This is a genomic window from uncultured Porticoccus sp. (assembly GCF_913061305.1).
Taxonomy (GTDB): Bacteria; Pseudomonadota; Gammaproteobacteria; order Pseudomonadales; family Porticoccaceae; genus Porticoccus.
In genome coordinates this window covers 287,942-345,612 of sequence record NZ_CAJXST010000002.1, presented here as the reverse complement: position 1 = coordinate 345,612, position 57,671 = coordinate 287,942, and the positions used below count along the sequence as shown (strand labels likewise).

Genomic DNA, 57,671 nt, shown 5'->3' with positions numbered 1-57,671 from the left:
TTCACCCACTACCCGCGGGCGCCTGCTGACCGGCCAGTTATACAGTTGCCCGGTCAGCTGGTCCTCAATCACACTGCGTTTTTCTTCAATGACCAGGATCTCTTCGAGACCCTCGGCAAAACGGTGGGTAACCGACGGCTCGAGTGGCCAGCTCATGCCAACCTTGTAAAGTCGCAGGCCAATGTTGCGCGCCAGGATTTCGTCGATGCCCAGATCATCCAGCGCCTGCAATGTATCCAGGTAGGACTTCCCGGTGGTGACAATACCAAATCGGGCATTAGGGCTGTCGAGTGTAATCCGGTTGAGATGGTTGGCCCGGGCAAACGCCAGCGCGGCATAGATTTTAAAGCGCTGCAGGCGCTGTTCCTGTTCCAGCGGGGTATCGGGCCAGCGGCCGTGAATACCGTCCGGGGGAAATTCAAAATCCTCCGGCAAGATAATGTGCACGCGACCGGGATCGATTTCGGCAGAAATCGCCGCATCACAGTTTTCGGTGATCACCTTCATCCCCACCCAACAACCGGAATAACGGGACAGTTCCCAACCATAAATACCCAGATCGAGTACCTCCTGCACACTGGCAGGATTCAGCACGGGACAGGTGGCACCAATAAACATGTGGTCGCTCTGGTGCGGCAAGGTGGAGGATTTGCTGGCGTGATCATCGCCCACCACGGCCAATACGCCGCCGTATTTTGAGGTGCCAAAAGCGTTGGCATGTTTCAGCACGTCCATGCTTCGGTCCAGGCCGGGACCCTTGCCGTACCACATGCCATAGACGCCGTCGTAGCGGGCACCCGGAAACAGGTTGACCTGCTGACTGCCCCACACAGCCGTCATGCCCAGATCTTCATTGATACCGGGCTGGAAACGAATGTCGTGTTTGTCGAGGAACGGCCTGGCTTTCCAGAGTGCCTGGTCGAGGCCACCCAGAGGTGAGCCGCGATAGCCGGAAATAAAACAGGCGGTCTTCAGACCCCGCTGCTGATCCCGCTGGTGCTGTAAAATCGGCAACCTAACCAGCGCCTCGATGCCACTCATAAAGGCGCGGCCTTTATCCAGAAGATACTTGTCATTGAGGGTAACGGTCACAAACACCTCCTCACCAACATCAACCGGTCAGACAGCTGATCCGGGCAAAGCGCGGCACATCAAATAACCGACACCATGCTTTATCAAAAGCATAGCCCAGTATTCAGACGGGTGAGCCAGTGTCATACGCCCTGTCGACGCCAAGTCACTCCCAGGGTTAAGGCAGAATTATTCACAACACAGGCTGTTATTCGAAAAAACACATGACGCGACTCCGGCCTTCAGTACCGACTGGCAGGAGGGTCTCAGCGGGAGCTGGCTATTCGGGATCTTTCACAGAGAGATGGGAGGTATCCACATCCCGTTCGATGGGTGGGGACTTCTCATCTTCTTTCAGCACATCGGCGCCGGGTTCATCCACCGTTATATGGGACGTATCCACCTCTCTGGGCGTAAAGTCACGGCGATATTCCGGGGGCAGAACATCCGCTCCCACCGGGGCTACTCCGATGGTATCTTCTGTCTTCGAATTTTCCGAACCGGATTGTGGCGCTACTGTCTTCTGGCCCGATGGGCCGTCAGCACCCCGAGCCGGGTTGGCCGCCGGTGGTACTGTTTGATCTGCGCGGTTGGTCTCGTTGCCTGTCTGGTTGTCAGGGTCAACAGGGCGAAGCTCCACCAGCGCACCGGCCTCTTTCAGGGCAACCCTGTAACGCGCTGCCGCCTCTTCATCGAGATCACGTTTGATGACCACTGGTCTGCCGGAAAACATCTGTTCAACCTTGGCTGCCGGTGCGCCGAATAATTCGGCCAGGCGTTGCTTCACGTCCATCAGGGACTGTCCGGGCACCACGTCTCCGCGAAAAATCACTTCAAAACGTCTATCGCTCATCTCCCGTTACCCCTTATCCGTTACGGATAGCAATCAATCCTGATTTTCAGTCAAACGACACCCACTCATTGAATGGCAATAGCAACCCAGGTAATCAACACTAACAACATCGTCAACAGAACTGCTGCAGAACCGAGATCCTTGGCCCTGCCAGATAAATCATGGCGCTCTTCGCCGATACGGTCAATGGCGGCCTCCACAGCGGAATTGAGCAGCTCCACGATCAACAACAGCAACACGGAACCCAGCAGAAGAACCAGCTCGACCGGGTTCTCAGCCATAAAAAATGCCAGCGGAAAAAGCAGGCAGGTAACTGCCACTTCAATCCTGAAGGCTTCCTCGTATTTGAAACAGGCCAGCAAACCACGCCAGGAGTTAATCGCGGCATAGAAAGCGCGACGTCTGATCAAGCCATAAATGCGTTCCATCAGCCACACCCCAGGTTGATACGTTGATCCATGGTACGGGAGGGCTCCGCCTCGCCGGGAACTCCCACCACTCTGGCGGGGACACCCACCACCGTGGTGTGCGGCAACACCGAATCGAGAACCAGACTTCCGGCGCCGATCTTGGCGCCTTCACCCACCTCGATATTGCCAAGCACTTTGGCACCGGCAGCAATCAGCACCCCACAACGGATTTTTGGGTGACGATCACCTGCCTGAGCGCCAGTGCCACCCAGAGTAACCGAATGCAACAGGGAAACATTTTCACCGATCACCGCCGTTTCACCGATAACCAGACCCGTGGCATGATCGAGCATGATGCCGCCGGCGATCTCGGCTGCGGGGTGAATATCCACCGCAAATATTTCTGAAGCCCGGCTTTGCAGAAACAGGGCCAGGGAGCGTCGCTGGTGCCGCCAGAGCCAGTTCGCCACACGATACACCTGCAGGGCATGAAACCCCTTGAAGTAAAGCAGGGGCAGACAGTACTGGCCGCAGGCCGGATCACGCTCCATATGGGCCCTCAGGTCGCGCCTCATCCGCTCGCAAATGGAACTGTCACTCTGCATTGCGTCCAGCAGCACCTGGTGAATGGCCAACGGGGATAAAATACTGTTACCGAGTTGCTCGGCCAGATTGTAGGCGAGCGCATCCTCCAACGATTTATGGCTCAGAACAGCGGCATGGAAAAAGCTCGCCAGAACCGGCTCCAGCCTGGCTCGCTCAACAATTTCGTGGCGAATTGATTGCCAGAGGGCGTCGTCGGCAGAGGTTGTTTGTGGCAGATCGACCATCAGTGTCTCTTTATAGCGGTAAAGTTATTGCAGTAAAGCTATTGCGGTAAAGTTGTTCCGGGGAAAATGAACCTTGCCATGATTGCGTCTAGATTCGTCAGGACAGCATCACGCAATTCCAGTTGGTCATTATCCAGAATTTCCCGCAGAAATGCTCTATCCAGTTTTTCCTCAAACAGTCGTGCTACCGGTAGATAACTGAGATGCCAGGGCTCGGGGGCCACGCCACCACGATCAATCCCATAGGGCCTGATAAAACCAAAACCGGCGGCATGTTCCTGCAACCATTCGGACAGTCTGCAACACGGCCCTGACCCGGCATACTCCTCAGGAACAAGCTGCAACCTGTAGTCACCGGGCACAGCCGCTGCGTCCCAGATATCCATATCGGTTCCCCAGTGATGCCGGGAACATCCCGGCAATGCCGACCAGCGCAGTATCGCCATTACCTTGTCGCGGTCACTGAGTGCACCGAGATCAATCGGGGAGCCAGTGTCATCCAGCACTGGGCGCAAACCCCGGGCCTTGCTGTTCCAGATAGCCAACTGTCGTGCAAAGGAGCGATAACCACTGGCCACGGTAATCTGCAGGCCCTCTCCGGCAGCGGCATCACACATTGCCTGAAACGGCTTTATGACGTCACCGTGCAACAACACACTGCTATCCAGTTCGCACAGGAGCTGCTCATCAGAGCCCATTAGCATTTGATTGTTGATACTTGCCATGCGAGTTTTGCCGGGAATAGAGCCTGTCGGGAAAATAACACCTTAATATGCCGAATACTATTTTGCTATGCTTCGCCCAAAACACAGCAGGAGTGGCTGCCCATGCAGGAAGAAATTCAACAAGTTGAAGCAATTTACAACAGTGTCGTACAGTTTTTCGTCAACTACAGCTTCCAGCTGGTTGGCGCACTGATCGTTTTTCTGATCGGTATGTTCGTGGCATCCAAGGTATCGGCCGCAACGCTCAGACTGTGTGAGAAAAAAGCGCTCGATATTACCCTGAGCCGCTTTATCGCCAGCTTCGTCAAAATTGTCATTATAGTGGGCGTGGCCATTATTGCCCTCGGCAAAATCGGTATCAGTGTGACGCCTTTCGTGGCCGCCATCGGTGCCATTTCACTGGGGGCCGGCCTGGCCGTTCAGGGGCTGCTCTCCAACTATGGTGCGGGCCTGAATATCATTCTTGCGCGCCCTTTCGTTGTGGGCGACACCATCACTGTAAAGGGAGAAACCGGACTGGTGGACGAAGTACATCTCGCTTATACCGTTCTGAAGGATGAAGATGATGTGCGCATCACCATCCCGAACCGGCATATCGTCGGCGAGATTCTGCACAACTCTGCTGCCAACAAGCTGGCAGAAACCACCGTGGGTGTCAGTTATGGATCCGACCCGGAGACCGTGGTCAAAGTGCTGCGATCAGTATTGGCCGAACAGGGCGCCGCAGAGGCCCGGAAACCTTTGATCGGCATCGACAATTTTGGCGATAGCGGGATTAACTTCATGGTACGTTTTTGGGTGCCTACAGAACATTTTCACGAAACGCGGTTCCGGGTAAACGGGGCGATTTTTCAGGCACTCGTTGACGCCAACATCAATATACCTTTCCCACAGAGGGAAGTTCGCCTGTTGGATAATACGGATGAGTGACCACCTGTTAATCCGGTGATTGACCCCGGGGTGGCTGCTGAGGTTGCACCTCCCGTTCAACGGGCGGCTCGCTCCAGGTCACCAGATGAGGGTCAAAGCCGACAGCCAGGGTCGGTTTGACCACTTCAAAATAGGGTGACAGATCGAAATCCCTCGGCACGAAAAGACTGTGGTGCCGGATATGAAGAATTTCCTGATAGATTTCCTGCATATCGGGGTCGAGGGCTTTTTCCAGCGTCACTTTAGGCAAAATCGGATAGCGTATTGACTGGAATGCCTGGGCAATCAGGGACGAGCAGATGGCTCGGGTGGGATCGCCACTGCCCAACGACAACATCCGCCGCCGCCATCGATTCGGCACGGGAGGTGTTGGTATCAGAAACCTCATCAGGTCCAGGATATTTTTCAGGTCGTAATGATAACCGAGCCGGTCCGTTGCATAGCCGATCAACTCGGCTATCTCGTTTTCATCCAGTTTTACCGGCCGACAGATACGTGCCTGAAGGCCAAAAAAATGGCTCAGCGGCACCAGCCTGACCCCTTCGCGCACATCCACCTCCACCAGCATTCCCGTCTGGCCCTGCCAGGAACCGATGTAGAGTGCAGAATGGGACCAGGTCGACTGGGTGAGATACTTGATGGCGATACTGAAACGGCTCAGACCCTCCACGAGCAGTACATCACCGGGACGAAGTGTCGCCGCCAGCAGGTCCGTACGGGTTGGCATCGTACTGTGATATCGGGGCTCGGCCAGCTTGCTTGCCAACCATTCGCCTATTCGCTGGAGTATCACGTTCGCTTGATCCGACGTAACCGGGGATTATTGGCTCAAGTCGAGCGAACCCGATTCAACCACAGTGACGGGCATGCGCCACCAGCCCATGCTGATCCGGGTCTCCAGTTCAAAATCCACCGATTGCTTGTTCTTTTCCATAAAGGCACCAATGATTTTCAGACCACTGATCAGATTGGTGGAAGCTGGGACTTTAATGGCGACCTGGCTGTGCGGAGGAATGGGCTGAAGCCCCCCGGCTACCCCGCTGATCAGCTTGTGTCCTTCCAAATTGAGGCTATAGGATAATCCGGAAATATTCAGTGGTGTGCTGCTGTGATTGAGGATTCGCAAACTGATCATGAAACTCTGCTCTAACCCCTGTCGTCCGGCAGGCTCCACATTGCTGAGCTGAACTTCTGGCGGCGGCTGCCCCGACGACAATAGAGCGCACCCGGACAGCACATTCAGTGCCATCAGCATTATTATCAGCGGTTTCATTGCTGCCATGGCAGAACCTCGTTTTGGCGAACTCAGAGTGGAACCTGCCCACATAGTACATCGGTTTGCTACCGGGTGAATGCAATCCCGACCCTGAAGCCGTCAATCTTCTGGAGAGCCGGCCAGTCATCTTTGCTATAGTTTCCCACTGCTTTTTACCGCAGCAACCATTGACAGTTTATGACAGGCGTTCCAACAAGACACCCGGGGATATTCATCAATCCGGCAGTTGAATTTTTCGAAACCAGTCGCATCTTACAGGGATGCCAGTTGTTGACACCATACTGGCAGACATCATCACTAGGAGAGATCACGTGTTAAGAATCGGGCTTTTTCTGGGCACCAACATTGCCATTCTGGTGCTGTTCAGCATCATTTTCAAAGTACTTGGACTGGAGCAATACCTTGCTGCCCAAGGGGTTCAGGGGAACCTCACCGGATTGCTGATCATCTGCGGGATATTCGGTTTTGCCGGCTCATTCATTTCGCTGCTTATCTCAAAATGGATGGCGAAGCGGTCCACCGGCGTGCAACTGATCGACCAGCCACGCACCCCCGAGGAACGCTGGCTGAAAGAAACGGTTGCCGACCTGGCAAAAAAAGCGGGCATCGGCATGCCGGAAGTCGGCATTTTCCCGGCACAGCAATCAAATGCCTTCGCCACAGGCTGGAACAGGAACGATGCCCTGGTCGCGGTCAGCGCCGGGCTGATGCAGCGTTTTGATCGCGAGGAAGTCCGCGCTGTGCTGGCCCATGAAATTGGTCATGTGGCCAATGGCGACATGGTAACCCTGTCACTGGTGCAAGGGGTTCTGAATACCTTTGTGATGTTTTTTGCCCGGATTCTCGGCTCGATTATCGACAGGGCCGTATTCAAAAACAACAGTGGCCACGGCATCGGTTACTTCATGATCGTCATGGTGTTACAGGTAGTACTGGGCATTTTTGCGTCAATGATTGTGATGTGGTTTTCCCGCTGGCGGGAATTCCGCGCCGACGCCAGTGGCGCACACCTGGCCAGTCGCGCTGCAATGATTTCGGCCCTGCAACGACTTCAGGAAGAAACCCGGGCCCAGGTGCCCAACCAGATGCCGGATACCCTCACAGCTTTCGGTATTTCCAGTGGCTGGAAAGAACATGCTTCGCGCCTGTTCATGACACACCCTCCCCTCAGCGAGCGCATTGAAACACTGCGCCGGGGTGGCTGATGTCCGCACAACCGCTATGCCATATGGCAGAGCTACCGAATCCGGGCAGCAGGGAACTGAAGATCGCCGGTGAAAGCTGTTTTGTGGTGAGGCGAGGACAGGCACTGTTTGCTTATCGCAACCACTGCCCCCATACGGGCGCACCATTAAATCTGATGCCGGATCGATTTCTGGATTATGACCGGCGATACATTCAATGCAGTACGCACGGCGCTTTATTTGAGATGGACAGCGGTCAATGCATCGCCGGGCCCTGTGCCGGCCAATACCTGGACATGGTGCCCTGCCACATCGAGAACGGGACACTGTACCTCAGGGAAGACCCGGCAACGGATGACATCGGGTAATAGTCACTGTTGAATTTCTGCATTTTGGCCCCACCTAGGCCCCTGTATAAAATTATTTTGGATGGATGAATAATCCACAGGAGAATCTTTTGGAACAATATCGCGGTACCACCATTCTCTCCGTGCGCCGCAATGGCACTGTTGTCATCGGCGGAGACGGCCAGGTCACCCTTGGCAATACGGTCATGAAAGGCAACGCGCGCAAAGTGCGTCGCCTCTACAAGGATCAGATCATTGCCGGGTTTGCCGGCGGCACAGCCGACGCCTTCACACTTTTTGAACGATTCGAGGCCAAACTGGAACAGCACAGCGGCAACCTGACCCGCGCCGCCGTGGAGTTGGCCAAAGACTGGCGCTCGGACCGCATCCTCCGGAAACTGGAGGCCTTGCTGGCGGTAGCCGACAAGGAGGCCTCGCTGATCATTACCGGCAACGGCGATGTGATCCAGCCCGAGGAAGATCTGATTGCCATCGGCTCCGGTGGCCCTTTCGCCCAGTCTGCGGCGCGCGCCCTGCTCGACAACACCGACCTGGACGCCAGAGATATCGTCGAGAAGGGACTCGCCATCGCCGGCGATATCTGCATCTATACCAATCACAACCGCACGATTGAACAACTCGATTACTGATCAACCGGGTGTTGGCAGAGCGAAGCCCTGTTACCTCTGTCACACTGCGCGATTGGTCCCCATTATTTGCCGTTACAGCCCGAGGGTTTGACGGCAACCGGAAACAAGAGACCAAGACATGTCTAATATGACCCCCCGTGAAATCGTCCATGAACTCGACAGCCATATCATTGGACAGGATGCGGCCAAGCGCGCTGTAGCCATTGCCCTACGCAACCGCTGGCGCCGTATGCAACTCAGAGAAGAGTTGCGCAATGAAGTAACACCGAAGAACATTCTGATGATCGGCCCCACCGGGGTGGGTAAAACTGAAATCGCCCGTCGACTGGCCCGGCTGGCGGACGCGCCCTTTGTCAAGGTGGAAGCCACCAAGTTCACCGAGGTGGGCTATGTGGGCAAGGATGTGGAATCGATTATTCGCGATCTGGTGGAGACGTCGGTGAAGCAGCTGCGTGAACAGGAAATGCAGAAAGTCCAGCACCGCGCCATGGACGCTGCCGAAGAACGCATCCTCGATGTCCTGTTGCCCCCTGCCCGGGACAAGGAACAGACGGAAACGGAGTCAGGTACCCGGCAGGTATTCCGCAAAAAGCTCCGCCAGGGTGAACTGGATGACCGGGAAATCGAAATCGAGGTCAATGCGTCGCCGGTGGGCGTTGAAATCATGGCGCCGCCCGGCATGGAAGAGATGACCAACCAGCTGCAAAGCATGTTTTCCAACCTGGGAAAAAACAAAACCAGTCGGCAAAAAATGACCGTGGCACAGGCCATGAAAAAACTCACCGAGGACGAAGCGGCAAAGCTGGTCAATGATGACGAACTGAAAGTTCGCGCGGTAACTGTTGCAGAGCAGAACGGCATTGTTTTCATCGATGAAATTGACAAGGTGGCCAAGCGCGGCGAAACCTCCGGTACCGACATTTCCCGGGAAGGTGTGCAACGGGATTTACTGCCATTGATTGAGGGCTGCACCGTCTCCACCAAATACGGCATGATCAAAACCGACCATATCCTGTTTATCGCATCCGGTGCTTTCCACTTCTCCAAACCCTCGGATCTGATTCCGGAGCTGCAGGGCAGGTTGCCCATCAGGGTAGAACTTGAATCCCTCACCAGCGGTGACTTTGAACGAATTCTAACCGAGCCCAGCGCGTCTCTGACCGAGCAGTACCGGGAGCTGCTGGCGACCGAACAGCTCCGCATCCGTTTCACCGCCGATGGCGTAAAGCGTATTGCGGAAATTGCCTTTGATGTCAATGAGCGGACGGAGAATATCGGTGCCCGACGCCTGCATACCATCATGGAGCGTCTGCTGGAGGAAATGTCATTCGAAGCCTCTGACCTCGGCGAAAAAAGCGAGCCCATCGATATTGACAGTGCCTATGTCGATAAATACCTGAATGAAATTTCCCGGGATGAAGATTTGTCCCGATTCATTCTCTAGATGCCGGATAACAGGGGCCGGATAAAACCGGCAGTGTGGCCGCGATGACACCAGAAAAAATCAAACTGAACCTTGAGGAAGGCAGCCTGCTGCTGGAATATGCCGATGGCAGCCGGTTCACACTGACGGGAGAGTATTTGCGGGTCCACTCCCCCAGCGCGGAAGTTCGCGGACACGGCAAGGGACAGGGAATACTGCAGTCGGGAAAACATGGTGTCCGTATCACCCATGTGGCCCCTTCGGGAAACTATGCCCTGCAGGTGACCTTCAGTGATGGTCACGACAGCGGTATTTTCACCTGGGACTATCTGCGCGACCTTGCCATCAACAACGAGCGTTACTGGCAGGATTATCTGTCAGCGCTGGAGGCAGCCGGAGAGTTTCGCGAACCGGACCGCCAGGTCGTCAAGTTGATCAGCCCCACCCGGCATTAGGTGTTTCATCCCCGCCACGCTGCAAACTGGCTTGGCAAGTCGCTGTTTAGTCGGTTTTATCGGTTTGCACCGTCGGGACGGGATGGCCCTGCTTGAAGCGTGCCCCGCATGCACGGCATTGGTATTCCGGCAGTTGACAGGGCAGCCCCGGTATTTCGGCCAATCCCCGCCGCCGACAAATACTGCAGGTCAATGCCAGCTGCCGATCAATCAACAGAATAAATAATCTCCAGACAAGGTAACCGACCACCAGTGCAATCACAGCACCCACTGCGGAAGCAAGGTACAGGGCGAGTGCAATCCCCAGTGACAATGCCAGCAGCAATGCCAACCCCAGGTATTTAAGCCTGCGGCGCGCCATGGTCGTGAGTTCCCCCGGTAATTGCTGCATAAATACGATGCTACCTGTTCTGACGAAGCGAGCACCAAACCGTTTGCTCCCGCCCTACAGATTTCGGTGCGCCTGACGAGTTGCCCGGCCCCGCAATCCACACTAACCTGTTGCCTTATTGGACAGCTGACCAGGCTACCCTCCTTGTTCGGATATTCCTATGCTCCCATCTCTTTCATCACCAACAACCTGTCGAGCAGTGGCGGTATGGCTGAAAATCTCGCTGATCACTGCACTGTTGCCCTGTTCGGGGATAGCGTTCGCCGAGGTTGACCGAATCGATGTCGGCAACTTTTCCGAAGGTCAGCTCGATCAGTGGAACACCAAAGTGTTTGCCGGAAAAACCGATTATGCGCTGGTTACCGATGACGGTCGACAGGTGCTGCGGGCTGACAGTCGCGCCAGCGCCTCGGGCCTTTACCGGGAAATAGCCATTGATCTGAAACAGACGCCGCTGCTGAACTGGTCCTGGAAAGTCAACGACCTGCTGACTGGCAACAATGAGCGCCACAAGGCCGGCGATGATTATCAGGCGCGGCTGTATGTGGTATTTTCCGGTGGTCTGAGGTTCTGGCGCACCCGTGCGATCAATTATGTCTGGTCCAGCAATCAGCCCGCAGGCAGTGAGTGGTCCAATGCCTTTACCTCAAATGCCCGGATGATCGCCGTCCGGGGTAGTGGCGGGTTGCAGGATCAATGGGTACAGGAACAACGGGATGTACTGGCCGATTATCGACGTCTGTTCGGTGAAGAACCCGGGGAGATCGCGGCTGTCGCCCTGATGACCGATACCGACAACACCGGCCTCAGTGCCCGGGCCTGGTATGGCGATATCTGGTTTTCAGCTGCATCCGAAGCCGGCGACTAGAAATTGACAGATTTTGCCAGGGCCTCCCGGAAATCCGGATGTGCAATGGCAATCAATCGCTCTGCCCGCTCGCGAAGACTGCGACCATGCAGGTGTGCAACACCATACTCGGTCACAATGAAATCCACCTGGGCGCGCGACGTCACCACACCGGCGCCGCCCGAGAGGTGGCTGACAATGCGCGATTGACTGCCAGAGAGCGCCGTGGATGGCATCGCAATGATAGAGCGACCGCCCTCTGAAAGCTGGGAACCGGTCACAAAATCCACCTGCCCACCAAAACCCGAATAAACCTTTCCGCCAATGGAATCCGCACAGACCTGACCGGACAGGTCGATCTGAATCGCACTGTTGATCGATACCACCTGAGCATTTTTTCGAATGACTGCCGGGTTGTTGACATATTCCACATCGAGAAAAAGCACCTCGGTGTTATCAGCGATAAAATCGTACAGAGCATCGGAACCCAGTACAAAGCTGGTGACAATTTTACCCGGTTGAATCACCTTGTTGCTGTTGTCGATCACCCCGGATGCCACCAGTGGCAGCACACCACTGGAAAACATTTCTGTATGGATCCCCAGATGCCGATGGTTACCGAGGTGCGCCAGCACCGCATCCGGAATGGCGCCAATGCCCATTTGCAGGCAGTCGCCATCGCGAATCAACTCTGCCACATGGCCACCAATCTGCAGGTGTTCGTCCTTTGGCACAGTGGGCGGATAGGCGGGAATCTCGCTGTCGATCTCCACAACAAAGTCGATGGATTTCAATGAAATGGCTGCATCACCGTGAGTGCGGGGCATCTGCGGGTTAATCTGGGCAATCACGGTTTTTGCCACGTTGCAAGCTGCCAGGGTGGCCTCTACGGAGACACCGAGCGAGCAATTGCCGTGACGGTCCGGGGGCGACACCTGAATCAGGGCGACATCAATGGGCTGGCGACCGCTGCGCAACAGTTTGGGGATTTCCGAAAGGAAGATGGGTACGTAATCCGCCTTGCCGGTATTCACCAGCTCCCGGGTGCTGTGGCTGACAAAATAACAGCGATTGCGCAAATGCCCTTCAAGTTGGGGCTGGCAGACCGCTTCAGCATGCTCCAGATGAAGCTGAAGCAGTGTGACGTTTTCAAGGCTCAAAACATGTACGGCCAGCGCTTCCAGTAGCCTGTAGGGTGTTGCTGCCATAGAATGGCACCAGACCCTGTCACCGGATTTTATCGGCGCCAGGGCTTCTTCAACTGTGCTACAAACTACGGCCATTGTTATAGTTCCTCCAAGGTATACTGCTGATCAGCGTACAGGATTGCCATCTTACTGGAGACAGCTGCTTTTTTGATGCCAGAATGACAGTTTTTATTCTGATACACCGTACCTTGCTCGCGCCGCCAAAATTAATGTTCCAGGCTCGGGGCGAGGACACCTCCCAACACTGGCTACCATGACGACTCAATGAACCCGAACTACAGCCTATAGTGGTCTCAGATATTTTATGGAAACAGAAACCTGGTACCAACGCACCTACGAAGACACATTATCTGAGCTGGGTTCCTCGCCCCAGGGCTTAAGCGCAAGCGAAGCCGAGACCAGAGCAGCCCGCTTCGGCCCCAACAGCCTCCCGAAAGCCGAAGGGCGCGGGCCGATCATGCGGTTTCTTGTGCATTTTCACAATGTGCTTATTTATGTGTTACTCGGCTCAGCAGTGATCACGTTTTTACTGGGCCACCTGATCGACACGGCTGTCATCCTGGCAGTAGTGATCGTCAATGCCCTGATTGGTTTTATTCAGGAGGGCAAGGCCGAGAAGGCCATGGATGCCATCAACCGGATGTTGTCCCCGAATGCCTCGGTGCTGAGGGATGGCGGGCGACACACTATACCTGCCGAGCAACTGGTACCTGGAGATATTGTATTACTGGAGCCCGGCGACAAGGTGGCCGCGGACTTACGACTGATCAAGGCCCATGGTTTGCAAATCCAGGAAGCCATTCTTACCGGCGAATCACTGCCGGTGGAGAAGCAGACTGCAGCCATCCAGCAGGAGGTACCTCTGGGCGACCGCAGCTGCATGGCATTCGGTGGAACATTGGTTACCAGTGGTCAGGGCACAGGGGTAGTTACAGCCATCGCCGGCGCTACTGAGATAGGTCGTATCAGCGGCCTGCTCTCTACGGTAGAAACACTGACAACACCGCTCGTGGCCCAGATGGCGACTTTCTCAAAGTGGCTTACCGCAATGATACTCACCGTTGCCAGTCTCATACTGGCCTTCGGTATCGTCATTCAGCAACAGACCTTTGACGCACTCTTCATGGCAGTCGTTGGCCTGACTGTAGCCGCCATACCGGAAGGCCTCCCGGCAGTATTGACAATTACCCTGGCTATCGGCGTTCAAACCATGGCCAGGAGGAATGCCATTGTGCGTCGCCTGCCAGCAATAGAAACGATAGGCTCCGTATCAGTTATCTGTACTGATAAAACCGGTACCTTGACTCGAAACGAGATGAATATCACCACCGTTGTTATCCAGCACCGATTGCTGACAGTGGACGGTGAAGGTTATGCGCCCTCTGGTACGGTGCATATTGATGAGATCGCCATCAACCAGGAGGATCATCCGGTACTCACATCAATGGGAAGGACAGCCGCACTTTGCAATGACGGCGCCCTGCATGAGAAGGAGGAAAACTGGGATATAGAGGGAGACCCCATGGAGGCGGCGCTACTGGCCTTTTCAGGCAGAGCTGGAATTGACAGGCACGCTGAGCAGGGCCTTTGGGCAAGGACAGATACCATTCCGTTTGACGCCAAGCATCGCTTTATGGCGACCCTCAACCATAACCATGAAGGGGAAGCGGCTATTTTTGTCAAAGGTGCTCCCGAACAAATCCTGGCCATGTGCAGTCATGAGTCCACCCAGTCGGGAAATACTGCGCCACTCGACCAGAATCGATGGCATCAAAGCAGCACAGACCTGGCAGCAAAGGGCCTGCGTGTGCTGGCCCTTGCCATCAAGGAAGTCAAACCACAGCACCTTTCATTGGAAATGACGGATGTGACGGACGGACTGACCCTGCTGGGTCTGGTGGGTCTGATGGACCCGCCCCGCGCAGGGGCCATTACCGCAGTAGCCGAGTGTCATCAGGCCGGTATTCAGGTGAAGATGATCACCGGCGATCACGCGGGCACTGCCGCCGCCATCGCCCGACAGATCGGGCTGGAAAATCCGGACAAGGTATTGACCGGCGTGGACCTCGATCAAATGACCGATGCTGATCTGGCGTCTGCTGTGGTCGATACCGATATTTTTGCCCGCACCAGCCCGGAGCACAAATTGCGACTGGTGATGGCGCTGCAGGCACAGGGCAAAGTTGTTGCCATGACCGGAGACGGGGTCAACGATGCCCCGGCCCTGAAGCGGGCCAATGTCGGCATTGCCATGGGACGAAAAGGCAGTGAAGCCGCAAAAGAGGCTGCCGAACTGGTGCTGGCAGACGATAATTTTGCCTCCATCGTGGCCGCTGTCCGGGAAGGCAGAACCGTCTATGACAACATAAAAAAGGTCATCAGCTGGACTCTGCCCACCAACGTTGGCGAAGCGATGCCTATTGTGATAGCACTGTTATTGGGGATGGCATTGCCCATCACAGCCATTCAGATTCTCTGGGTAAATCTGATCACGGCCGTCACGCTGGGTATCGCCCTGGCTTTTGAGCCGACAGAAGAAAACACCATGCGTCTCCCCCCTCGCCCCCAGGGTACACCGCTACTGAGCGGTATCTGGGTATGGCAGATTCTGTTTATTTGCAGCCTGTTCGTATGTGGTGTATTTGGTATTTACACTTATGCCATTGAGCGCGGCTATAACATTGCCATGGCTCAGACCATGGCAATGAATACCTTGGTTGTCATGGAGATATTCAGCCTCTTCTTCATTCGCAACATCTACGGCGCATCACTGACCTGGCGGGCTGTACGCGGCACAAAGGTAATATGGATCGCGGTTATTTTGGTTACGCTGGCTCAATTTTTGATCACCTATCTGCCAGGCCTGCAATCGATTTTCAATACCGAGTCGGTATCAGTGACTGACGGCTTGCTGATTGTCGCCATTGGCCTCGCCGTATTTGTTATTCTGGAAATTGAAAAACAACTTCGATTGAATCTATCGAAGGCAAGATTCAGCTGATTTTAGACAAAAAGCCGACACAGATTAACCATAAAAGGACTACCCATGAATTGATGGATCAAGTGTGATAAGTTGGTCTATGTGAACAATAACCAGAAACAAAGCCAATGATCCGACACGGAAAAACCATTGACCTACCCAGTAAAGCACAGGTCACTGTTCGAATTGTCGGCATCGTCTCAGGTGCCGAGTTTCTGGTAATGGCCTTCCTGCACACCTTTCCCCCAGTCATCTCCGCCTTTCAGGAAGCCACCCTGAATGCTTTTTCGCTGGTGGTTTTATCTACCCCCATTATTTACTTCTGGGTGGTCAAACCTTTTGTTAAAGCGCACAACGACACCCTGCATCAGATAGAGTATATGGCCTGCCTCGACCCGCTCACCCAGCTGGCCAACCGCAGGCTTATTTACCAGCACCTGGAGAAGACCCTCGCCGGCTGTTTACGGCATAACGTTTTCGGCGCCTTGCTGGTGCTGGATCTGGACGGTTTCAAACCTGTCAATGACCGGTTCGGCCATGAGGCTGGCGATGCAATACTGGTAGAAATTGCCACACGGCTCAAGTCGATGACCCGCACCGAAGATATTGTGGGGCGGCTGGGTGGCGATGAGTTCATCGTTATTCTCAGCGACCTGGGCCAGGAGTCCAGCGCCGCTCTGAAAAAAGTGGAGCTGATTGCAAAGCGGCTGATTAGCACCATCAGTACACCCCTATCCTTTGACCGCAAGGAACTCAAGGTCTCTACCAGTATCGGGATACGGTTTCTCGACACAGCCGCAGCGACCTCACAGACAGAACACCTCATCAATGAGGCCGACAGCGCCATGTACCTGGCAAAAAAAGCGGGCAAGGGTTGCGCCATGTTCCACGGAGAAGAAGTCACCGAAGCGGCGGCCTGACCCTCCGGCGAGCGCTGTCACAAGTCTGTCACCTGTCTATCCATAATCTGTCATATTGACGCACTAAGCTGGTTCGAAAAGGAGAAACCAGCGCATGCTCAACATCGAACTCTTCATCCAGGACCGCTACCCCGGCTTTTACCAGCGCCACCCCAAACTGGTGCGCCCGGTTATCCGGGTGCTGAGGATGCTGTTCCGGGAACAGAGTTTCCAGCAGTTCGAGCAGGATTATCCCCACCTTCACGGCTTCGACTTTGTCGAACAGGTGCTGGACTACTTCGATTTCCGCTACACCGTGCGCGACCACGAACGGCACCGTATTCCAGCCCAGGGTCGGGTCGTCATCATTGCCAATCACCCCATTGGCTCACTGGATGGCCTGGCACTACTGAAGCTGGTGAGGGAAACCCGCCCGGACGTCAAGGTTGTGGCCAACGAACTGCTGTTCACCATCAAGCCGCTGCATAGTCTGCTACTGCCCGTGGACAACATGGGCGGCAATACCACGCGCCAGAATCTGACCGCCATCCGTGAACACCTGGACAAGGAAGGGGCGATCATTATTTTCCCCGCCGGCGAGGTATCCCGCTTTGGTCCCCAGGGCATCCGCGATGGCGACTGGCGCAACGGTTTCCTGCGCATGGCCATCAACAGCAAGGCACCGGTTCTGCCGGTATTCGTGGACGGTCGCAATTCGGCGCTGTTCTACAGTGTGTCACTGGTCGCCAAACCGCTCTCCACCCTGCTGCTGGTGAGAGAGATGTTCAAACAGGCCAGGAACTGCGTGGACGTTCGCATCGGCGAACCGGTCAGCTATGACTGCTACCAGCGCATCAATGTGCCATTGCGGGAAAAAAGTAAACTGTTCAAACGCCACCTGTACCGCATTGGCCAGGACAAAAAAGGAATTTTCAATACGGTCAGCGCCATTGCCCACCCGGAAAACCGGGCACTGCTGCGGGAGGCAGTCAAACAGTGCGAATGGCTGGGCAGTACCGGTGATGGCAAACAGATCTACCTGTACCGCTACCAGCCCGATTCATTGATCATGCGGGAAGTGGGCCGGTTGCGGGAAATTGCCTTCCGGGCGGTGGGAGAAGGTACCGGCAGCCGCCGCGACATCGACGGGTACGATCACCACTATTTTCATCTACTGCTGTGGGATGAGGAAGAACTGGAAATCGCCGGGGCCTACCGGTTCTGTGATGCTTCGGTTTGCCTGGACACTATGGGGCGGGGATATCTCTACTCCGCAGAGCTGTTTGATTATGCCCCTGGCATGAAACCCTACCTGTCACAGGGGCTGGAACTGGGGCGCAGCTTTGTGCAACCAAAATACTGGGGCCGTCGCAGCCTGGATTACCTGTGGTACGGAATCGGTGCTTTTCTGGGTAAAAACCCCCACTACCGCTATCTGTTTGGACCGGTGACGCTGAGTAACAGCTACCCCGAATGGGCCATGGAAATGTTGGTGTATTTCTACAGCCGCCACTATCCCAGCCTGCAACACCTGGCCGAACCGATGCTGCCCTATCGCATCAACCAGGATCGCCTGACCGAACTGGCCGAGAAATTCCCCGGTGTGGATCAGCGGGAAGAATTCACCCAGCTGAAGAGCGAACTGGCCCATATGAACCTCAGTGTTCCCACCCTGTTCAAACAGTACACCGAGGTCTGTGAGCTGGGCGGCGTCCAGTTTGCCGGGTTCAATATCGACCCGGCCTTTGCCAACTGTGTGGATGGACTTATTGTCGTCGATCTGGCTCGCCTCAAACCCGCCAAACGGGAGCGTTACATCCCCTGACTACCCGGGCTTACGGGGAATTGATTGCGATCAGAAAACCTGCTGATTAACGTCTCACCAAGGGACACCCCGGCAGTGCCAGTGTACAATGTCGACCTTTCTCAATCCGGCGTTGGGCGATGACTGACAACAAAACCACCCATTTCGGTTTCAAAACCGTTCCCGTGCAGGAAAAAGCCGACCATGTGGCGGATGTATTTCACTCCGTGGCCGGCAAATACGACCTGATGAACGACCTGATGTCCGGTGGCATCCATCGGCTCTGGAAACGTTACACCGTCGAGTTGTCCGGGGTGCGCAGCGGCCAGCGGGTACTGGATATCGCCGGTGGCACTGGCGACCTGACCGTTAAATTTTCACGGCTGGTGGGCCCCAGCGGTGAAGTGGTACTGGCAGACATCAACGACTCCATGCTGAAGGTGGGCCGTGACAAGCTGACGGATCGCGGTGCAGCGGGCAACGTCCGCTATGCACAGGCCGATGCCCAGTATCTGCCATTCCCCGACAATACCTTTGACTGCATCACCATCGCCTTCGGCCTGCGCAATGTCACCGACAAAGACCTGGCCCTGCAATCCATGCTTCGGGTGCTGAAACCCGGTGGCAGACTGCTGGTGCTGGAATTCTCCACTCCCACCAGCGGCCTGTTGGGCAAGGTCTACGACTTTTATTCTTTCAACCTGTTGCCGAGAATCGGTCAGTTGGTCGCCCACGACGCGGACAGCTATCAGTATCTGGCGGAGTCCATTCGCATGCACCCGGACCAGGAAACCCTGAAAACGATGATGGCGGATGCAGGCTTCGTCAACCTCGACTATCACAACATGACCGGCGGGATCGTTGCCCTTCATCGGGGTTTCAAACCCTGATGTTTGATTTCCTGAAACACAATCCGCTGCAGGCGCTGCACAGCTCTGCACTCATGGCTGTGGAAACGGCTGTCAACAGTGGCCTGAAATACGATTCCGCCACCCGGAAAGCCCTCGGCGAAATGAACGGGCAGGTTCTTGAAATCAACTGCACCCTTCCGCCACTGACTTTCTACGTTATTTTCGGAGAAGACAGTGTCAGCCTGCTCTCCCGTTATGAGGGAACGGCAAATACCAGCCTGCGGGGAACCGCCCTGTCACTCGCGGCACTGGCGACGAACAGTGAGGACAAAATCTCCTTTTACGGCACGGGTGTCGAAGTAGAGGGCGACCACGACCTGCTCCGGCAGATACGCCGGATTCTCAAACACCTGGATGTAGACTGGGAGGCCGCACTGGCAAAACTGATTGGCGATGTGCCTGCCCATCTGGTGGGAGAGTCCCTGCGCAGTGCGGCAGCGTGGCAGACACAGGCAGCCAAACGCGCCACCAGTGCCGCCGCTGAATTCGCCCAGGAGGAAATACGACTGACCCCCAGTGCCAACGAAGTGGCACATTTCAGGACACAGGTTCGCCAACTGAGTACGGATGTGGACCGACTGGCTGCCCGCACCAACAGACTCAGCCTCAAGCTAGCCCCCCAATCCAAGAACAGCGACTAGCCATGTCAAGAATCCGTCGGCTCAGCACGATCCTGCGCACCACCATTCGTTACCGACTGGACACCTTTCTCGATGCAGACAGACTGCCCTGGAGCGTCCGGCTACTTCTGAAGCTCAATCGGCTGCTACCCGAACCAAAACAACCGCGTGGCGAACGATTGCGGCAGGCCATGGAAGATCTCGGGCCCATTTTCATCAAGTTCGGCCAATTGCTGTCTACCCGGCCGGATCTGATCCCATCGGATATCTGCCAACAACTGGACAAACTGCAGGACAATGTTCCGCCTTTCGACAAAGCCCATTTCGTCGCCATTGTCGAGCAGGCGCTCGAGAACAGTGTCGACAAGCTGTTTCTGCACTTTGACCGGGAGCCCCTGGCCTCCGCCTCCGTGGCACAGGTCCACGCAGCGACGCTGCATGACGGACGAGAAGTGGTCGTCAAGGCCATTCGGCCCGGTATCGAAAAAACCATTGACCAGGATATCAGGCTGCTGTTCACCATGGCCCGTTGGCTCGAAACCAATACCGTCGATGGCCGGAGAATGCGTTTGACAGAGGTGGTCAGTGACTACCGGAACACCATTTTCGATGAACTCAATCTGCAACGGGAAGGCGCCAATGCCTCCATGTTACGACGTAATTTTGATCGCTCCCCGCTACTCTACGTACCCGAGGTGTTCTGGTCACACACCAATGAAAAAGTCCTGGTGATGGAGCGCATCTACGCGATACCGGTCACGGATATCACCACCCTGCAGCAGCACGAGACCAACTTCAAAGTACTTGCCGAACGCGGCGTGGAAATCTTTTTCACCCAGGTGTTCGAGCACAATTTCTTTCATGCCGACATGCATCCCGGCAATATATTTGTGGATCCAGCGGACCCACAGCAACCGAAATACCTGGCGGTGGACTGCGCCATTATGGGCACCCTGACCGAAGCCGATCAGTATTATCTGGCCCGCAATCTACTGGCCATCTTCCGCCGCGACTATCAACAGGTGGCAGAACTCCATGTCCTGTCGGGCTGGGTTCCGGAGGGCACCCATGTGGGTGAGTTTGCCGCCGCCATACGCACTGTCTGCGAGCCCATTTTTGAGCGCCCTTTGCGCGAAATCTCCTTTGGACTGCTCTTGGTCAACCTGTTTCGCACCGCCCGGCGCTTCGATATGGAAGTACAGCCATCGCTGGTGTTGCTGCAGAAGACCCTGCTCAATATCGAGGGCCTCGGCCGTCAACTGTACCCAGACCTGGATCTGTGGGCCACGGCTCACCCTTTTCTGGAGCGCTGGCTGAAAGAACGCTTCAAGCCAAACGCCCTGATGGAACAGCTCAAACGCCACGGCCCGGAATGGCTGGAGCAGTTTCCCCAGTTACCCCAGTTGGTCTTTCAGACCCTGGAACACTTACAGACGAAAGAAGCTGGCCTGAAGGAAATTCCCGCCAGTGTCCCGGTCAGGTCGGGACTGCGCCGGCGAACCCTGCTCGGCGCAGCACTGATCGGTATCGGCCTGGGCAGCGCTTTTCCCGAATGGACGGCTACCATCCAGCAAATGTCCGTCGGCAGCCTGGCTCTGGTGGGAATCGGTGTGCTGTTATTGATAGTGCGCTGACGTTCGCCCTGAAAAATCCGTATTGCCGATCCAACCACAACTGTCATAATGGCCGCCATGACTGACTTTCTCGATCAAATCACCTGGAATGAAGATGGCCTGCTGCCCGCTGTTGCGCAGGATGCCGCGTCGGGTCGTATTCTGATGGTGGCCTGGATGAACCGGGAGGCTCTGACACTCACCGCCGCGGAAGGTCGCGCTGTGTACTGGTCCCGCTCCCGTCGCAAACTGTGGCGCAAGGGTGAGGAATCGGGTCATATTCAACGGGTCGGAGAAATTCGCCTGGACTGCGACGGCGATGTTATCGTGTTACAGGTTGAACAGCTCGGCGGCATCGCCTGCCATACGGGGCGCACATCCTGTTTTTATCGTGTCCTGAAAGACGGACAGTGGCACACGGTGGACCCTGTTATCAAAGATCCCAGAGACATTTATTCATGAACAATTGCCGTGATGATATATTGACCCGGTTAAGCCAGATACTGGAAGATCGCAAAGGCTACTCGCATCAGGAGTCTTATGTGGCCAGCCTGCACCACAAGGGTTTGAACAAAATCCTGGAAAAGGTGGGCGAAGAGTGTACTGAAACGATTCTGGCTGCCAAGGATGCAGCGGCCACCCATGACAACAGCAAAGTGATCTATGAAACTGCAGATCTTTGGTTTCACTCGCTGGTGATGCTGTCCCATCTCGGTGAGGGCCCTGAACCGGTTCTCAGGGAACTGGAACGACGCTTCAATCTATCGGGCCTCGAAGAGAAAGCGCAACGCAATTCAACCTGATTGACAAGAGAGAGAATTATGGGCTTCGGCTGGCAGGAACTATTAATTATTCTGATTATCGTGGCGCTGATTTTTGGCACCAAAAAGCTTCGTGGTATCGGCACTGACATTGGTGGTGCGGTCAAAGGGTTCAAGGAATCCATGTCCGGCGATTCGGACAAGGAACCGGAACACCTCGACGATGGTAAATCGGCTAACACCCAGATAAATACCGATGACAGTGCCGCGTCGACCGGCGAAAAGAAAACCACAGACCAGTAGGCGTGACAGCGACCTTGCGGATATTGCCGTATGTTTGATATTGGCTTTGCCGAATTATTAGTCATCGCCGTTGTGGCCCTGGTTGTCATGGGTCCTGAGCGTCTGCCCCAGACCCTGCGCACCATGGGCCTCTGGATTGGCCGGATCCGCCAGACATTTTCCTCCGTCCGCCAGGAACTCGAAAACGAAGTCGGCATGGATGACATTCGCCGGCAGTTGCACAACGAGAAACTGATGCGTGACCTGAAAAACGCCAAAGCGGAGTTCGAAGACCGGCCCAGCCCACAGGACACCAAACCTGACACTGATGAACGGTCAACCGAGACAGCTGACACGCCCGACGAAACCAAACCATGAGTGAAGAAAAACTGCTGAGCCAACCCTTCATCAGCCATATCATTGAATTGCGCAACCGTCTGCTGCGTTCTGTGATTGTGGTGCTGTTGATCTTTCTGGGGCTTTTTTCCTTCAGTAACGACCTCTACCTGTACATTTCGGAACCCCTCAGGCTGCACCTGCCCGACACCTCATCGATGATTGCCACCGATGTCGCGTCACCGTTTCTCACACCCTTTAAATTGACGCTGGTGCTGTCACTCTTTGCCGCTATGCCCTTTATTCTCTATCAGGTATGGGCCTTCGTTGCCCCCGGGCTCTACCAGCGTGAAAAGAAAATTGTGCTACCCCTGTTTTTTTCCAGCGTTTTGCTGTTCTACGGCGGCATGGCTTTCGCTTACTACGTGGTATTCCCACTGGTCTTTATGTTCTTCACCAGTGTCGGCCCGGAAGGCGTGGCCGTCATGACGGATATTCGCAGCTATCTGGATTTCGTCCTGAAATTGTTTTTTGCGTTTGGCATCAGTTTTCAAATTCCAATCGGCGTGGTAATCCTGACCTGGATGGGTATTATCGAACCGGACCAACTGGCTAACAAACGTCCCTATGTGTTTGTTATCTGTTTTGTATTCGGTATGCTGCTCACTCCCCCGGATGTTCTGTCCCAGACCCTGCTTGCCGTACCCATGTGGCTATTATTTGAAGTGGGTATCCTGTTTGGCCGGTGTATCAAACCCCGCTCAACTACCGCTGACGACAATCAGGCCTGACCCGCTTTATCATCTATGGCAAGTGCACCATTAACGCCACCCCTGTGGCAAAAACAGTGCACGCTTTCTGCTCCGGCCCGCCTTTCGACTTCTCCCGATAACAAGATAAAACTATATTTTTCAATGCATTAAACGTATTTTTAAGATTGGCATCCATTATGCATCGACATAGATAGCCGCCCCAGAATCTCGTTCTTGCCGGGTAGCGGCAACACATCAAGTTCCAGGTAATGAAGCCTGCCGAGTCACTTGTGCCAACAGTGGTTCGACAGGCTTTTTTTATTGAACAGGCAACGAATGGTCGCCACAGCATCGAACACTATTGGTTATTGTGAACCCCCTGACGCCAGCACCCGGGTACTGGCACAGGCGTCCCCCAATGACGTCGGCGTTATTGTCATAGGCGCCGGTCCCGTCGGCATGCGCTTTACCCACGATCTTCTCGCCAGAAAACCCCAACTGGCTGTTCACCTGTTCGGTGACGAAGCCTGTAAGCCCTACAACCGCATTCAGCTCTCGGCCCTATTGGCCGGCGAGATTAACCGGGATGATATCGATCTGCCACTGCCCGCTCTCGGCAATCACCCCAACTTTCAGTTCACCAGCGCCGCCATCGTGGAAATTGACCGCGAACGGAAAACTGTTACCGATGCCAGCGGCACCCGCTTCCACTATCACAAGTTGGTGCTGGCCACCGGTGCCCGCGCTCATATTCCCAATATTCCAGGTATCGAGCGCCAGGGCGTATTCAGTTTTCGCAGTCTCAAGGACACCGAAAGTCTCTATGCGCGAATCCTCCGCTCTCGTCATATTGTCGTGGTGGGCGGTGGCCTGTTGGGGCTGGAGGCCGCCAAGGGGCTGCTCAAATTCAATACCAGAGTCACCGTGGTTCAGCAGAGTTCGCGACTGATGAACCGGCAGCTGGATGAGCAGGCAGCGGCGCTTCTCGAAGCCGAAGTCCGCGCACTGGGTATCGAGGTTATCACCCACTCCGGTGTGCGCTCAGTGGAGGGTTTTGAGCATGTCACCGGGGTCATCACCCGGGACGGCGAGACGATTCACTGCGATACCGTGTTGTTCTGTACCGGTATCACGCCGAACCTGGAACTGGCTCGAAAAGCCCGCATCCCGGTGGGCACTGGTATTCTGGTCAATGACCAGATGAGGACATCGGATCCCGATATTTTTGCTATCGGTGAGTGCTGTGAACACCTGGGCGTCACCTATGGGCTGGTCAACCCCGGTTACGAACAGGCGGCGGTGACCGCGGAAATCATTGCCAGCGAACCACAGGAGAACCTGCCGCGCTATCTCGGCTCCATGGCTATCAGTCACCTCAAGGTGGTCGGCACCGATGTCTGCAGTCTCGGGGAAATCAGTGATTTACCCAGCAGACCCTTCCAGAGAGAACTTCAATATTTTGACAAGTCCAGCGGGGCCTACCGGAAGCTGGTGCTGCTCAGGGGCAAGATCATCGGCGCGGTGGCTATTGGCAACTGGCCAGAGTCCCGACGTATCCAGGAAGCCTATCAGAATGCACGCAAAATCCGGTTCTGGCACCTGCTGCGGTTTTATCTGACCGGTACCTTGTGGGGCAAGAGCGGTGACGATATCGGCAATTGGCCCAGCGGCACGATCATTTGCCAGTGCAACAATATCAGTTACGGCGTACTGTCCAGCGCCATAGGCAACCATTGCAGCACACTGGCTGAACTCCAGGACTGCACCCGGGCCGGCACCGTCTGCGGTTCGTGCAAGCCCCTGCTGCAACAGCTTTTGGGCGTTGCCGGTATGGAGAGGGAATCCGGGGCCACCACGCTCACCGCGGGGGCACTGCTGGCCATCGCACTGGTGGCACTGCTCGCCTTCTGGCCGGAAGCAAAAGTAGCCGACAGCGTTCAACAACAGGGCTGGTTCGAGGGCATCTGGAATGACAAATTCTGGAAACAGGTCACGGGCTTTACTCTGCTGGGCCTGACCGCTATCGGTTTGCTGATGTCACTGCGAAAACGCCTGTCCTGGCGCTGGATGGGCAAGTTCTCTGGATGGCGTCTGGTCCATGCCTCGCTGGGGGTGTTGTGCTGTATCACACTGGTATTTCACAGCGGTTTTCACCTGGGATCAAATCTCAATCAATTGCTGATCGTTAACTTTCTGGCAGTACTCCTGATGGGCGCCTTTACCAGTGGTGCCATTGGCCTTGGCCACAAACTGCGGACAGGGGCCGCGCAGGGCACAAGAAGGTCTATGCAATGGCTGCACATCATTGTGTCGTGGCCCCTGCCCGTTCTTTTGGCTGTCCATATCCTCACCGTGTATTACTACTGATGCAGAGGCCGGTGCATTGAAAAAATTCATCTGGGCCACATGGATTCTTGTCACGCTGGCGATAGCCGGCTACTACGGCTATATCCTGCTCAAAGCCGACAATAAACAGGCACTTCTGATCGGCGAGACCAGCCATGGGCACTTCCAGATCGAACTGGCCTGCAGCAGTTGCCATACAGAGGCCTTTGGTGGTCCAGAGCTGATCCAGGAAGCCTGTGTCGGCTGCCATGGTGCGGAGCTGGCAGAGGCCAACGATACGCACCCCAAAAAGAAGTTTACCGACCCGCGCAATGCAGACCGGCTCAGCGTGGTGGATGCCCGCTACTGTGTCAGTTGTCACACCGAGCACCGCAAAGAAATCACTGCCCCGATGGGGGTGACCCTGCCAGAGGATTATTGTTTTCACTGTCACACCGACATCGGCGATGACCGGGAAAGCCATCGGGATCTGGCCTTTGATAGCTGCGCCAGCGCAGGCTGCCACAACTATCACGACAACCGGGCACTCTTTGAAGACTTCCTCGTCCACAACCACTCGGGGCCATGGCTGAAAGAAATGGCTCGCCTCACCAACCCCAACGGCGCCGCCATTCTCGCCAGCAAGCGCGTACCCGAACAACAACCGACATTCCCCGAGCAGAAAGCGGCCCACCCGGATATCCATAAAGCATGGTCTGGCAGCAATCATGCCGATGCCGGTGTGGACTGCGGTGGCTGTCACAGTGATGTCAGCTCCGGTGAATGGCTCGAGAAACCCGGCATTGCGCAATGCCAGACCTGCCATATTCACGAAGCCGAAAGCTATAAATCGGGCAAACACGGTATGCGACTGGCCCAGTCCCTGCCCGCTATTCGCCCTGCTGATTCCAAACTGCCCTTCAAGGAGACGGCATTGTCTCTGCAACAGGGTTGCAACAGCTGCCACAGTGCACACCGGACAGACACCCTGTTTGCCGCCAGCGAAGCCTGCCTGACCTGCCATAACGATGACCACTCGCGGGGATTTGCCAGTTCGCCCCACGGACAGCTGTTAACCCGGGCCATCGCCGGTGTCATTCCGGTGGAACAGGCCGTCAGCTGTGCCACCTGTCATATGCCGAGAGAGGAGAACATCGTCGATGGGGAAACGGTGGTACAGGTCAATCACAACCAGAACCACAGCCTGCGCCCCAATGAAAAGATGATCCGGCCGGTTTGCATGCAATGCCACAACCTCGGCTTTTCCATTGACGCCCTGGCTGACCCGGCACTGATCAGGAACAACTTCAACGGCAAACCAGCCACCCATATTCCGTCCATCGACTGGTCACTCAAACGGGTGGCTGACTGATGCAATTCACGGCTGTAACCACCACTTACCTCCCATGTCATTACTCTGAAACCACGAGGAATTCACCATGAAACACGTCAAAAAAATAGCCATCATGACTACACTGCTCGCCAGTAGCCTTGTTATTACCGCCTGTAATGAAGCACCTCCAGCAAAGGCAGGCATACCGCCGAAACTCTATACTGACTCACTGTTTGCGGTCATGAATGCCGACCGGGCCAACTACACCAAATTGATCATTCAGCGCCTGGGACCCAATGGCGCGGGTGCCATCAAGCCCGATGAACACTGGAAGGAAATAGAAAACGGGGCATTACTGCCGGCGCAGATGTTCCGGGCAGGCTCGGAGGCCGTTGCGGAAGTGACCGATGAATTCACCTACTCGCTGCAATCCCTGTGGCCTATCAACAAGCAGAATGCACCCAAGACCCCCCTTGAAGAAGAGGGCCTGCAATACACCGTGGACAATCCCGGTGAAAACTTCTACGGCGAGGAAAAGCTGGGTGACGTGACCTACTTTACGGCGGTATATCCCGATGTCGCCGTCTCCCCCGCCTGCACAACCTGCCATAACGATCACAAGGACTCCCCCAGAACCGACTTCGATATCGGCGACGTGATGGGTGGTGTGGTTATCCGCGTTCCCCTTTAACTGATCGGAATTTCTGAGTCTGGTGGCCCTATGTTGAACAAAAAATGTGTGATCGCTGCTGTTTTTTGTCTCGGCTTGCCGGCCTGCTCCGACAAGCCGGACTCATCCGTCGACGGCAGTACAACTGACAGGCAGGCACCACCTTCGGCCCACCCCGGTGAACCACTGGTAAAAGCCAACTGTCGCGTCTGCCACGCATCGGGCATCAATGGCGCACCCATCATCGGCAACGACAGGATGTGGGCGCCCAGGATCAGCCAGGGGGAGGAAACCCTTGTTCAACATGCCATCGACGGTTACGGGCTGATGCCCGCCCGCGGTGGTTCAACATTAACCGATGAACAAATGGCACAGGCGGTCAGCTATATGCTTTCGCAGCTGGCCACCCAACCACAATAGAGGATATATCCATGACACCCGAGCAAATACATGCCTGCAAAACCTCCTGGGCCAAGGTGGAACCGATTGCCGATACCGCAGCCTCGCTGTTCTACAACAACCTGTTTGCCGCTGATCCGACCCTGAAACCCCTGTTCAAGGGAAATATGGGGGAGCAGGGCAAAAAGCTGATGGAAATGATCGGCGCTGCGGTGCGCATGCTGGATCGACTCGACGAACTGGTACCCGTAGTGGAAGCCATGGGCAAGCGTCATCTCGCCTACGGTGTTGAGGACGCCCATTACGATACCGTCGGCAGTGCGCTGATCGAAACCCTGCAAACCGGCCTAGGCGACAGCTTTACCGATGACGTAAAGGAAGCATGGATAGTCGCTTACGGCATCCTCGCATCCACCATGATTGCGGCGGCTCACAAGGAGGTCTCCGCCTGAGCTCCCGGACGGATCAGGCGGCATGGGGTGGCCGAATGCCCAATAATCGCCAGGTTTAAACGACGCCCGCCAACTGATCCGTCAGCGCCAACCAGAGAGCGTCCATGCCGCGCTGGAGATCCCGCAGTTTGAGGCGATCCTCGGCGCTGTGATGGCTTGCAACAACACCCAGCCGTATCAGATCCATGGCGGGGTGCCCCCAGGCGGCATATTCCCAGTCCAGTATCACCGGGCCACGACCCGTATCGATGATATTTTCCGGTATCAGGTCATGGTGACAGATAACCGGTTGCCAGGAACTCGCATCGATAGCCGCGGCATGTTCTTCGATTGCATCTGCCGCCGCGGGGCGAACGGCCAGCTGGGCGAGGTAGTGTCGACAGTGATTCAGGTAACTGAAACGGCTGGCTGTAGCCGGTTTGGGAAACGCCTGGATTTTTTCGAGCAGGGGTACCAGTTGCCGGTTTAGCCGATGATCGTTATCAACCGTCCCCGCATCCCATACTCGTCCGTCGACAAATTCCGTCACCAGCACCTCACCGGTCACATAAAGCAGCTTTGGCACATAGCCGGTGGGCTGCAACAGGCGAAGCAGCGTCTCTTCCCTTTGGCGGTCAATCCCCAACACCTTGCTGTGCGGCGTATTGACTCTCACCACGGCGCGCCTGGAGCCACTTTCCACCAGATAAGACAGGTTGGTAATACCGCCGGACAGGGGTTTAACCAGAGACGGTTTACCTGGCAGACAGACTTCCCAGCGCCGCCATTCAGATAACGTCTGGTGCAGCAAATTCTCGCCGCCGTTCAACGAAGGGTTGTTCAAGATAATGTTTTCTCCAGCGGATAAAACCGAGCACGACCAGCACCAGATAAATGGCAAACAGGCCGGCCGTGAGGTAAAGCCCGCGATCCAGATACAGGTAGATCGATGCCCCATCGACGACAATCCAGTAGAGCCAGTTTTCCAGAACCTTGCGGGCCACCATCACCGTGGTCAGCACCCCGCCCCAGGTAGTAAAGGAGTCCAGATAGGGCAAGTGGGCATCGGTGTGTTGGGCCAACAGGTGGCCGGACACGGCGGAGGCCAGTAACACAGCGAGCAACGCATACAAGTGTTGCGTTAGCCCCCAGCGGGATATCCTGACGCCGCGGTGCCCGACACCGCCGCGACGCCACTGGTACCACCCATAAACCGCCATCACCAGGTAATAGACGTGCAACAACGAGCCCATGTAAAGGCTGACACCACCGAATACCCAGATGTAAATAGCCGTGCCAAAAAAGGCACAAAACCAGCACAGGCTGTTCTCTCGCATCGCCAGCACGAGATAGGCCAATGAAAAAACCACCGCCAGTGCTTCCAGGCTCAACCAGTCCGACATTCAGAGCGCCTCGTATCCGGGAATCACCTTGAGCACATACACCGCCATGCCGAATTCCTCACGGCAGACGGCTATAGTGTCCTGTACCGCCTGCATGGCCGCCTGGTATTCACCCTGCACCACCGTACTGGTGGGAAAGGTCTGCACCTCAAGCCCCGAATAGCGGTTAATCTTCTCGATAAACCCCTTGATCGGCGGAATAAAGTCCTCCCGGTTGGGATACATACTGACATCAATAGTCACCTGCATACGGCAAATCTCCCTGGGGTAATGCCCTTAAAAATGGTATTTGGCGGTGACACCGACGATGCGCGGCTCACCATACTGATAGTAGGGTTCAGTCTGATAAAAATTGCGGGGGTCATTGCCGAAGCCTCCAAAGCCGCGAACAATCACATCCCGGTCTGTCAGATTACGTCCCCACAGCAGAAAATCCCACTGTTGCACCCGGTACTCAAGCCGGGCATTGAACAGCTCGTAGCGGTTTGACTTGGCATTGTGCCGCGGGGACAGATAGAACTGCTGCTTGCCTTCCATTTCCAGTGCCGCCGACATCTGCCCGGTTAAGGCCACTTCGACCCCCAGGGAAAACTGGTAGGAAGGTGCATGGGCCTGCTCCCGGCCATCGAGATCGACTGCCACATTGTTTTCCGGATCGGCATCCACATGGCTCAAGCTTTCAAAATCCTGATAGGTAGCACGGAGCAGGCCGAGACTACCGTAGACCTGCACATCGTCCATCGCCAACCAGTCAAACATCAGCTCAAGGCCGTAATTGCGACCTTTGGACGCATTATCAAACGTGTCAATAAAACTGCAGGGGCACAGATCACCGGTAATCGGCTTGACCAGCGATTGCTTGACCTGCATATCCCGGCGCATTTGATAAAACAGTGCCAGTTGAACCTGCAGGGTGCGATCCAGCCAGTCACCCTTGATGCCGGTTTCGATATTCCACATATATTCGGTATCAAAATCCCGCGCACCGGGGTCCAGTTCAGGGTTGCTGTTGACCCCACCGGCCTTGTAACCCCGGGAGACCAGACCATAAAGCAGGGTTTCCGGCGTCAGACTGTATTCCAGAGCCAGACGGCCACCCCAGAGTCTTTCACTGGTATTGTGGCGAACCCCTTCGCTATCCAGATAATCGGCACGACGAAACTCGATTCGCGCCCCGCTGACCAGCTTTAAACGGTCGCTGAGCCGGGTGTCCAGCTGGCCGTAGACAGCCCGATTGCGGGTGTCAAAATCACTGTTGAAATCACCGTCGGCATAGGTGTATTCGCGCAGCAACGACTCATTCTGCCTGCGGTAATAAATGCCCAGCACCCAGTCGCTGGCACCATTGAAAAGACGTCCCGCTTCACTGGAAACCAGCTTCAGATCCAGGGTGCCGTTATAGCGGCTGCGCTGGTAGCGATCAAAAGAGGAATAGGCCCAACCCTCGCAGGGCAGACCATCACAGATAGCCGCAAAGCTCCAGTCCTCATCATAACTGTATTCAAGGTTGCTATCGGCATAACTGACCAGTCCGACCACCTCAAACTGCTCGGAGGCCTGCCAGATACTCTCAACCGCAAAGGCCGTGGACTCCTGGCGGTCGTTACCCGGCTGATCGGAGAGCGTCTTGCGGGTGTTATCCAGCGAAAAGGCATCGTAACCGTTGTCCGCATCCACGTAGAAGCCGGTAAAGTTCAGCTGCAACCGGTCGCTGACTCGCCAGTGCAGCTTGCCCCGGGCGGTGAGCTCATCGATGTTGCTGGTATCCTTGCGATTGAGAAATTCGTTATCGATATAGCCGTCACTGCGGTGACCCTGCACGGCCAGACGGTAGCCCAGATTATCGGCAATCGGTCCACTCAACACCGCGCTGGTGGTGCGGGTTTCATACTCGGCAATGGAGGTTTCAATGTGGCCTTCAAATACGTCGGAGGGATTATTTGATTTCATGTTGATCAGCCCCGCCAGCGCGTTGGCACCGTAGAGCGTGCCCTGGGGACCACGCAACACTTCAACCTGGCGCAAATCGAGAGTTGTTGCCGCCCCGCCGATACCACTGAAATCAATCCCGTCAATCAGCAGACCTACTGAAGGATTCAGCGGCTCGATAAACTGACTGCGCTCGCCGATACCACGGATCTGGATAAACTTGCCCCGCGATGCACCGCTGGAAAAATTCACATTGGGAACCAGGTTCAGGAGCTGATCCAGGTGGCGGGCCTGACGGCGTTCAATCTGCTGACTGTCCAGGACACTGATACTGTTGCCGGTATCCAGCACAGAGACCTCGCGAAACTGAGCCGTCACCACGACTTCCTGAATCGTTTCAGCGGATAACGTCTCTTTGGTGATCTCGGTCCCGGCTGCTGTGCCCCCCGAATTCTCGAGCTCTGAGGCAAGCACACTGCCGGAAAGGAGGCAGACAAATACCAGCCATTGCCTTTTTCGAAAGAGGTCTATCATGATGAGCCTCATTAACACTGTTAAAGAGACCCGGATATGGAAGGAGTGAACGGTGACTTTTGCGTCCTATCCCTACGCCGGTACTATCCGGATCAGGTTCAAAGGGTTCATCCGAGGATGTCTCAGGCTTGCGCCGCCCCTTAGGAAAACTCATCTGCTATGTGCGGGTGAAATTGCGATTCTACGCGAATCAATTACCAACTCAATGGCTGTACTTAAATAATTTTGGAGTAACGAATTTCCGACCTGGATTTGTGGATATAGGCATCGAAAGTCATACAGATGCGGCGAATCAACAATCGTCCCGCCGGGGTTACCCGAAGGCCATCCGGGCTGAGAACCACCAGGCCATCATCTATCATCGGCCGTAGCTGGAACAACTCCTCCGCAAAGTAGTCGGCAAACACGACGCCAAATTGTTGCTCAATGTCGGCAAAATGCAACTCAAAGTGGCAGATCAACTGCCTGATCACCGCCTGGCGCAACAGGTCGTCGGGGCTCAGCTCAAAACCCCGCGCCACCGGCAGATGGCCGCTGTCGATGGCAGCCTGGTAATCTTCGATCTGCTTGTGATTCTGGGCGAACACATTGTCAATGGCGCTGATGGCAGACACGCCAAAGGCCACCAGATCACAGCCGCCGTGAGTCGAGTAACCCTGGAAGTTGCGCTGCAACACACCATTGCGCTGGGCCACCGCCAGCTCGTCGTCCGGGCGGGCAAAGTGATCCATACCGATATAGACATAACCGGCTTTCAGCAGCATCCGGGTGATACTTTCCATCATCAACAGCTTTTCAGCCGCACTGGGCAGCGCGCTTTCGTCGATCTGTTTCTGCACCTTGAACAGATGGGGTAAATGGGCGTAATTGAACACCGAAAGGCGGTCTGGACCGAGTTCGATGATACTGTCCAGAGTGCGCTTAAACGTGTCCCAGCTCTGATGGGGCAGGCCGTAGATCAGATCCATGCTAATGGAGTGGAAACCCTCGGCGCGGCCCGCGTCCACCAGTGCACGCACCTCCTCCACCGAGTTGAAACGGTTGACTGCCTGCTGCACTGTGGGATCGAAATCCTGAATCCCCATGCTGAGGCGGTTAAAGCCCAGCTGCCGCAGACAGCTGATCGTGCTGACGGCCATATCCCCCGGATGAATTTCGATCGAATACTCGCCACTGTCATCGTCCAGCAGATTGAAATGTTTGCGGGTGGCGGCCATCAACAGGCGTTTTTCATCATCGCTGATGTAAGTGGGCGTGCCGCCGCCCCAGTGCAGCTGATGGACTGGCCGGGAACGGTCAAACAACGCACCCTGGCAGGCCACCTCGGTGATCAGCCGTTCCAGATAGGGCAAGGCGCGCTTGCGATTGGCCGTGATGATCTTGTTACAGGCACAGTAGTAACAGACCGTACTGCAGAATGGGATATGAAAATACAGGGATAGAGGGCGACCCGCCGCATTGCTGCGCTCAATCGCCTGACACAGCGCTGCCTCGCCAAAGCCCCCATGGAATTGCGGGGCTGTGGGATAAGACGTATAACGCGGCCCGGAAAGATCGTAGCGCTCGATCAGACGCTGATCCCAGACAACTCCATTCTCGGAAATCACTGCAATGAAAAACCTGTTGAGGAAAAGGCTGATCCTAGCAGCGGTTCGACCATGACGTCTTGATGTCGATCAACCCACTCGATCAACCGGCAGGCCCTGCCATCAAGGCGTGTTCCTTAATCACGCCGCTGCCCGGCATGCATTATCCGGTAATCCTGTACCCGTTTTGGGTGACTCTCTGGTAAAGTAGCCAACCGCTCAAGTCTACTTTCTCCATGCTGGCACGTCGTGACAAAATCTTTTTCGGCATCCTGGCCGTCACAGTCCTTGGGGCATTGGCCCTGTCAGTGCTGCTCGGCTGGTATATCTGGCGGGAATCCGTTATGACGGAAGAACAGCGCCTGCAGCAATTGTCACAACGGCTCGGTGAGGAAACGGAACACGCCATTATTGACGCCCGCAATCTACTTGAAACCCTCAATGAGCAAGCTACTGATCCCTGTAACGCCGCCCATCTGGCTATGATGCAGGACGTCGCCGTAGCGCGCCCCTACATCCGGGCAATTGGCTACTGGCGTGCCGCCGAGCGGCTCTGCGGTGCCGGGTTTATTCAGGGCGTTTCTTTCACGCCACCCAAAGCCAGCCGTATTTACGACTCGGGCGAAATTGCCTGGTGGCCCAGCGAGGCCACAGAAGTGGGCGGCGTACAGCTGTTTCTGATGCGATTTGGTCACCATGATGTGGTGATTGACCCACGGCTGTTGCTGAACGTAGACCTTTTGGAAGGCCAGATGGCCGGCCTGTGGGTAGAAAAACTGCCCATGATCACAACGCCATCCAATGCCATTTTTCCACCACTGGAAAGCCTCAAACAGGGGATGACGGTCAATCAGTCGACAGAACAGATGATTTCCCGGTTTTCCCTGGGCACCCTGCTTCCCATCGATATTGTCGCCATTCAGCCAATGAGTGAGTTCTGGAAACGCTATCTACCCACCCTGATCACCGCCGCGATACTGGCCCTGCTACTGATCCCCCTTTGGGTCTTCGCCGTGGTGCGCTACTCCCGCCAGCACCTCAGCCTGGCCGCCGAATTGCGTGATGCGATCACCAGAAATAAACTGAGGGTCAACTATCAGCCCATCGTGGATATGTCCGATGGTCGCTGCCTCGGCGCGGAATCGCTGGCACGCTGGACCCGTGACAATGGTGAAGTTGTCGGCCCGGATATTTTCATTCCCATCGCCGAGGAGGCCGGGTTGGCCACCGATCTGGCACGGGCCATGCTACAAGGCATCCTGCGCGAGCTGGGCGACCTTCTAAAACAATGCCCGGATCTCAGTATCAACCTCAATCTTTCAGCGCAGGACTTCCAGACAGACCGGCTGTTTGTCCACCTTGAAACCGAGCTGAAAACCGCCGGGTTAGCCACTTCGGCCATCAAACTGGAAATCACCGAACGGGCATTGGTGGACAGCGACACGGCGCGGCAGCAGATTCGCACCCTTCGCCAACAGGGCCATCTGGTGGCAATCGATGATTTCGGCACCGGTTACTCCAGCCTTTCCTATCTGGAAAGTTTTGAGCTGGATGCCCTGAAAATCGACAAGTCCTTTGTCGACGCCATTGAAAACCAGGCTGTTACCAGCAGCGTCATTGTCCATGTGATCGAGATGGCAAAATCATTGAAGCTGGATATTATTGCTGAGGGCGTCGAGTGTGATCATCAGGTGGACTGGCTGTTGAGCCAGGGCGTCAGGCTGGGGCAGGGTTACCTGTTCAGTCGCCCCTTAACCGCTCATCAGTTTATCGACTTTCATCAAAAATACAGCTGACCGATCAGCTCAGCACGGCTAAACTATCCCGCCCTGGGGAGTGGCCAACCCGTCTCAACCCTGCCCGGGCTGCTTCTGCATCAACCACCGGAGAATTGACTGCTTGAAAAAAATACCTGTACCCGCTGCTTGCCCAAAGACACCGTTGAACTGGCTATTCATCGCGATCATTGCATCGGCAAGCGGTGGCTGTAGCCTGTGGGATCCCCTGACTGAACAGTCAGAGCCGGCCAGAATTACCAGCCTTTCGGCCGAGAGCACAAAAAGCAGTCCGGCAAAACGTCTGGCAAAGTTGAGCGACAGTGGCAAAATCAACCCGCTGCCCCCGGAACAGGTCGGTTATTACATGGATGTCCAGTATGCCAACCTCCAGCAGAAGCTAAGCCGTGATGACATCGATCTCAGTCTGCAGAATAGCAAAATCACCATGATCATCCCCGGTACAAACACCTTTGATGTCAACAGCACGAGTGTAAACAAGGATGCTCAATCGGCCCTGACAGCCATTGCTGGAGTTCTGGCGGAGTATGACCGCACGATCGTCACCGTGGCCGGTCACACCGACAACCAGGGAGAGACTGACTATAATCAAGGACTCTCCGAACAACGCGCCCTCGCCATTGGGGAGTATCTTTCCCAACGCGGTATCACCCCCACCAGGTTGGTGATTCAATGCTTCGGTCAGAACCGTCCAATCGCCGATAATAATATTGCCAAGGGCCGCGCTGAAAACCGCCGTGTTGAGCTGGTCATCGAGCCCGTCGTCGCCCGACAATCGTCGTCGTAACCTGAACTGGATATCCTCGTACAGCACCGGCAAACGGCCTTATAGCCGGCGGTATAGACCAAGGTGTCACTGGCAATAGCCCATGCTGGCCAGTATAATCCCGCCATTCTGGAAACCCGCCGGGTGGACCTGTGCATTTCCGCTTCCCTAACCGCAAGAGAGAAGAAGACGAGATATGAGCTACAACAAGATTCCCGCTGGCAACGACCTGCCGCACGATATCAACGTGGTCATTGAAATCCCCGCCAACCACGACCCGATCAAATACGAAATCGACAAGGACAGTGATGCAATATTTGTTGACCGCTTTGTCGCAACACCCATGTTCTACCCCGCCAATTACGGCTATATCCCGCAGACCCTGTCGGAAGATGGCGATCCCCTGGATGTACTGGTGGTAACACCCTACCCGGTCATGCCCGGCTCAGTAATCCGCAGCCGGGTCATCGGCGTGTTGAACATGACCGATGAGTCCGGTGTGGATGCCAAATTACTGGCGGTACCCCATACCAAGCTCACCAAGCTGTATGACCACGTGCAGGAAATTGCCGACCTGCCGGAGCTGCTGATCAAGCAGATCAAGCACTACTTTGAAAATTACAAGACACTCGAAGCCGGCAAGTGGGTGAAAGTTGAAGGTTGGGATAATGCAGAAGCCGCCCGCAAGGAAATTACCGCTTCGCGGGATCGCTATCTGCAAGAGCAAGACTGAAAATACGAGCAGGCGCTCGCAGACGAAAAAACCCGGCATTTACCGCCGGGTTTTTTATGTCATGCCGGAACAGCCTGTTCCCAATCCAGCATCTGCTGCTTTCTGGACAGCCCCCAGCGATAGCCACCCAGCTCGCCATTGCTGCGGATCACCCGATGGCAGGGAACCAGCCAGGCCACCGGGTTGGCACCAATGGCACTGGCCACGGCGCGCACTGCTTTGGGCTGTTCAATAGCGCTGGCGATCTGCTGATAGGTGGTCACACTGGCGAAGGGGATCGACAATAATGCCTGCCAGACCCGGCGCTGAAATACCGTACCCTGCGCACTCAGTGTCAAGCTGTTCTCCTGCGGGGCGTCCCCGACAGGCCTGCAAAACAGCGTTTGCACGATAGTCGCCGCACCCGCATCATCACGATTGAAACACCGGGATTTATCCAGCCGGGGAAAAACCCGAAAGGGATCGGTTTCACCGCAGTCCTGAAACACCAACTGCTCAATACCGGATTCTGTCCAAACCAGCCAAAGCGGGCCAAATGGTGAGGACGAGGTGCCGTAACGGGCACTGAGCCCATCCTGATAATCGACCAGACGGATTTTCATTTCTCTACCCTGTTGCTGACGGAATAATGACAAGGGAAATGTATCACGGTAATCATCTGCTGGTGGCAATTGCTTCAGACTGATATCAGCAGGACCTATTATCGACAAGCCCCATACCATACCGGATTGTCAAACAGCCCGCTCGGCGGGCTGTTTGACCGAAGCCTCAGGTATTGGCCCGATTTTCGATCAACTGGTCCACCACAGCGGGATCTGCCAGGGTTGAAGTATCGCCCAGGTTCTCCAGTTCATTGGCGGCAATCTTGCGCAAAATACGGCGCATGATTTTTCCCGATCGGGTCTTGGGCAGACCCGGGGCCCAATGAATGACATCCGGTTTGGCAATCGCGCCAATTTCCTTCACACAAAGTGCCACCAGCTCCTTGCGCAAGTCATCCGATGGCTCTGCACCGTTCATCAGCGTGACATAGGCATAAATACCCTGTCCCTTGATATCGTGCGGATAACCGACCACCGCAGCTTCGGCCACATTGGCGTGCAAGACCAGGGCACTTTCCACCTCCGCTGTCCCCATGCGGTGCCCGGAAACATTCAGCACATCGTCCACCCGGCCGGTAATCCAATAGTGGCCATCGGCATCCCGACGACCGCCATCACCGGTAAAATAGTAACCTTTGTAGGGGGCAAAATAGGTTTCCCGAAAACGTTCCATATCACCGTATACACCACGAATCTGGGCGGGCCAGGATGCTTTGATAGCCAGAACACCTTCACCGGGACCTTCGATTTCATGCCCCTCGGCATCCAGCAGCACAGGCTGTACGCCAAAGAATGGCACGGTCGCACAACCGGGCTTCATCAGCGTGGCACCGGGTAGGGGCGTCAGCATATGGGCGCCGGTTTCTGTCTGCCACCAGGTATCGACAATCGGGCAACGACCATCGCCCACGACCCGGTAATACCACTCCCAGGCTTCAGGGTTAATCGGTTCGCCCACCGTACCCAGCAATCGCAGGGAGCTGAGATCGGCTTTTTTGACATAATCATCACCGGCCCCCATCAGCGCGCGAATGGCCGTGGGTGCGGTGTAAAAGATAGTGACCTTGTGCTTTTCGACCACCTGCCAGAAACGGGAGGCATCGGGATAAGTGGGGACGCCTTCAAATAACAGTGACGTTCCGCCATTACAGAGCGGGCCGTAGACAATATAGCTGTGACCGGTTATCCAGCCCACATCGGCGGTACACCAGTAGATGTCTTCGTCCTTGTGGTCGAAGACATACTTGTGAGTCATGGCACACTGCAACAAATAACCGGCGGTGGTGTGCATCACGCCCTTGGGCATACCAGTGGAACCGGAGGTGTAGAGGATAAACAGGGGATCCTCCGCATCCATCAGCTCCGGGGCACAGTAATCATTCGCCGCCGCCATCTCATCGTGGTACCAGACATCGCGCTTGTCGTTCCACTCAACCAAAGTGCGGGTGCGCTCCACCACCAGGCAAGTGTGCACATTGGGACAACCCCGCAAAGCCTGGTCGGCATTGGCTTTCAATGGAATTTTCTTGCCACCGCGCAGACCTTCGTCCGCCGTGATCAGCACCTGACAATCCGAGTCGAGAATCCGGTCTTTGAGGGCATCGGGAGAAAATCCACCGAACACCACGGAGTGAACCGCCCCGATACGCGCGCACGCCAGCATGGCATAGGCCGCTTCGGGAATCATCGGCATGTAAATGCAGACCCGATCACCCTTTTTTACACCCCGGGACTTCAGCACATTGGCCAGTTTATTGACCTGTTCACTGAGATCGTTATAGGTGATATCGGTACTTTCCAGCGGGTGATCGCCTTCCCAGATCAATGCAACCCTGTCACCGCGTTCCGCCAGGTGACGGTCGATACAGTTGACCGTCACATTCAGTTTGCCACCGGAAAACCAGCTGGCTTCACCGGTGTTGAAATCGTAATCACAGACCTCGTTCCAGCGCGTTTCCCAATCGAGAAACAGCTCGGCTTCCTTGGCCCAGAATTCATCCGGGTGCTCAATGGAGTGGCGATACATACGCTCGTAAGTTTCAGCGTCGATATGCGCCTGGGTGGCGAAATCGTCGGGGACGGGACGAACATTGGTTGCGGACATGAAATCCTCCCTCTCGTTATCAGTTCTATAGGGTCCAGATTAAAGGAGATGAAGCCTAGCATCTATTCGACCTTTGCATAACACATGACAGGGGTTTTTCCTGCGCAGGTTCCGTCCGACCGGTTGGATATACCCTAACTGGAGACTACCCGGGTCAGCGGTGCGTGCTCACACCCAAACCGGTGAGCGACTTGCGCGAGAAACAACTCTGCCGTTGCGACAGCATCCACCAGCGCATTGTGGGCATGATAATCGGGCAGGTTGTAGCGGCGGCGACAATCCGACAACCGCAGGCCCTGCCCATGCTGCCCCGCACTGTTGCGTTGCAGTCGCTGATTTTCGAGCACCAGGGTATCCGCCACCATCGCCAGCAACGGCACGCCGTAAAGACGCTGGCTGGCCTCCTGTAAAAAAGCCAAATCGAGGGCCGCGTAGTGGAGTAACAGCACCCTGCCCTGCAACGCTTCCAGCAGACAATCCATGGCCTCGGACAGGGAGCTGGCACCGACCATATCCCTGTCGTGAATACCGTGGATCACGGCACTCTGGCCAACCCCGAGGGAACTGCTTACCAGAATGTGCCGGGCACCGGCCAGCGTGACTCTCATGTTATCTATCGGTACGAAACCGATGCTCAGGATATGATCTGAGTCGACCTCCATCCCGGTCATTTCAAGATCCACCGCCAGATAGCAGCTCTTCCGGAAATCCGCTTTTCTGGACGGGGCTGCGGCCCGCAGGTATTCCCGCATCCGGGCATGCTGACACCGGGCCAGATAGCGCTTTTGTTTCAGTTGGTAAGTCCAACCGGCCAGCATTACATCAATCCGCGGGTAAACTTGGCTCGCAGCGCGGCCTGGGCGCTGGTCACTACCGCGAACGCATCCCTCAGCTGGTGACGGGACAGGGACGACAGCGTTTTCGGATCGAGGTAATTGTCCGGCTTGCTGCCCGCCTTCAACATCGCCCCCTGGTGTTCCAGCCGCAGTCGGGAAATAAACTCGTGGGCATCGATCAGGTTGCGGGCATCTTTCAGGGTGATCTGCCGGTTGGTGGCCGCCTCACGCAAACGGGCCAGTGTATGTATTTCGGTGGAGCCTGCGGCAAGCGCATGAATTCGGGCGATATCATTGATCGGCATGATGCCTCGCAACTTCATGTCAAACGCGTGTTTGTGCTCGCCGCTGTGTTCCAGTACAAAATGTTTGAAGAAACCCATCGGGGGGGTCAGTTTCAGGGCGTTGGCGGTGAGATTGGCCAGAAAAATTTCGTTGCCCCTGGCGGCATTGCACACTGTCTGTTGCAGGTCTGCAAACAGGGCCTTATCGCCAAAAACACAACGCATGTCAAAGAAAATACTGGCGTGCATCAGTGCTTTCGTGGACGGCTGATTAATCCAGCCCAGAAACTGTTTTTTCCAGCCCACCAGGGGTTGCCGCCAGCGATCGGTAATGGCCATCACCTCCCCGGGGCAGTACTTGTAACCGCAGCGGTCCAGACCGTCGTTCACATAAGTTGCCAACGCTTTAAAGTAGCTGTCGTCCTCGCCGGTCGCTCCGTCACTGAGTAACAGGCCATTGTCCTGATCGGAAATCGCGGCCTGGTCCTGCCGGCCCTGGGAGCCGAAGGCCAACCAGGCAAAGGCAGTCGGCGCAGGGCCCAGCTTGTCCATTGCCTGCTGGAGCAATTGCCGGGTCAATGCATCGGTCACAGTGGTCAGCAGACGTCCGACCTGGTCGGCGCTGGCACCGGCCCGGATCAGACTGCCCAACAATTCCGGAATATCCCGCGACACCTGCTGTAAACCCTCCACCGTCTCCTGATGGCCGATTTCACCAATCAAAAGAACGGGATCCGCTTTCTGCGCCTTGATTAAATCGGTGGTGGTCACCATCCCGGCGGGACTGCCGTCGCGAAGTACTGGCAAGTGGTGAATGTTGTGCTCTGTCATCAATAGTGTGGCTTCAAAGACCAGGCTCTCCGCCGAGACACTGACCAGATCCGTGGTCATGATTTCTGCCAGGGGGGTGTCCGCACTGCGACCTTCGGCAACCACACGAATACGCAAATCGCGATCGGTGACCAGACCATACAACCGGCCTCTGTCATCTATTACCATCACAGAGGATACCCGTTCAGCCGTCATCAATCTCGCCACCTCGGCAACGGTCTGATCGGCAGATGCGACCACCGGCTCGCGGGAGAAAATGTCGCCAACCCGACGGGTAAGCTGGTAACTCTGTTCGCGAAACCGCACGGCATGGCGCAAACGGTTGGCATGTGCACGATTGAAGAAACGATCGAAGGGTCGACTGGCAGAGCGCAACGCCTGGAACAGGTCCCCGTCGAGTTGGTAAACCAGTCCGTCCTCAATCACTGTCAACTGGTTGGTAATGGCGTCGCCAGTCAGCAACGACGGATAACCAAAGTAACCACCGGGCTCCACCCGATCGAGCAACTGCCCCTCGCTGTCACGCACCTCAAACGCACCCGTGCGAACCACATACAGACGCGGGCTGGAATAGTCGAGGACCGCGCTGGGATCGCCGGCACGGTAATAGGCAATCTGTACTTTACTGGCGGCGCGCCCGAGCGTCTCCGCGGGAAGCTCATCAAAGGGTGGGCACCCGGCAAGAAATTCTCTGATTGCGGCCACTTCTACACTGACGGTCATAAAACCTGTCTCAACACAATTACCCGTTACTCTAGCCGAAAGCCGTTACGCTAGCTGAAAGCCCCTATTCTATTTGAAAGATAGCCCCCAGTGGGTATCTGCAACAATTAGGCGAAAGTGGAAGGAGAAAGCAGAATGAGAAAGGGGCAGCGGCGCTCGCAGTACCCGCACCACCATCAACCCAAAAAGTCTTGTTACGGAAAATTCGCGACTTCCTGAAACAGCAGAGATATGTTTTTGTTGTTGGGTGGCGTAATTAACCCGACTGGCACGGCTTGACACATCCTTTGCCAGGCCGGTTAATCGGGTCGACGACACAACCCTCAGAATCAACACCGGGAGATGGCTTTTGTGGACGCAATCAAACCGACCATGCTGATTATTAATGCGGGCTCGTCCAGTATCCGCTTTGCCCATTACCGGGTTGAAGAGCCATTGCAACAGGTACTGCATGGCCGGATTGAGCGAATCGGTATCCCCGGAACCCGATTGATCATGGTGGATATTTCCGGCGAAACCATCGACAGGACCATCGACATACCTGCCGACCCCACGGCGATGGCCGCGTCTTTTGTGGACTGGCTGGAGGCCTCGGGGGTCATTTCATCGGTTCAGGCGATCGGCCATCGACTGGTCCACGGCCTGTCTCATACCGAGCCGGAGCGAATTACCCCGGCACTGCTGGCCGAACTGGCAGGCATCAGTCCCTTCGCGCCGGAGCATCTGCCCCGCGAGCTGGCGTTGATCGACGCTTTGCAGGAACGTTTTCCCTCCCTGCCACAGGTAGCCTGCTTCGATACAGCGTTCCACACCGGCATGCCACGGGTGGCACAACTGCTGCCCATTCCCCGCCGCTTCGAGGCGTTGGGCGTGCGGCGCTATGGCTTTCACGGCCTTTCCTATACGTACCTGATGGAAGAACTGGTCAGCCTCGGCGACAAAGCGGCCACAGCAGGCCGGGTAATTCTTGCCCACCTCGGCAATGGTGCCAGTCTCGCCGCTGTCCGCAATGGCAAAAGCATTGATACCAGCATGGGGTTCACACCGACCTCAGGATTGCCCATGAGCAGCCGTTCGGGGGATCTGGAACCCGGGGTGGCCAGCTATCTTGAGCAACGGGAGAATATCACTGCGACAGAATTTCAACAGCTGGCCAGTCGTGAATCCGGCCTGCTGGGAATTTCCGAAACCAGCGCTGATGTGCGGGAACTGCTGGCCATGGAAGACACCGACAAACGGGCCCGGGAGGCGTTGGCCCTGTTCTGTTACCAGACCAAAAAGTGGCTCGGCGGCTATACCGCTGCCCTGGAGGGGCTCGACACACTGGTCTTCAGCGGTGGTATTGGCGAGAACGCTCCGGCTATCCGCGCGCGCATCTGCGAGGGGCTCGGCTATCTCGGCATTACTCTGGACCCCCAGGCCAATACCGACAATGCTGCGGTGATCTCAACCGGAACCAGCGCGGTCACGGTGCGCGTGATTGCCACCGATGAAGCACTGATTATCGCCAGATCTGTCCACCGCCTCCTGCAACTCATCCCCTGACGATCCACAACGATGTTATTTGCAACCGGGCTATCCATCATTGCAACCGGTCAGGCTGGACACTTGTCCGGACTGCTCATACCCCACAGTCAACAGTAGCTGACGACCGGCTTTTTTGACTATGATGAACATTCTGTTACCGGGCAAGGGAACATTCTATGCAACACCGACATTCAGCGGGCAGTGGCATGGTGCAGAATCACCAGCCACTGACAGCGGAACAGCTGCAAAAAATTGATGCCTACTGGCGTGCCGCCAATTATCTGTCAGTGGGACAGATCTACCTGCTGGATAATCCGCTACTCAGAGAACCGCTGGCACAGGCACATATCAAGCCCCGGCTACTCGGTCACTGGGGCACCACACCCGGACTGAATTTTATTTACGTACATCTCAACCGGGTTATCAAAGCGCTGGATCTCAATATCCTCTACATCACAGGCCCCGGTCACGGCGGACCGGGCATTGTGGCCAATACCTGGCTGGAGGGCACTTACAGTGAGACTTACCCGGAGGTTTCCCCGGATGAAATCGGGATGAAACGGCTGTTCAAGCAGTTCTCATTCCCCGGCGGGATTCCCAGTCATGTGGCGCCGGAAACCCCCGGCTCAATCCATGAGGGCGGCGAGCTGGGTTATGCGCTCTCCCACGCATTCGGCGCTGCGTTCGACAACCCGGATCTGATCGTGGCCTGTGTAGTGGGCGATGGCGAAGCAGAAACCGGCCCCCTGGCCACCAGCTGGCACTCCAACAAATTTCTCAATCCCGTGCACGACGGCGCGGTTCTGCCCATCCTGCACCTGAACGGTTATAAGATTGCCGGGCCCACCGTACTGGCCAGAATTCCCCACGATGAGCTGGAAGCATTGTTTACCGGCTACGGTTACAAACCCTACTTTGTGGAAGGTGACTCGCCAGAGACGATGCATCAACAGATGGCGGCAACACTCGACAGTGCCATCGCCGAGATCAGCCAGCTTCAGGCTGAAGCCCGCAGCAACGGCTTTAAAGTGCGCCCCCGCTGGCCGATGATTATCCTCCGTTCCCCAAAGGGCTGGACGGGTCCGAAAACTGTCGATGACAAACCTGCCGAGGGCACCTTCCGCGCCCACCAGGTGCCGATGGGGGATATGCGTCACCCCGGGCACCTGGAAATACTGGAATCCTGGTTGCGGAGTTACCGCCCCGAGGAACTGTTCGACCAACAGGGCAAGCTCATTGATGAACTGGCAGCGCTGGCACCCAAGGGTGAACGCCGTATGGGTGCCAACCCACACAGCAACGGCGGACTGCTATTGAAGGACCTGAGCCTGCCGGATTTCAGAGACTATGCCGTCGCTGTGGAGACACCCGGTGGAGTGCACTGTGAATCCACCCGGGTGCAGGGACAGTTTATTCGCGATGTCATCACCCACAACCCGGAAAACTTCCGGGTATTCAGCCCGGATGAAACCAATTCAAACCGCTGGAATGCGGTATTCGAGGTGACCAACCGATGCTCCACCGCCGAAATCCTGCCCGGTGACGAGCATGTGGCAGCCGATGGCCGGGTGATGGAAATGCTCAGTGAGCACCAGTGTGAAGGTTGGCTGGAAGGCTACCTGCTGACGGGCCGCCACGGCTTTTTTTCCTGCTATGAGGCCTTCATTCACATTGTCGATTCCATGTTCAACCAGCATGCCAAATGGCTGGATGTGGCCGGCGATATTGCCTGGCGACCACCGATAGCGTCCCTGAATTACCTGCTGTCATCCCATGTCTGGCGTCAGGACCACAATGGCTTCAGCCATCAGGATCCGGGGTTCATTGACGTGGTTGCCAACAAACAGGCCAAAATCATCCGCGTTTATCTGCCGCCGGATGCCAATACCCTGCTGTCGGTTACCGATCACTGCCTGCGCAGCCGCAACTACGTGAATGTCATCGTAGCCGGCAAGCAGTCTGCACCCCAGTGGCTGACCATGGATCAGGCGGTCAAACACTGCTCCGCCGGTATCGGCATCTGGTCCTGGGCCGGCAATGAGGGGGAAGAAGAACCGGATGTGGTGATGGCCTGCTGCGGTGATGTGCCTACCCTGGAGACCATGGCAGCCGTATCCATCCTGCGCGAAGCATTGCCGGCGGTGAAAATCCGGGTCGTCAATGTGGTGGATCTGATGCGCCTGCTGCCCGACAGCAAACATCCTCACGGCTTGTGCGATACCAACTTCGATGCCCTGTTTACGGCAGACAAACCGGTTATTTTTGCCTACCACGGCTATCCGCTGCTGATTCACCGGCTCACCTATCGGCGCCATAATCACCAGAACCTGCATGTACACGGGTTCCAGGAAGAGGGTTCCACCACCACACCCTTTGATATGACGGTTCGAAACAGGTTGGATCGCTTTCATCTGGCCATGGCCGCCATCGACTACCTGCCCCAGACTGGTCAACAGGGCGCCGAGTTGAAGCGGCAGCTCCATGAGAAATTGATCTCGCACAAGGCCTATATCAATGAATACGGGCAGGATATGCCAGAGGTGCTCAACTGGCGATGGACAGGAGCAGAGACAACGTCGTGACAACCTGTTTCACTTGGCAAGACATCACCACAAAATACCGGTCCGGCAGCGTAGAGTAAAAGTTGTGTTGGCGGTGAATCATTTAGCGCTGTATAAAAGTATTTATTGAACACTGAAATCAATCATCAAGACTGAACAATAAAATAACGGGAGTAAGGATGGACATCAAAACCTTTGCCGAACTGATCGACTGGACCCGCCAGCTGCATGCGCATCTGGCACATTGTCTCGATAAGAGTATCGGCGAGAATCAGGAAGAACGTGCCAAATTATTGCTTGCCTATCTGTCGAATCACGAGGCAGAGATGGAAAGAATGGTCGCCCAGTTTGAACTGCAGGCAGACCAGAAAGCGATGCAGACCTATGTTTACGACTATCTGTCACACCAGCCAATCAAGATCTCCCAGCCCTGCGAAATCCCTTTTGGCAAGCTGGGTTTTGATGACATCTGTCAGGAGGTTTTCAGCCTGCACGAGCAGATGATTGAGCTTTACCGGACGCTATCCAGTAAAGCGGAAATTCCCGAAGCCAGAGGCCTGCTGGAGTCCTTACTCGAAATGGAGGAACACGAAGTGATGCGACTGGCTACCCAGACAGGGAGAATGAGCGATCTCTGATATAACCGAAACCACTGAAGCAAAGGATCCCGTCTGTGGCATGACCGTCAACCCACAGGAAACCAGGCATTTTTCCCAGCATGCGGGCAAAACCTGGTATTTCTGTGGCGCACGCTGCCGGGAAAAGTTTGAGAACGACCCCGCACACTATCTGGACGGCCGGCCCGCAGAACAAAAGACCCTGCCGGGGGCACTCTTTACCTGTCCCATGCACCCCGAGATTCAACAGCAGGGGCCAGGCGATTGCCCGATCTGCGGGATGGCGCTGGAGCCGGAAGAAATCACCGCCGACAGCGAACCCTCGGCGGAATTACTCGATATGACCCGGCGCTTCTGGCTTGGGCTGATATTGGCGCTGCCGGTCTTTATCCTCGAAATGACCAGCCACTTCCTTCACACCGACGGTCTGATATCACCGCAAGTGTCTAACTGGGTGCAATTGCTACTCGCCACCCCCGTGGTGCTGTGGGCGGGATGGCCATTCTTCCAGCGTGGCTGGAATTCCATTTTACGTCGCAACCTGAACATGTTTACCCTGATTGCCATCGGCACCGGGGCCGCCTGGCTATACAGCCTGTTTGCCACACTGGCACCGGATCTTTTTCCTCCGGCATTCCGCCAACAGGACGGTTCAGTCGCCGTCTATTTTGAAGCCGCCGCTGTGATTATCGTGCTGGTGTTGCTGGGCCAGGTACTCGAATTGCGCGCCCGGGAAAAAACCTCCGGAGCCATTCGGGCGCTGTTGAACCTGGCACCGACCACGGCGCGGCGGCTGGATAGCCAGGGCGATGAGGCGACTATCCCGCTCGACCAGGTCAAGGTGGGCGACCATCTCAGGGTTCGCCCCGGCGACAAAGTACCGCTGGATGGTGAGGTGCTTGAGGGCCGCTCCAATATCGACGAATCGATGGTGACCGGCGAACCACTGGCCGTCAAAAAACAGTCGGGCGACACGGTTATCGGCGGCAGTATCAATGGCCAGGGTTCGTTCATCATGCGTGCCGATAAAGTTGGCCGGGACACCATGCTGTCGCAGATCGTCCAGATGGTAGCCAGCGCCCAGCGAACGCGCGCGCCCATTCAGGGTCTGGCGGACAAGGTCGCCGGGATTTTTGTGCCGGTCGTGATACTCATTGCCATCATCGCATTCATTGTCTGGTCGATCTGGGGCCCCACCCCACCGATGGCATTTGCCCTGATTGCAGCCGTCAGCGTACTGATTATTGCCTGCCCCTGCGCATTGGGACTGGCCACGCCGATGTCAATCATGGTGGGCGTCGGGCGCGGAGCACAGGCGGGCGTCCTGATTCGCAATGCCGAAGCACTGGAACGACTGGAAAAAGTGGATACCGTGGTGATCGATAAAACCGGCACACTGACGGAAGGCAGGCCCCAGGTCACCGGCATCCACGCTGCTTCAGGCTTTGATGAAAATACCTTGCTGCGACTCGGTGCGAGCCTGGAGCGATCGAGCGAACACCCCCTGGCGGAGGCCATGCTGGCAAAAGCCGGTGAGCTGGAATTGACCCTGTCCGAACCCGAGGATTTTCAGGCCCTCAATGGCAAGGGGGTCACCGGCAGGGTTGAAGACACCCAGATTGCCCTGGGCAATCGTCTGTTGATGGAAGGCGAAGCCGTCGATCTGTCAGCCTGCGCCGACAGCGCCGAGGCACTTCGTCATGATGGCGCCACCGTCATTTTCATCGCCATAAATGGTCAATACGCGGGCTTGTTTGCGATAGCAGATCCGATCAAGGAAACCACTGCAGCCGCCATTCGTGCCTTACAGCATGATGGCCTTCGCGTGGTCATGCTGACCGGTGACAACCGCACATCAGCGGAGGCCATTGCCCGCCAGTTAAACATTGATGAGGTCGAGGCCGAGGTTTTACCCGAGGATAAAAGCCTCGCTGTTCGCCGCCTGCAAGACCAGAAGCGCATTGTGGTCATGGTCGGCGATGGCGTGAACGACGCCCCCGCATTGGCCAGCGCGGATGTGGGAATCGCCATGGGCACCGGTACCGATGTTGCCATCGAAAGCGCTGGGGTAACACTGCTGAGAGGCGATCTGATGGGTATTGTCGATGCCTGCAGGCTGTCCCGCGCCACCATGCGCAACATCCGCCAGAACCTGTTTTTTGCCTTTGCCTATAACGCCGCCGGAGTGCCGATTGCCGCAGGCATCCTCTACCCGTTCACCGGGTTACTGTTATCACCGATCATTGCGGCGGCAGCGATGTCCCTGTCATCGGTCAGCGTAATTGGCAATGCCCTGCGCCTGAGAGCCGTCAAGCTCAGCTGACAGGGCATGATATCCACAGGCTGGAACATCAGGGTCACGCCCAATGACAGGGTAAAATGATCCCGACGCTCATCGTTGTTGATGGCGATAGACGACGGGCCGCCGAATTTCCAGTCATAGCGATCCACATAGGGCGAACAATTTCCTGTTCGGGCAGACAGGTATCCTCCGTTGCTGTAATGACCGCAGGCCGTGCGCCTGCACACTTGCTGACAGTTCTTGCCACCCTATAATTCAGTCTGAAGCAAACATCGGAGTATTGGACGTTGTTGGAGATCACTAAAAATATTGTCATTCCCGATGAAGACATTGAACTGACTGCCATTCGCTCCCAGGGAGCCGGCGGGCAGAACGTCAACAAGGTCTCGTCGGCGATACACCTGCGCTTCGACATCAACGCATCATCCCTGCCCGATGCCTACAAACAACAACTGCTGGCCACGAACGACCGCCGGATTAACAAAGAGGGCGTGATTGTGCTCAAGGCACAGCAATTTCGTACCCAGGAAAAAAACCGGCTGGATGCCCTGGAACGCCTAAAAGGCGTTATTCTATCCGCCACGGCGGTGAAGAAAACACGCATACCTACCCGGGCGACCAAAGCCTCCAGGACCCGGCGAGTGGATAACAAAACCCAGCGAGGCAAAACGAAGGCCTTGCGTGGCAAAGTCATCGACTAGAAATAATCGAATTATTTAATCCCGATTTTTTTAATTTTTACAGTTCTCCCGACCTCTTTCTATTCGAGCAAATTTCTATTCAAACAAGTCTACTTTCCATTCAAATACAGTTACCTGACTATTAAAAAGCTTGCCAATTCGCACGGCCCGTTTTTGGACATTCATGGCCAAGACTCCTATGCTTGTTTTTCAATAGAAAACAGAGGGATCCCGCTATGAATGAAATAACCAGCTTCTGGAACCAGTACGAGGGCCCTGTTTTGCTCTTCCTGGTGGCCGTTTTATACCTGTTCCTCTTTTATATCGCAGCACGTATTGTAAAAAGTTTGTCACATCGGTTGCTGCTGAAAACCGATCTGGACAACCGGTTCACCCGCACGGTCGGGCTGCGTGATGACTTTCCCGTGGAAAAGGTCATCTCCACCACGGCCTTCTGGATCATCATGATCTTTGGCTTTATCTCCTTCTTTGAAAAGCTCGACCTTCAGTCGGTGACGCAGCCATTAAATGTGTTGCTGACCGAAATTTTCACCTTTCTACCAAAATTTGCTGCAGCGCTCGGCCTGCTACTGCTCGCCTGGGTACTGGCAGCGCTGGTGAAAAAAGCCATTGAGAAGGGCGCCACGCTGGGCAAACTCGACGAGCGTCTCAACAAACTCGAGCACGATGAGGAAGACAGGGTAACCGTGAGCCAATCTCTGGCTACCGCTGGCTACTGGCTGGTATTTCTACTCTTCCTGCCGATGGTGCTGAGCGCCCTGCAGATGGAAAGCCTGGTCGCACCCCTGCAAAGCATGTTCGACAAGCTGTTCAGCTACCTGCCGAATATCCTCTCGGCACTATTGATCTTCGCCATTGGTTATTTCGTTGCCAAGCTGGTAAGGCAGATTGTCACCAACCTGTTGGCCGCCTCTGGTATTGATCGCCTGAGTGAAAAGTCCGGTATTCATCAGAAATGTTCGGCACTGATTGGCACCCTGATCTACACCTTCATTTTGCTGCTGGTGATTGTACAATCGCTGGAGGCCCTGAAGATTGCAGCTATTTCCACGCCGGCACAAAACATGATTGATATGATTTTTGCTGCCGTGCCTGGCGTCCTCGCGGCCGTGCTGGTACTCGCCATCTCCTATTATGTGGGTAAGCTGATTGCCAGTCTGGTGACAGATTTACTGACAGCGGCCGGGTTCGATCAATTAATCGAGAAGCTCGGCTTCAAGATGGGGCTGGAACGCACTCCGAGTCAGTATGCAGGCAGCCTGGTATTGCTGGGTATTATCCTGTTCGCGATTCTCGGCGCCACTGAGCTACTCAACTTTGAACCCCTCAGCCAGATTGTGACCATCATGATCAGTTTCCTGGTGCAGGTGTTGCTGGGTGCCCTGATCCTGGCTATCGGTATTTTCATTGCCAAAAAAGTACGGCTGTTGATTATCGAAGCGGGAATGCCCGCTGCAGCAGGCAACCTTGCCAGCCTTTCCATCATGTTTCTGACCATCGCCATGGCGCTTCGTCAGGTCGGTCTCGCACAGGACATCATCAATATTGCTTTTGGCCTGATGCTTGGTGCGGTAGCCGTCGGCGCAGCCATTGCGATTGGCCTGGGCAGCAAGGAAATCGCGGGCAGAGAGGTTCAGTCACTGCTGGATCGCGTCAAAAAATAACGGCCTGACCCGTTCTGCAATCACCCACCGGGGCAGCCCGGTGGGTTTTTTATTGGGCGATAAAAAAGGCCGCTCTAGGAGCGGCCCAAAGGGGGAAAATAACATCTAGTGATCCTGTGCCTGCCCTGCGCCCTTTGGATAACGCAGGCTTTCCACCAGTTCCTTGATATGGTCCGGCGCTTCTTTGGTCAACTTCAATACGATAAAGGCCACCACAAAGTTGAAGATCATGCCCAACGTACCGATACCTTCCGGGGAGACCCCCAACCACCAGTTGTCCGGTGTATTCGCTGCCGGATTAATGAACTTGAAATAAACAATATAAGACGCCGTAAAAGTAATACCTGTCAGCATGCCGGCAATGGCCCCTTCCTTGTTCATCTTCTTGTAGAAAATACCCAGAATAATGGCCGGGAAGAAACTGGATGCGGCAAGGCCGAAGGCAAACGCCACCACCTCCGCCACAAAGCCCGGCGGATTAATACCCAGGTAGGCGGCCACGGCAATTCCGCAGGCGGCAGCAATCCGGGCATAGAGCAGTTCCTGCTTATCAGTGATATTGGGCATCAGGTTTCGTTTCAGCAGGTCATGGGAGATGGAGGTGGAAATTACCAGCAGCAAGCCTGCAGAGGTCGACAGGGCCGCAGCCACACCACCCGCAGCCACCAGCGCGATCACCCAGGCCGGCAGTTTGGCAATTTCGGGATTCGCCATGACGATAATGTCGCGGTCGATCGCCATTTCGTTGCGCTCATCACCCGCATAGAACATCCGCCCATCGTCGTTTTTATCTTCCCAGCCTATCAGCCCGGTTCGCTCCCAGTTTGTGATCCACCCGGGAGCCTGTTCATAGGGAACACCCTGACCTTCCGGACCATTAATAGTCTCGATCATGTTGACGCGTGCGAAAGAGGCAATAGCCGGTGCGGTAGTGTACAGGATGGCGATGAAGACCAGCGCCCAGCCCGCGGAAAGACGGGCATCCGAGACTTTCGGCACCGTGAAGAAACGTACGATGACATGCGGCAGACCGGCGGTACCCACCATCAGGGCAAAGGTAATAAAGAACACATCAATCGTGCTCTTGGTCCCCGAGGTGTACTCATTGAAACCGAGCTCCGTCGATAGGCCATTCAGTTTGTCCATCAGATAGACGCCCGACCCATCGGCAAGCGTGCCGCCAAAACCCAACTGGGGCACAGGGTTTCCCGTCATCATCACGGAGATAAAAATGGCGGGGACCAGGTAGGCGAAAATCAGCACACAGTACTGGGCCACCTGGGTATAGGTAATACCTTTCATGCCACCGAGCACGGCGTAAAAAAAGACCACGCACATCCCCAGCAGGACACCGGTAACGATATCCACTTCGAGAAACCGCGAGAAGACCACACCGACGCCACGCATTTGTCCCGCCACGTAGGTGAACGAGACAAAGATCGCGCAGATAACGGCCACCGTTCGTGCGGTTTGGGAGTAATAACGGTCACCGATAAAATCCGGCACAGTAAACTTGCCGAATTTTCTCAGGTAAGGGGCCAGACAAAGTGCCAACAGTACGTAGCCCCCCGTCCACCCCATCAGATAGACACTGCCGTCATAGCCGATAAACGAGATCAACCCCGCCATGGAGATAAAGGATGCCGCAGACATCCAGTCCGCTGCCGTGGCCATACCATTGGCCACCGGGGGAACCCCACCCCCTGCAATGTAAAACTCCTTGGTGGAACCCGCTCTGGCCCAGATCGCAATACCGATATACAACGCGAAACTGAGACCCACCAGTAAAAATGTCCAGGTTTGAATGCCCATACCGATGCCCCTACTCTGCGTCTTCTTGAACGTTGTACTTGCGGTCCAGTGCTCGCATCTTCAGCACGTAGACGAAGATCAGCACCACAAATACATAGATGGAACCCTGTTGGGCAAACCAGAAACCGAGCTTGAAACCGAATAACTGGATGTTATTCAGCTGCTCGACCAACAGAATGCCAAACCCGAATGAAACGGTGAACCAGATCACCAGCAGCGTTATCAGCAACCGCAGGTTCTCCTTCCAATATGCCTGAGCATGTTCATTAGTTTCGAAGCTCATAAACTTTCCTCCACTCCCGTTGTTTATTTTTTAATAGCGGACACTGCCAAGTTAATCCCGTCGTGCCGCTGTGTCTCTGCAACCTTGGTCTAAGCCGACAACAAACCTCCCGTTATCGGGCTACTCGAACACGTACTTGCCGGTAAACTGCAGGCGTTTCAGGTCGCCATCATTGCCATTTTCCAGCTCCCGCTTCGCCTTGATGTACTCCATCCCGAACGACAGTTTGTCGGTGGGGGAATAGAACAGGTTAAGCCCGTAGTTACTGACCTCTTCGGTATTGGTAGTGGCCACATCACTGGCATTGTCTGCCCTTGTCATGGCATAGGAGAGCGTGCTGCGCCATCTGGGTGACCAGAAGTGTCGGTAGGCAATAAAACCACCGGTGACGTCCAGCAGATCCAGATCGCCGTCGGCTTCAACAGCGGCATCGCGGAATGCCTGCAGGGCAATATAGCGGCCGAGGTGACCGTGGTTGAGTTGAACCTTCAGATCATCCCCATTGCTGAACTGGTATTTGCCCGACAGACTCAGGCCGAGGCCATAGGCATCCTCGTCCTGGGTGCCGGTGTCATAACTGATCTGTCGACCAATGGCAGCCAGGCTGTAGCTGAGATTGCCCGCTATGCCGTCATAACGCAGTGCCAGATCGGGCAGGCTGTTGTCATCGAAATTGCTGCTCTCGATACCGCCACCACCATCGATCGCACCACTGGAGGGATTCTCCAGCGCCACATGGAAGGCACCACCCCGTTCAAACCGGTAGCTCCAGCGGGCCTGGGCCTGGCGGTTGAAGATGACCCCGGAGGTGGGGCCAATGAAGTCGACCGTTTCCGGCAGCACATTCACGTTCATGAACGTACTCCAGGTCTGGCCAAACAACAGTGATGCGTTATCGCGGTAATCCCAGGCCAGATAGGCGTGCCGAATCCTGGAGTGATTGGCATTGGTGATCCGCTCGTCACCATCGAATGTCAGCAAATCCATTTCGATATGGGTTCGCACATCACCCATATCGGTGGGCGTGGTGGTTTTGAACCAGAACCTCGAGGTCTTTGCCGAACTGTCGAAACGGCTGGCACCGCCTTTGCCATCCACCGGGATGGTCGACGGCACCAGAATATCGTCACCGATAGAAGCCGTAGCGCGCTCCCCATCGGAGAAGCTGCTGCTCATGGCATCGAACTTCACATAACCGCCGTAACTGAATTTGGTGCCGGACAACGGCGCATCGACTTTCTTGCTGACCGTCGTGGCCATTTCCTGCTGCTGCTCACCCTGCTCCGTAACCAACTGCTGTAGTTGCGTCACCAGGGACTCCAGTTGCTCCACCCTGGCCGCCAGCTCCTCATTGGTGGCATTTGCCCAGAGCTGTCCCGAAAAAACCAGCATCGGCAAGATGACACCTGAAACGGTGGCCATTTTTTTTCTGTTAACCATCACCCTTTCTCCCAAAAAACCTGTAACGGTGACAGGTGTAACGCCGACACATTTTTTTGGGTATCCGACCAAGGTCGATTCGGCAGGAAATTTAAGACCAATGTCTAATGAAATTGGTGGGATAAAACGTTTTTTAGCGAAAAATGAAAACCTTGCCACTGAACAGCGCGCGCATTACCATCAAAAAGAAATACCTGCTGAAGCACAAAAATAATGTCGAAATTTATTGTTGCCGACGACCACCCTCTCTTCAGAAATGCCATTTCCCAGGTGCTGCAAACCATGGGTGGAGAACAGGAAGTCGTCGAAGCACAGGATATGGCCAGCCTGCAAATCAAGTTAGGCGATCATCCCGATACGGATTTGGTCTTACTGGATCTGCACATGCCCGGCGCCCACGGGTTCAGTGCACTGGCCTATGTGCAGGGGCATTGTGGCAAGCTGCCGGTGCTGGTGGTGTCTGCCAATGAAAAGACAGACATCATCCAGCGTGCTGTGGAATTTGGCGCCAGGGGGTTTCTGCCAAAGTCGTCCGGCGTCACGACCATTCTGGAAGCGATTCAGACCGTCCTGCAAGGCAACATCTGGCTACCGCCGGCACAGGCGGGATCGAGGGGATGCCTGCCCCTGAGCCAGAGTGAACAACAATTGATGGCGGGGATCGCCTCGCTGACACCCCAGCAATATCTTGTGCTGACCATGCTGGCCGAGGGTCTGCTGAACAAGCAGATTGCCTATGAACTGGATGTCACGGAAGCAACCATCAAGGCCCATATGACGGCTATCTTCAGGAAACTGGGTGTGCGGTCGAGAACCCAGGCGGTACTGGCCATTGGCAAGCTCAACCTCGAGGAATCAACGGACTCAGAGGAAAACTAGTCAGCCTTGGTTCGGTATCGAAAATCCGCCCAGCACTGGAACAGTGCGCCAGGATTCAGTCTCTGAAATTCTCGAACTGGAATGGCTGGCCAAGATCGGCTCCTTTAACCAGGGCAATGGTTTCCTGCAGATCGTCGCGCTTCTTACCGGTAACCCGCAGTTTGTCGCCCTGAATCGCCGTCTGTACCTTTACTTTGGCCTCTTTCACCAACTTGATGATTTTCTTCGCCATCGGCTGGTCAATACCCTGTTTGAACCGCACCTGCAGTGAGAACGTTTTGCCGCTGTGAACTGCCTCCTCATCCACATCGATGACATAGGGATCCACATTGCGTTTCACCAGATTCTTGCTCAGCATGTCCAACAGTTGCCGGCACTGAAAATCTGATTCGGCAGTCAGTGTAACCACCTCGTCCTGTAGCGTCACACTGGATTCAACCCCGCGAAAATCAAAGCGGGTGGCCAGCTCACGTTGCGTATTTTCAGTGGCGTGACGAATTTCTACCTGATCCACTTCTGAGACAATATCGAAGGTCGGCATAATAGATCCTGTTGGCTGATATTTCGGGCGACCAGTCTAGCGGCACTCACCGCTCGAGAAAAGTGGTCTGGCCACCCGGCAAGGCAACTTCTGTGTTCAGGATTGACCCAGTAGTGACGTCATCAATGCCGCCAGCTGATCCGCGGATACCGGTTTTGATATCAGCCTGTAACCTGCCATTGCTGCCCGGTGTTTAATGTCATCGGAATCGTCAGCGCTGATAATAATACAGGGGGCCGCCTGCCAGGAGGCCGGCAACTGTCTTACCAGTTCAATCCCGGTAAGGTTTTCTTCCAGGTGATAGTCCACCAGCAAGATCGCCGGGGGAGACTCACCCAGGAGTGGTGGCAGCTCGTCGGGGCCTCTCGCCGACAGGACACGACAACCCCACTGACCCAGCAGGCTCTCCATACCCCTGAGGATTTCCTCTTCGTTATCGATGCAGAGGACACGGACGCCATGCAGCGCCGGTTGCTGCATGGATACCGCCATTTTTGGCAG

At 55.5% G+C, this 57,671-nt stretch carries 57 protein-coding genes and 1 riboswitch (2 of these 58 running past the window's edge); of the genes, 34 read left to right on the top strand and 23 right to left on the bottom strand.

Annotation, left to right across the window (positions count from 1 at the left end; genetic code table 11):
- The 5 genes from QZ516_RS03700 to QZ516_RS03680 all read right to left on the bottom strand — a co-directional run.
- A protein-coding gene (locus tag QZ516_RS03700; protein ID WP_297186358.1) for an indolepyruvate ferredoxin oxidoreductase family protein crosses the window boundary here: on the bottom strand, window positions 1-1,092 show its 5' portion. The gene continues 2,391 nt to the left of window position 1, outside the view; only the first 1,092 of its 3,483 coding nucleotides appear in the window; the start codon lies at window positions 1,090-1,092; its stop codon lies off the left edge, out of view.
- Window positions 1,093-1,351: 259 nt separating this feature from the next.
- Complete coding sequence (locus tag QZ516_RS03695) at window positions 1,352-1,924, bottom strand: hypothetical protein (protein ID WP_297186355.1); 573 nt, start codon at window positions 1,922-1,924, stop codon at window positions 1,352-1,354.
- A gap of 65 nt (window positions 1,925-1,989) precedes the next feature.
- Window positions 1,990-2,352, bottom strand: coding sequence for a diacylglycerol kinase (locus tag QZ516_RS03690; protein ID WP_297186352.1), 363 nt, complete (start codon window positions 2,350-2,352; stop codon window positions 1,990-1,992).
- Window positions 2,352-3,164: a serine O-acetyltransferase gene (gene cysE, locus QZ516_RS03685; protein ID WP_297186350.1), complete on the bottom strand. Its 813-nt coding sequence runs from the start codon at window positions 3,162-3,164 to the stop codon at window positions 2,352-2,354. The genes QZ516_RS03690 and cysE overlap by 1 nt, the downstream gene beginning before the upstream one ends.
- Before the next feature lie 38 nt (window positions 3,165-3,202).
- Window positions 3,203-3,889: a M15 family metallopeptidase gene (locus tag QZ516_RS03680; protein ID WP_297186348.1), complete on the bottom strand. Its 687-nt coding sequence runs from the start codon at window positions 3,887-3,889 to the stop codon at window positions 3,203-3,205.
- Window positions 3,890-3,991: 102 nt separating this feature from the next.
- Between QZ516_RS03680 and QZ516_RS03675 the strand changes: the two genes are divergently transcribed.
- Entirely contained in the window at window positions 3,992-4,819 is an 828-nt protein-coding gene (locus QZ516_RS03675; protein WP_297186345.1) for a mechanosensitive ion channel family protein, read from the top strand.
- Window positions 4,820-4,826: 7 nt separating this feature from the next.
- On the opposite strand, the gene QZ516_RS03670 is transcribed toward QZ516_RS03675, so the two are convergent.
- Window positions 4,827-5,585: a YiiX/YebB-like N1pC/P60 family cysteine hydrolase gene (locus QZ516_RS03670; protein WP_297186342.1), complete on the bottom strand. Its 759-nt coding sequence runs from the start codon at window positions 5,583-5,585 to the stop codon at window positions 4,827-4,829.
- A 54-nt stretch (window positions 5,586-5,639) separates the two neighbouring features.
- Window positions 5,640-6,101: an LEA type 2 family protein gene (locus QZ516_RS03665; protein ID WP_297186339.1), complete on the bottom strand. Its 462-nt coding sequence runs from the start codon at window positions 6,099-6,101 to the stop codon at window positions 5,640-5,642.
- A gap of 305 nt (window positions 6,102-6,406) precedes the next feature.
- Here QZ516_RS03665 and htpX point away from each other — a divergent pair, with 305 nt between their 5' ends.
- The 5 genes from htpX to QZ516_RS03640 all read left to right on the top strand — a co-directional run bounded on the left by htpX (window position 6,407) and on the right by QZ516_RS03640 (window position 10,154).
- Entirely contained in the window at window positions 6,407-7,300 is an 894-nt protein-coding gene (gene htpX / locus QZ516_RS03660; protein WP_297186337.1) for a protease HtpX, read from the top strand.
- Entirely contained in the window at window positions 7,300-7,647 is a 348-nt protein-coding gene (locus QZ516_RS03655; protein ID WP_297186334.1) for a Rieske (2Fe-2S) protein, read from the top strand. Before htpX ends, QZ516_RS03655 begins: the two co-directional genes overlap by 1 nt.
- 89 nt (window positions 7,648-7,736) lie before the next feature.
- A complete protein-coding gene (gene hslV, locus QZ516_RS03650; protein WP_297186331.1) occupies window positions 7,737-8,276 on the top strand; it encodes an ATP-dependent protease subunit HslV in 540 nt (179 codons plus the stop codon).
- A 118-nt stretch (window positions 8,277-8,394) separates the two neighbouring features.
- Complete coding sequence (gene hslU, locus QZ516_RS03645) at window positions 8,395-9,720, top strand: ATP-dependent protease ATPase subunit HslU (RefSeq protein WP_297186326.1); 1,326 nt, start codon at window positions 8,395-8,397, stop codon at window positions 9,718-9,720.
- Between the two features lie 44 nt (window positions 9,721-9,764).
- Window positions 9,765-10,154 (top strand): DUF971 domain-containing protein, encoded by a 390-nt coding sequence (locus QZ516_RS03640; RefSeq protein WP_297186323.1) that lies wholly within the window; start codon window positions 9,765-9,767, stop codon window positions 10,152-10,154.
- A gap of 46 nt (window positions 10,155-10,200) precedes the next feature.
- Here the strand turns inward: QZ516_RS03640 and QZ516_RS03635 are convergent, their stop codons facing one another.
- Window positions 10,201-10,545, bottom strand: coding sequence for a hypothetical protein (locus QZ516_RS03635; protein WP_297186321.1), 345 nt, complete (start codon window positions 10,543-10,545; stop codon window positions 10,201-10,203).
- Between the two features lie 160 nt (window positions 10,546-10,705).
- On the opposite strand from QZ516_RS03635, the gene QZ516_RS03630 reads away from it, so the two are divergent.
- Window positions 10,706-11,413, top strand: a complete 708-nt coding sequence (locus tag QZ516_RS03630) for a DUF3047 domain-containing protein (protein ID WP_297186319.1) — start codon at window positions 10,706-10,708, stop codon at window positions 11,411-11,413.
- On the opposite strand, the gene QZ516_RS03625 is transcribed toward QZ516_RS03630, so the two are convergent.
- Window positions 11,410-12,675: an acetyl-CoA hydrolase/transferase C-terminal domain-containing protein gene (locus tag QZ516_RS03625; RefSeq protein WP_297186316.1), complete on the bottom strand. Its 1,266-nt coding sequence runs from the start codon at window positions 12,673-12,675 to the stop codon at window positions 11,410-11,412. The two genes, QZ516_RS03630 and QZ516_RS03625, sit on opposite strands and share 4 nt — an antisense overlap.
- 229 nt (window positions 12,676-12,904) lie before the next feature.
- Here QZ516_RS03625 and QZ516_RS03620 point away from each other — a divergent pair, with 229 nt between their 5' ends.
- From QZ516_RS03620 to QZ516_RS03545, 16 genes are all read left to right on the top strand, one after another.
- Window positions 12,905-15,601 (top strand): cation-transporting P-type ATPase, encoded by a 2,697-nt coding sequence (locus QZ516_RS03620; RefSeq protein ID WP_297186314.1) that lies wholly within the window; start codon window positions 12,905-12,907, stop codon window positions 15,599-15,601.
- A 107-nt stretch (window positions 15,602-15,708) separates the two neighbouring features.
- Window positions 15,709-16,500 carry a GGDEF domain-containing protein gene (locus QZ516_RS03615; protein WP_297186311.1) on the top strand — a complete coding sequence of 264 codons (792 nt, stop codon included), beginning with the start codon at window positions 15,709-15,711 and terminating at the stop codon, window positions 16,498-16,500.
- Between the two features lie 94 nt (window positions 16,501-16,594).
- The gene (locus tag QZ516_RS03610) at window positions 16,595-18,304 is read left to right on the top strand and encodes a lysophospholipid acyltransferase family protein (RefSeq protein ID WP_297186308.1); all 1,710 of its coding nucleotides are present in this window, start codon (window positions 16,595-16,597) and stop codon (window positions 18,302-18,304) included.
- Window positions 18,305-18,423: 119 nt separating this feature from the next.
- Window positions 18,424-19,173, top strand: coding sequence for a bifunctional demethylmenaquinone methyltransferase/2-methoxy-6-polyprenyl-1,4-benzoquinol methylase UbiE (gene ubiE, locus QZ516_RS03605; RefSeq protein WP_297186304.1), 750 nt, complete (start codon window positions 18,424-18,426; stop codon window positions 19,171-19,173).
- Entirely contained in the window at window positions 19,173-19,835 is a 663-nt protein-coding gene (locus QZ516_RS03600; protein WP_297186301.1) for an SCP2 sterol-binding domain-containing protein, read from the top strand. The genes ubiE and QZ516_RS03600 overlap by 1 nt, the downstream gene beginning before the upstream one ends.
- A 2-nt stretch (window positions 19,836-19,837) precedes the next feature.
- Window positions 19,838-21,448, top strand: coding sequence for a ubiquinone biosynthesis regulatory protein kinase UbiB (gene ubiB / locus QZ516_RS03595; protein ID WP_297186297.1), 1,611 nt, complete (start codon window positions 19,838-19,840; stop codon window positions 21,446-21,448).
- Between the two features lie 57 nt (window positions 21,449-21,505).
- Window positions 21,506-21,889, top strand: coding sequence for a phosphoribosyl-AMP cyclohydrolase (gene hisI, locus QZ516_RS03590; RefSeq protein WP_297186443.1), 384 nt, complete (start codon window positions 21,506-21,508; stop codon window positions 21,887-21,889).
- The gene (locus QZ516_RS03585) at window positions 21,886-22,230 is read left to right on the top strand and encodes a phosphoribosyl-ATP diphosphatase (protein ID WP_297186295.1); all 345 of its coding nucleotides are present in this window, start codon (window positions 21,886-21,888) and stop codon (window positions 22,228-22,230) included. Before hisI ends, QZ516_RS03585 begins: the two co-directional genes overlap by 4 nt.
- 18 nt (window positions 22,231-22,248) lie before the next feature.
- Window positions 22,249-22,491, top strand: a complete 243-nt coding sequence (gene tatA / locus QZ516_RS03580; protein WP_297186293.1) for a twin-arginine translocase TatA/TatE family subunit — start codon at window positions 22,249-22,251, stop codon at window positions 22,489-22,491.
- Window positions 22,492-22,521: 30 nt separating this feature from the next.
- A complete protein-coding gene (gene tatB / locus QZ516_RS03575) occupies window positions 22,522-22,848 on the top strand; it encodes a Sec-independent protein translocase protein TatB (protein WP_297186291.1) in 327 nt (108 codons plus the stop codon).
- A complete protein-coding gene (gene tatC, locus QZ516_RS03570) occupies window positions 22,845-23,597 on the top strand; it encodes a twin-arginine translocase subunit TatC (RefSeq protein ID WP_297186289.1) in 753 nt (250 codons plus the stop codon). Before tatB ends, tatC begins: the two co-directional genes overlap by 4 nt.
- A 282-nt stretch (window positions 23,598-23,879) precedes the next feature.
- Window positions 23,880-25,925, top strand: coding sequence for an FAD-dependent oxidoreductase (locus QZ516_RS03565; RefSeq protein WP_297186287.1), 2,046 nt, complete (start codon window positions 23,880-23,882; stop codon window positions 25,923-25,925).
- A 16-nt stretch (window positions 25,926-25,941) separates the two neighbouring features.
- Window positions 25,942-27,255 carry a cytochrome c3 family protein gene (locus tag QZ516_RS03560; RefSeq protein WP_297186286.1) on the top strand — a complete coding sequence of 438 codons (1,314 nt, stop codon included), beginning with the start codon at window positions 25,942-25,944 and terminating at the stop codon, window positions 27,253-27,255.
- 67 nt (window positions 27,256-27,322) lie between these two features.
- The gene (locus QZ516_RS03555) at window positions 27,323-27,907 is read left to right on the top strand and encodes a DUF3365 domain-containing protein (RefSeq protein ID WP_297186284.1); all 585 of its coding nucleotides are present in this window, start codon (window positions 27,323-27,325) and stop codon (window positions 27,905-27,907) included.
- Window positions 27,908-27,937: 30 nt separating this feature from the next.
- Window positions 27,938-28,306 carry a c-type cytochrome gene (locus QZ516_RS03550; RefSeq protein WP_297186282.1) on the top strand — a complete coding sequence of 123 codons (369 nt, stop codon included), beginning with the start codon at window positions 27,938-27,940 and terminating at the stop codon, window positions 28,304-28,306.
- 11 nt (window positions 28,307-28,317) lie between these two features.
- Window positions 28,318-28,737: a globin family protein gene (locus QZ516_RS03545; protein ID WP_297186279.1), complete on the top strand. Its 420-nt coding sequence runs from the start codon at window positions 28,318-28,320 to the stop codon at window positions 28,735-28,737.
- A 55-nt stretch (window positions 28,738-28,792) separates the two neighbouring features.
- On the opposite strand, the gene QZ516_RS03540 is transcribed toward QZ516_RS03545, so the two are convergent.
- From QZ516_RS03540 to hemN, 5 genes are all read right to left on the bottom strand, one after another.
- Window positions 28,793-29,560 (bottom strand): choline/ethanolamine kinase family protein, encoded by a 768-nt coding sequence (locus QZ516_RS03540; protein WP_297186277.1) that lies wholly within the window; start codon window positions 29,558-29,560, stop codon window positions 28,793-28,795.
- Window positions 29,505-30,119, bottom strand: coding sequence for a nicotinamide riboside transporter PnuC (gene pnuC / locus QZ516_RS03535; RefSeq protein ID WP_297186275.1), 615 nt, complete (start codon window positions 30,117-30,119; stop codon window positions 29,505-29,507). The genes QZ516_RS03540 and pnuC overlap by 56 nt, the downstream gene beginning before the upstream one ends.
- Window positions 30,120-30,368: a hypothetical protein gene (locus QZ516_RS03530; RefSeq protein WP_297186272.1), complete on the bottom strand. Its 249-nt coding sequence runs from the start codon at window positions 30,366-30,368 to the stop codon at window positions 30,120-30,122.
- A 27-nt stretch (window positions 30,369-30,395) separates the two neighbouring features.
- Window positions 30,396-32,582, bottom strand: a complete 2,187-nt coding sequence (locus QZ516_RS03525) for a TonB-dependent receptor (protein ID WP_297186269.1) — start codon at window positions 32,580-32,582, stop codon at window positions 30,396-30,398.
- A gap of 52 nt (window positions 32,583-32,634) precedes the next feature.
- Window positions 32,635-32,733: riboswitch (TPP riboswitch) on the bottom strand.
- 64 nt (window positions 32,734-32,797) lie between these two features.
- Window positions 32,798-34,189, bottom strand: a complete 1,392-nt coding sequence (hemN, locus tag QZ516_RS03520; RefSeq protein ID WP_297186266.1) for an oxygen-independent coproporphyrinogen III oxidase — start codon at window positions 34,187-34,189, stop codon at window positions 32,798-32,800.
- 215 nt (window positions 34,190-34,404) lie between these two features.
- Here hemN and QZ516_RS03515 point away from each other — a divergent pair, with 215 nt between their 5' ends.
- The 3 genes from QZ516_RS03515 to ppa all read left to right on the top strand — a co-directional run bounded on the left by QZ516_RS03515 (window position 34,405) and on the right by ppa (window position 37,463).
- Window positions 34,405-35,964, top strand: coding sequence for an EAL domain-containing protein (locus tag QZ516_RS03515; RefSeq protein WP_297186264.1), 1,560 nt, complete (start codon window positions 34,405-34,407; stop codon window positions 35,962-35,964).
- Between the two features lie 103 nt (window positions 35,965-36,067).
- The gene (locus QZ516_RS03510) at window positions 36,068-36,751 is read left to right on the top strand and encodes an OmpA family protein (protein ID WP_297186259.1); all 684 of its coding nucleotides are present in this window, start codon (window positions 36,068-36,070) and stop codon (window positions 36,749-36,751) included.
- A gap of 175 nt (window positions 36,752-36,926) precedes the next feature.
- On the top strand, window positions 36,927-37,463 hold the full coding sequence (ppa, locus tag QZ516_RS03505; RefSeq protein ID WP_297186257.1) for an inorganic diphosphatase: 537 nt from the start codon (window positions 36,927-36,929) through the stop codon (window positions 37,461-37,463).
- 59 nt (window positions 37,464-37,522) lie between these two features.
- Here the strand turns inward: ppa and QZ516_RS03500 are convergent, their stop codons facing one another.
- The 4 genes from QZ516_RS03500 to QZ516_RS03485 form a co-directional block, all read right to left on the bottom strand.
- A complete protein-coding gene (locus QZ516_RS03500) occupies window positions 37,523-38,065 on the bottom strand; it encodes a methylated-DNA--[protein]-cysteine S-methyltransferase (RefSeq protein ID WP_297186255.1) in 543 nt (180 codons plus the stop codon).
- A gap of 166 nt (window positions 38,066-38,231) precedes the next feature.
- Window positions 38,232-40,169 carry an acetate--CoA ligase gene (gene acs, locus QZ516_RS03495; protein ID WP_297186252.1) on the bottom strand — a complete coding sequence of 646 codons (1,938 nt, stop codon included), beginning with the start codon at window positions 40,167-40,169 and terminating at the stop codon, window positions 38,232-38,234.
- A 134-nt stretch (window positions 40,170-40,303) separates the two neighbouring features.
- The gene (locus QZ516_RS03490) at window positions 40,304-40,987 is read right to left on the bottom strand and encodes an exonuclease domain-containing protein (RefSeq protein WP_297186249.1); all 684 of its coding nucleotides are present in this window, start codon (window positions 40,985-40,987) and stop codon (window positions 40,304-40,306) included.
- A complete protein-coding gene (locus tag QZ516_RS03485) occupies window positions 40,987-42,843 on the bottom strand; it encodes a putative nucleotidyltransferase substrate binding domain-containing protein (RefSeq protein WP_297186246.1) in 1,857 nt (618 codons plus the stop codon). The genes QZ516_RS03490 and QZ516_RS03485 overlap by 1 nt, the downstream gene beginning before the upstream one ends.
- A 351-nt stretch (window positions 42,844-43,194) precedes the next feature.
- Between QZ516_RS03485 and QZ516_RS03480 the strand changes: the two genes are divergently transcribed.
- The 6 genes from QZ516_RS03480 (at window position 43,195) to QZ516_RS03455 (ending at window position 52,215) form a co-directional block, all read left to right on the top strand.
- Complete coding sequence (locus QZ516_RS03480) at window positions 43,195-44,388, top strand: acetate/propionate family kinase (RefSeq protein WP_297186244.1); 1,194 nt, start codon at window positions 43,195-43,197, stop codon at window positions 44,386-44,388.
- A gap of 158 nt (window positions 44,389-44,546) precedes the next feature.
- Window positions 44,547-46,952, top strand: a complete 2,406-nt coding sequence (locus tag QZ516_RS03475; RefSeq protein WP_297186241.1) for a phosphoketolase family protein — start codon at window positions 44,547-44,549, stop codon at window positions 46,950-46,952.
- A 158-nt stretch (window positions 46,953-47,110) separates the two neighbouring features.
- Window positions 47,111-47,569, top strand: coding sequence for an ATPase (locus tag QZ516_RS03470; RefSeq protein WP_297186238.1), 459 nt, complete (start codon window positions 47,111-47,113; stop codon window positions 47,567-47,569).
- Between the two features lies 1 nt (window position 47,570).
- Window positions 47,571-49,871 (top strand): heavy metal translocating P-type ATPase, encoded by a 2,301-nt coding sequence (locus tag QZ516_RS03465; protein ID WP_365332826.1) that lies wholly within the window; start codon window positions 47,571-47,573, stop codon window positions 49,869-49,871.
- A 266-nt stretch (window positions 49,872-50,137) separates the two neighbouring features.
- Window positions 50,138-50,551, top strand: a complete 414-nt coding sequence (gene arfB / locus QZ516_RS03460; RefSeq protein ID WP_297186235.1) for an alternative ribosome rescue aminoacyl-tRNA hydrolase ArfB — start codon at window positions 50,138-50,140, stop codon at window positions 50,549-50,551.
- 215 nt (window positions 50,552-50,766) lie between these two features.
- Window positions 50,767-52,215 (top strand): mechanosensitive ion channel, encoded by a 1,449-nt coding sequence (locus QZ516_RS03455; RefSeq protein WP_297186232.1) that lies wholly within the window; start codon window positions 50,767-50,769, stop codon window positions 52,213-52,215.
- 105 nt (window positions 52,216-52,320) lie between these two features.
- Here the strand turns inward: QZ516_RS03455 and QZ516_RS03450 are convergent, their stop codons facing one another.
- From QZ516_RS03450 to QZ516_RS03440, 3 genes are all read right to left on the bottom strand, one after another.
- Entirely contained in the window at window positions 52,321-54,027 is a 1,707-nt protein-coding gene (locus tag QZ516_RS03450; RefSeq protein WP_297186229.1) for a sodium:solute symporter family protein, read from the bottom strand.
- 10 nt (window positions 54,028-54,037) lie between these two features.
- The gene (locus QZ516_RS03445) at window positions 54,038-54,310 is read right to left on the bottom strand and encodes a DUF4212 domain-containing protein (RefSeq protein ID WP_297186227.1); all 273 of its coding nucleotides are present in this window, start codon (window positions 54,308-54,310) and stop codon (window positions 54,038-54,040) included.
- Between the two features lie 120 nt (window positions 54,311-54,430).
- Window positions 54,431-55,702 (bottom strand): DcaP family trimeric outer membrane transporter, encoded by a 1,272-nt coding sequence (locus QZ516_RS03440; protein WP_297186438.1) that lies wholly within the window; start codon window positions 55,700-55,702, stop codon window positions 54,431-54,433.
- Between the two features lie 7 nt (window positions 55,703-55,709).
- Between QZ516_RS03440 and QZ516_RS03435 the strand changes: the two genes are divergently transcribed.
- Window positions 55,710-55,964: a hypothetical protein gene (locus tag QZ516_RS03435; RefSeq protein ID WP_297186224.1), complete on the top strand. Its 255-nt coding sequence runs from the start codon at window positions 55,710-55,712 to the stop codon at window positions 55,962-55,964.
- Entirely contained in the window at window positions 55,964-56,629 is a 666-nt protein-coding gene (locus tag QZ516_RS03430; protein WP_297186221.1) for a response regulator transcription factor, read from the top strand. The genes QZ516_RS03435 and QZ516_RS03430 overlap by 1 nt, the downstream gene beginning before the upstream one ends.
- A 55-nt stretch (window positions 56,630-56,684) precedes the next feature.
- Here QZ516_RS03430 and QZ516_RS03425 read toward each other — a convergent pair whose 3' ends face one another.
- Both QZ516_RS03425 and QZ516_RS03420 read right to left on the bottom strand, forming a co-directional pair.
- Window positions 56,685-57,170 carry a YajQ family cyclic di-GMP-binding protein gene (locus tag QZ516_RS03425; protein WP_297186219.1) on the bottom strand — a complete coding sequence of 162 codons (486 nt, stop codon included), beginning with the start codon at window positions 57,168-57,170 and terminating at the stop codon, window positions 56,685-56,687.
- 96 nt (window positions 57,171-57,266) lie between these two features.
- A protein-coding gene (locus tag QZ516_RS03420; protein WP_297186216.1) for a PAS domain-containing hybrid sensor histidine kinase/response regulator crosses the window boundary here: on the bottom strand, window positions 57,267-57,671 show its 3' end. The gene runs 3,123 nt beyond the window's last position; only the last 405 of its 3,528 coding nucleotides appear in the window; its start codon lies beyond the right edge, outside the window; its stop codon occupies window positions 57,267-57,269.

Coding starts and splice junctions, on each gene's coding strand:
- QZ516_RS03695 (WP_297186355.1), bottom strand. CDS start 1,924: ATGAGCGATAGACGTTTTGAAGTGATTTTTCGCGGAGACGTGGTGCCC.
- QZ516_RS03690 (WP_297186352.1), bottom strand. CDS start 2,352: ATGGAACGCATTTATGGCTTGATCAGACGTCGCGCTTTCTATGCCGCG.
- cysE (WP_297186350.1), bottom strand. CDS start 3,164: ATGGTCGATCTGCCACAAACAACCTCTGCCGACGACGCCCTCTGGCAA.
- QZ516_RS03680 (WP_297186348.1), bottom strand. CDS start 3,889: ATGGCAAGTATCAACAATCAAATGCTAATGGGCTCTGATGAGCAGCTC.
- QZ516_RS03675 (WP_297186345.1), top strand. CDS start 3,992: ATGCAGGAAGAAATTCAACAAGTTGAAGCAATTTACAACAGTGTCGTA.
- QZ516_RS03665 (WP_297186339.1), bottom strand. CDS start 6,101: ATGGCAGCAATGAAACCGCTGATAATAATGCTGATGGCACTGAATGTG.
- QZ516_RS03655 (WP_297186334.1), top strand. CDS start 7,300: ATGTCCGCACAACCGCTATGCCATATGGCAGAGCTACCGAATCCGGGC.
- hslU (WP_297186326.1), top strand. CDS start 8,395: ATGTCTAATATGACCCCCCGTGAAATCGTCCATGAACTCGACAGCCAT.
- QZ516_RS03640 (WP_297186323.1), top strand. CDS start 9,765: ATGACACCAGAAAAAATCAAACTGAACCTTGAGGAAGGCAGCCTGCTG.
- QZ516_RS03635 (WP_297186321.1), bottom strand. CDS start 10,545: ATGCAGCAATTACCGGGGGAACTCACGACCATGGCGCGCCGCAGGCTT.
- QZ516_RS03630 (WP_297186319.1), top strand. CDS start 10,706: ATGCTCCCATCTCTTTCATCACCAACAACCTGTCGAGCAGTGGCGGTA.
- QZ516_RS03625 (WP_297186316.1), bottom strand. CDS start 12,675: ATGGCCGTAGTTTGTAGCACAGTTGAAGAAGCCCTGGCGCCGATAAAA.
- QZ516_RS03620 (WP_297186314.1), top strand. CDS start 12,905: ATGGAAACAGAAACCTGGTACCAACGCACCTACGAAGACACATTATCT.
- QZ516_RS03615 (WP_297186311.1), top strand. CDS start 15,709: ATGATCCGACACGGAAAAACCATTGACCTACCCAGTAAAGCACAGGTC.
- QZ516_RS03610 (WP_297186308.1), top strand. CDS start 16,595: ATGCTCAACATCGAACTCTTCATCCAGGACCGCTACCCCGGCTTTTAC.
- ubiE (WP_297186304.1), top strand. CDS start 18,424: ATGACTGACAACAAAACCACCCATTTCGGTTTCAAAACCGTTCCCGTG.
- QZ516_RS03600 (WP_297186301.1), top strand. CDS start 19,173: ATGTTTGATTTCCTGAAACACAATCCGCTGCAGGCGCTGCACAGCTCT.
- ubiB (WP_297186297.1), top strand. CDS start 19,838: ATGTCAAGAATCCGTCGGCTCAGCACGATCCTGCGCACCACCATTCGT.
- hisI (WP_297186443.1), top strand. CDS start 21,506: ATGACTGACTTTCTCGATCAAATCACCTGGAATGAAGATGGCCTGCTG.
- QZ516_RS03585 (WP_297186295.1), top strand. CDS start 21,886: ATGAACAATTGCCGTGATGATATATTGACCCGGTTAAGCCAGATACTG.
- tatA (WP_297186293.1), top strand. CDS start 22,249: ATGGGCTTCGGCTGGCAGGAACTATTAATTATTCTGATTATCGTGGCG.
- tatB (WP_297186291.1), top strand. CDS start 22,522: ATGTTTGATATTGGCTTTGCCGAATTATTAGTCATCGCCGTTGTGGCC.
- tatC (WP_297186289.1), top strand. CDS start 22,845: ATGAGTGAAGAAAAACTGCTGAGCCAACCCTTCATCAGCCATATCATT.
- QZ516_RS03555 (WP_297186284.1), top strand. CDS start 27,323: ATGAAACACGTCAAAAAAATAGCCATCATGACTACACTGCTCGCCAGT.
- QZ516_RS03550 (WP_297186282.1), top strand. CDS start 27,938: ATGTTGAACAAAAAATGTGTGATCGCTGCTGTTTTTTGTCTCGGCTTG.
- QZ516_RS03545 (WP_297186279.1), top strand. CDS start 28,318: ATGACACCCGAGCAAATACATGCCTGCAAAACCTCCTGGGCCAAGGTG.
- pnuC (WP_297186275.1), bottom strand. CDS start 30,119: ATGTCGGACTGGTTGAGCCTGGAAGCACTGGCGGTGGTTTTTTCATTG.
- QZ516_RS03530 (WP_297186272.1), bottom strand. CDS start 30,368: ATGCAGGTGACTATTGATGTCAGTATGTATCCCAACCGGGAGGACTTT.
- QZ516_RS03525 (WP_297186269.1), bottom strand. CDS start 32,582: ATGATAGACCTCTTTCGAAAAAGGCAATGGCTGGTATTTGTCTGCCTC.
- QZ516_RS03515 (WP_297186264.1), top strand. CDS start 34,405: ATGCTGGCACGTCGTGACAAAATCTTTTTCGGCATCCTGGCCGTCACA.
- ppa (WP_297186257.1), top strand. CDS start 36,927: ATGAGCTACAACAAGATTCCCGCTGGCAACGACCTGCCGCACGATATC.
- QZ516_RS03500 (WP_297186255.1), bottom strand. CDS start 38,065: ATGAAAATCCGTCTGGTCGATTATCAGGATGGGCTCAGTGCCCGTTAC.
- acs (WP_297186252.1), bottom strand. CDS start 40,169: ATGTCCGCAACCAATGTTCGTCCCGTCCCCGACGATTTCGCCACCCAG.
- QZ516_RS03490 (WP_297186249.1), bottom strand. CDS start 40,987: ATGCTGGCCGGTTGGACTTACCAACTGAAACAAAAGCGCTATCTGGCC.
- QZ516_RS03485 (WP_297186246.1), bottom strand. CDS start 42,843: ATGACCGTCAGTGTAGAAGTGGCCGCAATCAGAGAATTTCTTGCCGGG.
- QZ516_RS03475 (WP_297186241.1), top strand. CDS start 44,547: ATGCAACACCGACATTCAGCGGGCAGTGGCATGGTGCAGAATCACCAG.
- QZ516_RS03470 (WP_297186238.1), top strand. CDS start 47,111: ATGGACATCAAAACCTTTGCCGAACTGATCGACTGGACCCGCCAGCTG.
- QZ516_RS03455 (WP_297186232.1), top strand. CDS start 50,767: ATGAATGAAATAACCAGCTTCTGGAACCAGTACGAGGGCCCTGTTTTG.
- QZ516_RS03450 (WP_297186229.1), bottom strand. CDS start 54,027: ATGGGCATTCAAACCTGGACATTTTTACTGGTGGGTCTCAGTTTCGCG.
- QZ516_RS03445 (WP_297186227.1), bottom strand. CDS start 54,310: ATGAGCTTCGAAACTAATGAACATGCTCAGGCATATTGGAAGGAGAAC.
- QZ516_RS03440 (WP_297186438.1), bottom strand. CDS start 55,702: ATGCTGGTTTTTTCGGGACAGCTCTGGGCAAATGCCACCAATGAGGAG.
- QZ516_RS03435 (WP_297186224.1), top strand. CDS start 55,710: ATGACACCTGAAACGGTGGCCATTTTTTTTCTGTTAACCATCACCCTT.
- QZ516_RS03430 (WP_297186221.1), top strand. CDS start 55,964: ATGTCGAAATTTATTGTTGCCGACGACCACCCTCTCTTCAGAAATGCC.
- QZ516_RS03425 (WP_297186219.1), bottom strand. CDS start 57,170: ATGCCGACCTTCGATATTGTCTCAGAAGTGGATCAGGTAGAAATTCGT.